General features: G+C 61.9%; 58 protein-coding genes and 1 tRNA gene (2 of these 59 only partly in view). 33 read left to right on the top strand and 26 right to left on the bottom strand.

Annotated elements, in window-relative coordinates; translation table 11 throughout:
- Window positions 1–646: the 5' portion of a DUF1013 domain-containing protein gene (locus tag KVU_RS13625; protein WP_013383062.1), read on the bottom strand. 98 nt of this gene lie to the left of the window's left edge; 646 of the gene's 744 nt are visible here — the first part of the coding sequence; the start codon lies at window positions 644–646; its stop codon lies off the left edge, out of view.
- A gap of 127 nt (window positions 647–773) precedes the next feature.
- On the opposite strand from KVU_RS13625, the gene KVU_RS13620 reads away from it, so the two are divergent.
- Window positions 774–1,415 (top strand): ribonuclease T2 family protein, encoded by a 642-nt coding sequence (locus KVU_RS13620; RefSeq protein ID WP_013383061.1) that lies wholly within the window; start codon window positions 774–776, stop codon window positions 1,413–1,415.
- A 20-nt stretch (window positions 1,416–1,435) separates the two neighbouring features.
- Here KVU_RS13620 and KVU_RS13615 read toward each other — a convergent pair whose 3' ends face one another.
- Window positions 1,436–1,918, bottom strand: a complete 483-nt coding sequence (locus KVU_RS13615) for a DUF3859 domain-containing protein (RefSeq protein WP_013383060.1) — start codon at window positions 1,916–1,918, stop codon at window positions 1,436–1,438.
- A gap of 111 nt (window positions 1,919–2,029) precedes the next feature.
- The gene (locus KVU_RS13610; RefSeq protein WP_013383059.1) at window positions 2,030–3,628 is read right to left on the bottom strand and encodes a phosphoenolpyruvate carboxykinase; all 1,599 of its coding nucleotides are present in this window, start codon (window positions 3,626–3,628) and stop codon (window positions 2,030–2,032) included.
- 247 nt (window positions 3,629–3,875) lie between these two features.
- Between KVU_RS13610 and KVU_RS13605 the strand changes: the two genes are divergently transcribed.
- The 5 genes from KVU_RS13605 (at window position 3,876) to KVU_RS13585 (ending at window position 6,821) form a co-directional block, all read left to right on the top strand.
- Window positions 3,876–4,325, top strand: a complete 450-nt coding sequence (locus KVU_RS13605) for an HPr kinase/phosphorylase (RefSeq protein WP_013383057.1) — start codon at window positions 3,876–3,878, stop codon at window positions 4,323–4,325.
- Between the two features lie 11 nt (window positions 4,326–4,336).
- Window positions 4,337–5,260, top strand: coding sequence for an RNase adapter RapZ (gene rapZ, locus KVU_RS13600; RefSeq protein WP_013383056.1), 924 nt, complete (start codon window positions 4,337–4,339; stop codon window positions 5,258–5,260).
- Window positions 5,257–5,673, top strand: coding sequence for a PTS sugar transporter subunit IIA (locus KVU_RS13595; RefSeq protein WP_014538131.1), 417 nt, complete (start codon window positions 5,257–5,259; stop codon window positions 5,671–5,673). The genes rapZ and KVU_RS13595 overlap by 4 nt, the downstream gene beginning before the upstream one ends.
- An 18-nt stretch (window positions 5,674–5,691) precedes the next feature.
- Entirely contained in the window at window positions 5,692–5,958 is a 267-nt protein-coding gene (locus KVU_RS13590; protein ID WP_013383054.1) for an HPr family phosphocarrier protein, read from the top strand.
- A gap of 77 nt (window positions 5,959–6,035) precedes the next feature.
- Window positions 6,036–6,821, top strand: a complete 786-nt coding sequence (locus KVU_RS13585; protein ID WP_257720547.1) for a DUF6473 family protein — start codon at window positions 6,036–6,038, stop codon at window positions 6,819–6,821.
- On the opposite strand, the gene KVU_RS13580 is transcribed toward KVU_RS13585, so the two are convergent.
- From KVU_RS13580 to KVU_RS13570, 3 genes are all read right to left on the bottom strand, one after another.
- Window positions 6,764–7,687, bottom strand: coding sequence for an electron transfer flavoprotein subunit alpha/FixB family protein (locus KVU_RS13580; RefSeq protein WP_013383053.1), 924 nt, complete (start codon window positions 7,685–7,687; stop codon window positions 6,764–6,766). The genes KVU_RS13585 and KVU_RS13580 overlap by 58 nt on opposite strands.
- Window positions 7,687–8,442 carry an electron transfer flavoprotein subunit beta/FixA family protein gene (locus KVU_RS13575; RefSeq protein ID WP_013383052.1) on the bottom strand — a complete coding sequence of 252 codons (756 nt, stop codon included), beginning with the start codon at window positions 8,440–8,442 and terminating at the stop codon, window positions 7,687–7,689. The genes KVU_RS13580 and KVU_RS13575 overlap by 1 nt, the downstream gene beginning before the upstream one ends.
- Before the next feature lie 62 nt (window positions 8,443–8,504).
- Window positions 8,505–9,128, bottom strand: coding sequence for a COQ9 family protein (locus tag KVU_RS13570; RefSeq protein ID WP_013383051.1), 624 nt, complete (start codon window positions 9,126–9,128; stop codon window positions 8,505–8,507).
- A gap of 110 nt (window positions 9,129–9,238) precedes the next feature.
- Here KVU_RS13570 and rpsU point away from each other — a divergent pair, with 110 nt between their 5' ends.
- Window positions 9,239–9,445: a 30S ribosomal protein S21 gene (gene rpsU, locus KVU_RS13565; RefSeq protein ID WP_013383050.1), complete on the top strand. Its 207-nt coding sequence runs from the start codon at window positions 9,239–9,241 to the stop codon at window positions 9,443–9,445.
- 86 nt (window positions 9,446–9,531) lie between these two features.
- Here the strand turns inward: rpsU and KVU_RS13560 are convergent, their stop codons facing one another.
- Window positions 9,532–9,990: an Lrp/AsnC family transcriptional regulator gene (locus KVU_RS13560; protein WP_013383049.1), complete on the bottom strand. Its 459-nt coding sequence runs from the start codon at window positions 9,988–9,990 to the stop codon at window positions 9,532–9,534.
- 15 nt (window positions 9,991–10,005) lie between these two features.
- Window positions 10,006–10,437: a large conductance mechanosensitive channel protein MscL gene (mscL, locus tag KVU_RS13555; RefSeq protein WP_013383048.1), complete on the bottom strand. Its 432-nt coding sequence runs from the start codon at window positions 10,435–10,437 to the stop codon at window positions 10,006–10,008.
- Between the two features lie 186 nt (window positions 10,438–10,623).
- Here mscL and KVU_RS13550 point away from each other — a divergent pair, with 186 nt between their 5' ends.
- The gene (locus KVU_RS13550; protein ID WP_013383047.1) at window positions 10,624–11,319 is read left to right on the top strand and encodes a glutathione S-transferase N-terminal domain-containing protein; all 696 of its coding nucleotides are present in this window, start codon (window positions 10,624–10,626) and stop codon (window positions 11,317–11,319) included.
- A gap of 40 nt (window positions 11,320–11,359) precedes the next feature.
- Here the strand turns inward: KVU_RS13550 and pheT are convergent, their stop codons facing one another.
- From pheT to pyk, 6 genes are all read right to left on the bottom strand, one after another.
- Window positions 11,360–13,756 carry a phenylalanine--tRNA ligase subunit beta gene (pheT, locus tag KVU_RS13545; protein WP_013383046.1) on the bottom strand — a complete coding sequence of 799 codons (2,397 nt, stop codon included), beginning with the start codon at window positions 13,754–13,756 and terminating at the stop codon, window positions 11,360–11,362.
- Between the two features lie 48 nt (window positions 13,757–13,804).
- Window positions 13,805–14,878: a phenylalanine--tRNA ligase subunit alpha gene (pheS, locus tag KVU_RS13540; protein ID WP_013383045.1), complete on the bottom strand. Its 1,074-nt coding sequence runs from the start codon at window positions 14,876–14,878 to the stop codon at window positions 13,805–13,807.
- Window positions 14,879–15,020: 142 nt separating this feature from the next.
- Window positions 15,021–15,383 (bottom strand): 50S ribosomal protein L20, encoded by a 363-nt coding sequence (gene rplT, locus KVU_RS13535; protein WP_013383044.1) that lies wholly within the window; start codon window positions 15,381–15,383, stop codon window positions 15,021–15,023.
- A 12-nt stretch (window positions 15,384–15,395) separates the two neighbouring features.
- Entirely contained in the window at window positions 15,396–15,593 is a 198-nt protein-coding gene (gene rpmI, locus KVU_RS13530) for a 50S ribosomal protein L35 (protein WP_013383043.1), read from the bottom strand.
- Window positions 15,594–15,707: 114 nt separating this feature from the next.
- On the bottom strand, window positions 15,708–15,938 hold the full coding sequence (locus tag KVU_RS13525; protein ID WP_013383042.1) for a hypothetical protein: 231 nt from the start codon (window positions 15,936–15,938) through the stop codon (window positions 15,708–15,710).
- A gap of 27 nt (window positions 15,939–15,965) precedes the next feature.
- On the bottom strand, window positions 15,966–17,411 hold the full coding sequence (gene pyk, locus KVU_RS13520) for a pyruvate kinase (protein WP_013383041.1): 1,446 nt from the start codon (window positions 17,409–17,411) through the stop codon (window positions 15,966–15,968).
- A gap of 165 nt (window positions 17,412–17,576) precedes the next feature.
- On the opposite strand from pyk, the gene KVU_RS13515 reads away from it, so the two are divergent.
- Genes KVU_RS13515 through KVU_RS13505 form a run of 3 tightly spaced genes read left to right on the top strand, consistent with a single transcriptional unit; the run spans window position 17,577 to window position 19,244 of the window.
- Entirely contained in the window at window positions 17,577–18,332 is a 756-nt protein-coding gene (locus tag KVU_RS13515) for an N-formylglutamate amidohydrolase (protein WP_013383190.1), read from the top strand.
- A gap of 10 nt (window positions 18,333–18,342) precedes the next feature.
- Window positions 18,343–18,639 (top strand): DUF1244 domain-containing protein, encoded by a 297-nt coding sequence (locus KVU_RS13510; RefSeq protein WP_013383189.1) that lies wholly within the window; start codon window positions 18,343–18,345, stop codon window positions 18,637–18,639.
- Window positions 18,636–19,244, top strand: a complete 609-nt coding sequence (locus KVU_RS13505) for a DUF5671 domain-containing protein (RefSeq protein ID WP_013383188.1) — start codon at window positions 18,636–18,638, stop codon at window positions 19,242–19,244. Before KVU_RS13510 ends, KVU_RS13505 begins: the two co-directional genes overlap by 4 nt.
- Before the next feature lie 62 nt (window positions 19,245–19,306).
- On the opposite strand, the gene KVU_RS13500 is transcribed toward KVU_RS13505, so the two are convergent.
- Complete coding sequence (locus tag KVU_RS13500) at window positions 19,307–20,170, bottom strand: D-amino-acid transaminase (protein ID WP_013383187.1); 864 nt, start codon at window positions 20,168–20,170, stop codon at window positions 19,307–19,309.
- Between the two features lie 142 nt (window positions 20,171–20,312).
- Here KVU_RS13500 and KVU_RS13495 point away from each other — a divergent pair, with 142 nt between their 5' ends.
- Both KVU_RS13495 and moaB read left to right on the top strand, forming a co-directional pair.
- Window positions 20,313–21,104, top strand: coding sequence for a uracil-DNA glycosylase (locus KVU_RS13495; RefSeq protein WP_013383186.1), 792 nt, complete (start codon window positions 20,313–20,315; stop codon window positions 21,102–21,104).
- Complete coding sequence (moaB, locus tag KVU_RS13490; RefSeq protein WP_013383185.1) at window positions 21,101–21,634, top strand: molybdenum cofactor biosynthesis protein B; 534 nt, start codon at window positions 21,101–21,103, stop codon at window positions 21,632–21,634. Before KVU_RS13495 ends, moaB begins: the two co-directional genes overlap by 4 nt.
- On the opposite strand, the gene KVU_RS13485 is transcribed toward moaB, so the two are convergent.
- Window positions 21,631–22,656 (bottom strand): NAD(P)/FAD-dependent oxidoreductase, encoded by a 1,026-nt coding sequence (locus KVU_RS13485; RefSeq protein WP_013383184.1) that lies wholly within the window; start codon window positions 22,654–22,656, stop codon window positions 21,631–21,633. The genes moaB and KVU_RS13485 overlap by 4 nt on opposite strands.
- A 46-nt stretch (window positions 22,657–22,702) precedes the next feature.
- On the opposite strand from KVU_RS13485, the gene mnmC2 reads away from it, so the two are divergent.
- From mnmC2 to KVU_RS13450, 7 genes are all read left to right on the top strand, one after another.
- Window positions 22,703–23,377 (top strand): tRNA (5-methylaminomethyl-2-thiouridine)(34)-methyltransferase MnmC2, encoded by a 675-nt coding sequence (gene mnmC2, locus KVU_RS13480; protein ID WP_013383183.1) that lies wholly within the window; start codon window positions 22,703–22,705, stop codon window positions 23,375–23,377.
- Window positions 23,374–24,246: a DMT family transporter gene (locus tag KVU_RS13475; RefSeq protein ID WP_013383182.1), complete on the top strand. Its 873-nt coding sequence runs from the start codon at window positions 23,374–23,376 to the stop codon at window positions 24,244–24,246. The genes mnmC2 and KVU_RS13475 overlap by 4 nt, the downstream gene beginning before the upstream one ends.
- A 254-nt stretch (window positions 24,247–24,500) precedes the next feature.
- Window positions 24,501–24,698 carry a hypothetical protein gene (locus tag KVU_RS13470; RefSeq protein ID WP_013383181.1) on the top strand — a complete coding sequence of 66 codons (198 nt, stop codon included), beginning with the start codon at window positions 24,501–24,503 and terminating at the stop codon, window positions 24,696–24,698.
- Window positions 24,699–24,785: 87 nt separating this feature from the next.
- Window positions 24,786–24,983 carry a heavy-metal-associated domain-containing protein gene (locus tag KVU_RS13465; protein WP_013383180.1) on the top strand — a complete coding sequence of 66 codons (198 nt, stop codon included), beginning with the start codon at window positions 24,786–24,788 and terminating at the stop codon, window positions 24,981–24,983.
- A 4-nt stretch (window positions 24,984–24,987) separates the two neighbouring features.
- Window positions 24,988–25,473 carry a Cu(I)-responsive transcriptional regulator gene (cueR, locus tag KVU_RS13460; protein WP_013383179.1) on the top strand — a complete coding sequence of 162 codons (486 nt, stop codon included), beginning with the start codon at window positions 24,988–24,990 and terminating at the stop codon, window positions 25,471–25,473.
- A gap of 295 nt (window positions 25,474–25,768) precedes the next feature.
- The gene (locus KVU_RS13455; protein WP_013383178.1) at window positions 25,769–26,089 is read left to right on the top strand and encodes an ArsR/SmtB family transcription factor; all 321 of its coding nucleotides are present in this window, start codon (window positions 25,769–25,771) and stop codon (window positions 26,087–26,089) included.
- Window positions 26,090–26,178: 89 nt separating this feature from the next.
- Entirely contained in the window at window positions 26,179–27,366 is a 1,188-nt protein-coding gene (locus KVU_RS13450; protein WP_193365319.1) for an MFS transporter, read from the top strand.
- A gap of 25 nt (window positions 27,367–27,391) precedes the next feature.
- Here the strand turns inward: KVU_RS13450 and KVU_RS13445 are convergent, their stop codons facing one another.
- Window positions 27,392–27,748 carry a protein tyrosine phosphatase family protein gene (locus tag KVU_RS13445; protein WP_013383176.1) on the bottom strand — a complete coding sequence of 119 codons (357 nt, stop codon included), beginning with the start codon at window positions 27,746–27,748 and terminating at the stop codon, window positions 27,392–27,394.
- Window positions 27,749–27,944: 196 nt separating this feature from the next.
- Here KVU_RS13445 and cydD point away from each other — a divergent pair, with 196 nt between their 5' ends.
- The 5 genes from cydD to cydX all read left to right on the top strand — a co-directional run bounded on the left by cydD (window position 27,945) and on the right by cydX (window position 34,253).
- Complete coding sequence (gene cydD / locus KVU_RS13440; protein ID WP_014538124.1) at window positions 27,945–29,615, top strand: thiol reductant ABC exporter subunit CydD; 1,671 nt, start codon at window positions 27,945–27,947, stop codon at window positions 29,613–29,615.
- A complete protein-coding gene (locus KVU_RS13435; protein ID WP_013383174.1) occupies window positions 29,612–31,291 on the top strand; it encodes an amino acid ABC transporter ATP-binding/permease protein in 1,680 nt (559 codons plus the stop codon). Before cydD ends, KVU_RS13435 begins: the two co-directional genes overlap by 4 nt.
- An 83-nt stretch (window positions 31,292–31,374) precedes the next feature.
- Complete coding sequence (locus KVU_RS13430) at window positions 31,375–32,961, top strand: cytochrome ubiquinol oxidase subunit I (RefSeq protein WP_013383173.1); 1,587 nt, start codon at window positions 31,375–31,377, stop codon at window positions 32,959–32,961.
- Window positions 32,958–34,109, top strand: coding sequence for a cytochrome d ubiquinol oxidase subunit II (gene cydB, locus KVU_RS13425; protein WP_013383172.1), 1,152 nt, complete (start codon window positions 32,958–32,960; stop codon window positions 34,107–34,109). The genes KVU_RS13430 and cydB overlap by 4 nt, the downstream gene beginning before the upstream one ends.
- A gap of 15 nt (window positions 34,110–34,124) precedes the next feature.
- Window positions 34,125–34,253, top strand: coding sequence for a cytochrome bd-I oxidase subunit CydX (gene cydX, locus KVU_RS13420; RefSeq protein WP_013383171.1), 129 nt, complete (start codon window positions 34,125–34,127; stop codon window positions 34,251–34,253).
- A 54-nt stretch (window positions 34,254–34,307) separates the two neighbouring features.
- On the opposite strand, the gene KVU_RS13415 is transcribed toward cydX, so the two are convergent.
- Window positions 34,308–35,582 (bottom strand): Hint domain-containing protein, encoded by a 1,275-nt coding sequence (locus tag KVU_RS13415; protein WP_013383170.1) that lies wholly within the window; start codon window positions 35,580–35,582, stop codon window positions 34,308–34,310.
- Window positions 35,583–36,097: 515 nt separating this feature from the next.
- Window positions 36,098–37,966, bottom strand: a complete 1,869-nt coding sequence (locus tag KVU_RS13410) for an ABC transporter ATP-binding protein (protein WP_013383169.1) — start codon at window positions 37,964–37,966, stop codon at window positions 36,098–36,100.
- 437 nt (window positions 37,967–38,403) lie between these two features.
- Between KVU_RS13410 and KVU_RS13405 the strand changes: the two genes are divergently transcribed.
- Genes KVU_RS13405 through KVU_RS13395 form a run of 3 tightly spaced genes read left to right on the top strand, consistent with a single transcriptional unit; the run spans window position 38,404 to window position 43,792 of the window.
- Complete coding sequence (locus KVU_RS13405; RefSeq protein ID WP_014538123.1) at window positions 38,404–39,594, top strand: efflux RND transporter periplasmic adaptor subunit; 1,191 nt, start codon at window positions 38,404–38,406, stop codon at window positions 39,592–39,594.
- Window positions 39,595–39,597: 3 nt separating this feature from the next.
- A complete protein-coding gene (locus KVU_RS13400; RefSeq protein WP_013383167.1) occupies window positions 39,598–42,705 on the top strand; it encodes a multidrug efflux RND transporter permease subunit in 3,108 nt (1,035 codons plus the stop codon).
- A gap of 1 nt (window position 42,706) precedes the next feature.
- Window positions 42,707–43,792: an AGE family epimerase/isomerase gene (locus KVU_RS13395; RefSeq protein WP_013383166.1), complete on the top strand. Its 1,086-nt coding sequence runs from the start codon at window positions 42,707–42,709 to the stop codon at window positions 43,790–43,792.
- Here the strand turns inward: KVU_RS13395 and KVU_RS13390 are convergent.
- Entirely contained in the window at window positions 43,737–44,516 is a 780-nt protein-coding gene (locus KVU_RS13390) for a hypothetical protein (protein ID WP_044007992.1), read from the bottom strand. The two genes, KVU_RS13395 and KVU_RS13390, sit on opposite strands and share 56 nt — an antisense overlap.
- Entirely contained in the window at window positions 44,485–46,125 is a 1,641-nt protein-coding gene (locus KVU_RS13385) for a glycosyltransferase family protein (protein WP_013383165.1), read from the bottom strand. The genes KVU_RS13390 and KVU_RS13385 overlap by 32 nt, the downstream gene beginning before the upstream one ends.
- Window positions 46,126–46,246: 121 nt before the next feature.
- On the opposite strand from KVU_RS13385, the gene KVU_RS13380 reads away from it, so the two are divergent.
- Complete coding sequence (locus KVU_RS13380; protein ID WP_013383164.1) at window positions 46,247–47,338, top strand: alpha/beta hydrolase; 1,092 nt, start codon at window positions 46,247–46,249, stop codon at window positions 47,336–47,338.
- 5 nt (window positions 47,339–47,343) lie between these two features.
- Here the strand turns inward: KVU_RS13380 and KVU_RS13375 are convergent.
- The 4 genes from KVU_RS13375 to KVU_RS13360 all read right to left on the bottom strand — a co-directional run bounded on the left by KVU_RS13375 (window position 47,344) and on the right by KVU_RS13360 (window position 50,179).
- Window positions 47,344–47,420, bottom strand: a tRNA-Met gene (locus KVU_RS13375).
- Between the two features lie 93 nt (window positions 47,421–47,513).
- On the bottom strand, window positions 47,514–47,987 hold the full coding sequence (locus KVU_RS13370; protein ID WP_014538122.1) for a glycerol-3-phosphate dehydrogenase: 474 nt from the start codon (window positions 47,985–47,987) through the stop codon (window positions 47,514–47,516).
- 71 nt (window positions 47,988–48,058) lie between these two features.
- Window positions 48,059–49,471: a TolC family outer membrane protein gene (locus tag KVU_RS13365; RefSeq protein WP_013383162.1), complete on the bottom strand. Its 1,413-nt coding sequence runs from the start codon at window positions 49,469–49,471 to the stop codon at window positions 48,059–48,061.
- A 30-nt stretch (window positions 49,472–49,501) separates the two neighbouring features.
- Entirely contained in the window at window positions 49,502–50,179 is a 678-nt protein-coding gene (locus KVU_RS13360; protein ID WP_013383161.1) for a protein-L-isoaspartate O-methyltransferase family protein, read from the bottom strand.
- Between the two features lie 203 nt (window positions 50,180–50,382).
- Here KVU_RS13360 and KVU_RS13355 point away from each other — a divergent pair, with 203 nt between their 5' ends.
- The 3 genes from KVU_RS13355 to ptsP all read left to right on the top strand — a co-directional run bounded on the left by KVU_RS13355 (window position 50,383) and on the right by ptsP (window position 54,425).
- Window positions 50,383–50,781 carry a DUF1178 family protein gene (locus KVU_RS13355; protein ID WP_014538121.1) on the top strand — a complete coding sequence of 133 codons (399 nt, stop codon included), beginning with the start codon at window positions 50,383–50,385 and terminating at the stop codon, window positions 50,779–50,781.
- 84 nt (window positions 50,782–50,865) lie between these two features.
- A complete protein-coding gene (locus KVU_RS13350; protein WP_013383159.1) occupies window positions 50,866–52,107 on the top strand; it encodes an aspartate kinase in 1,242 nt (413 codons plus the stop codon).
- 74 nt (window positions 52,108–52,181) lie between these two features.
- Window positions 52,182–54,425, top strand: coding sequence for a phosphoenolpyruvate--protein phosphotransferase (gene ptsP / locus KVU_RS13345; RefSeq protein WP_013383158.1), 2,244 nt, complete (start codon window positions 52,182–52,184; stop codon window positions 54,423–54,425).
- A gap of 5 nt (window positions 54,426–54,430) precedes the next feature.
- On the opposite strand, the gene KVU_RS13340 is transcribed toward ptsP, so the two are convergent.
- On the bottom strand, window positions 54,431–54,955 hold the full coding sequence (locus tag KVU_RS13340; protein WP_014538120.1) for a GNAT family N-acetyltransferase: 525 nt from the start codon (window positions 54,953–54,955) through the stop codon (window positions 54,431–54,433).
- Window positions 54,956–55,074: 119 nt separating this feature from the next.
- On the opposite strand from KVU_RS13340, the gene KVU_RS13335 reads away from it, so the two are divergent.
- Window positions 55,075–55,210: the start of a flavin reductase family protein gene (locus KVU_RS13335; protein ID WP_013383156.1), read on the top strand. 479 nt of this gene lie beyond the right edge of the window; 136 of the gene's 615 nt are visible here — the first part of the coding sequence; the start codon lies at window positions 55,075–55,077; its stop codon lies off the right edge, out of view.

Raw genomic sequence — 55,210 nt, 5'->3', positions numbered from 1 at the left:
AGAAGGTCTCGAGACCCGCAATCGCGCTGGGGATGCGCGGCTCGGCAGGCATCGACAGGCTCTGCTCGGTCGACAGCAGCTTGCGACGCTCATCATCGGTCATCGTGCCGCCTTCGCGGGCCTTCTTCTCGTTCGCCTTCTGCACCTGAGCGTCCAATTCGGACTGACGGCACAGGCCCAGCGCAACCGGGTCAATCGGGTCGATGTTCTGGATGTTCCAATGCGTCCGCTCGCGGATGGCCTGGATGGTCGGCTTGGTGGTGCCGATCAGCTTGGCGATCTGCGCATCGGCAAGTTCCGGGTGGAATTTCACCAGCCACAGGATACCTGCGGGGCGATCCTGACGCTTGGACAGCGGGGTATAACGCGGGCCGCGGCGCTTTTCCTCGCCAACGGCGGCGGGGTTGAATTTCAGCTTCAGCTTGTGCAGCGGGCTGGCTTCGCCTTTTGCGATTTCCTCGGCCGCCAGTTGGTTGTTGGCAATCGGGTCAAAACCTTTGACGCCCGTTGCCACATCACCATCGGCAATGCCTTGAATTTCCAGCTCGTGCATGCCGGTGAAATCGGCGATCTGCTTGAAGCTCAGCGTCGTGTTGTCCACCAGCCAGACGGCAGTGGCCCGCGCCATGATCGGTTTGTCAGCCATAAGGCACCTCGTCAAACAATTCTCTCCCCTGCCCCGGAAAGGGGCGGGCCGGTTAACCGGCCCAAGACGTGTTGTCAGGGGGCTTTCAGCATCTATAGTCAGCCCCGTGCCCCAAGGAAAGCCCAAAATGTCCAGACCCCTGCTGCGCGTCCTGATGCTGCTGATGACCCTCGCGCTGCCCGTACAGGCGCAGCAGCGCGGCACGGCAGGTGATTTCGACTATTACGTGATGGCGCTGTCATGGTCGCCCACCTGGTGCGCGCTGGAGGGCGATGCCAGCGCCTCGCCGCAATGCGACGGCACGCATGGGTGGGTCCTGCACGGGCTGTGGCCGCAATATGAACGGGGCTGGCCGCAGGATTGCCACAGCGCCTATACGCCCCCCAGCCGCGCGCAAACGGCCGCTATGGCGGATATCATGGGGACATCCGGCCTGGCATGGTATCAATGGAACAAACACGGGGCCTGCGCGGGCCTGCCGCCGCGCGATTACTTTGCCCTTGCCCGCAGCGCCTATGACAGCATTGCAAAGCCCACGGCATTCGAGCGGCTCCAACGCCCAATCGAACTGCCCGCATCACTGGTCGAAGACGCGTTTATGCAGGAAAATCAGGGGCTTTTGGCAGATCAAATCACGATCACTTGCCGCGCGGGCCGCATTCAAGAGGTGCGGATCTGTCTGACCCGCGACCTTGATCCGCGCCAATGCGGCGCGGATGTCATTCGTGACTGCACGCTGGATAACGCGCTGATGTCGCCAGTGCGCTAATCCCGTGCGCTAATCCTGTATCAGGAACAGCTTGCGATCAGCGAGTCGTTCGCGCCGGGCGTATAGACGGTGACCTCAGCCGTATAGATCTGCGCGCCGCCCGCCTCGGCCACAAGGCGCCAGGTGCCAGCAACCGTCTCGTCCGGGGTCGCGAATGTATAGGCAAAGGCCGAGACGCCCTGACCATTGATCTGTTGGCGGAACTGTTCCTGCGTCGTGCCGCCGTCCAGCGTCGGACGGGTCAGTGTCAGCACCAGATCACCACTGCCTGCGGGCACGTTCACATTCGCGCGTGTCGCAAAACCAAAACCCGGCGATGCGGGAACATGGTCGGTCCAGGCCAGAACCGGCACTGTTGCGGCGGTTGCGGTGCTGGTGAAGCCCGAGGGGCAGACAGCGCCGATATCAACACCTGCGGTGTTGCGTTGGCTTTGCGCCATGGCGGGCGCGGCAAGCCCCGCAGCAAGGGCAAGACCTGTAAGTAGTTGGGCGGCAATACGCATTGTCATCTCCTACTCTATGCAGGTTCAGCATCCGCAGCAGGGTGTGTTTGTAAAGCCGCAAAGCAAAAGGCCCGGCGCGTTTCCGCCGCCGAGCCCCTTATTTGGTTGGTTTTAGCCGATGGCTGCGGCTTTCACATCTTCGTCAATGAACGGCAGGTATTTCTCGAAGTTCTTCGAGAACATCGCGACCAGCTGTGCGGCCTTGGCATCATAGGCCGCCGCATCCGCCCAGGTCTGGCGCGGGTCCAGCAGCGCATCATCAACGCCCGGCACGGCGACCGGAACCTCAAAGCCGAAGTTCGGGTCTTTGCGGAACGCGACATCGTTCAACGAGCCGTCCAGCGCCGCCGTCAGCAGCGCGCGGGTCGCCTTGATCGGCATCCGCTTGCCCGTGCCATAGGAACCACCGGTCCAGCCGGTGTTCACCAGCCAGCAGGTCGCGCCATATTGGCCGATCTTTTCTTGCAGCAGCTTGCCGTAAACCTCGGGACGGCGCGGCATGAACGGCGCACCGAAACAGGTCGAGAAGGTCGGCTCGGGCTCAACGACGCCGCGCTCGGTCCCCGGCGTTTTCGAGGTAAAGCCCGACAGGAAGTGATACATCGCCTGCGCAGGGGTCAGACGGGCGATGGGCGGCAGCACGCCATAGGCATCACAGGTCAGCATGATGACATTCTTGGGCGCGCCGGCCAGACCGGTGCTGGACGCGTTCGAAATCTGCTCGAGCGGATAGGCGCAGCGCATATTCTCGGTGTATTTCGCGTCGGTGAAATCCAGCTCTTTGGTCTCGGGATCGTAGACCATATTCTCGATCACGGTCGCGAAGTTCTTGGTCGTGGCGTAGATCTCGGGCTCGGCCACGGCCGAGAGATTGATCGTTTTCGCATAGCAGCCACCTTCAAAGTTGAAGATGCCGTTATCCGACCAACCGTGTTCGTCATCGCCCACCAGCACGCGCGCCGGATCGGACGAAAGCGTCGTCTTGCCGGTGCCCGACAGGCCAAAGAAGATCGCCGAATCTTCGGGATCGTCGATCGCATGGTTGGCCGAGCAATGCATCGCCATCACACCCATTTCGGGCAGGATGTAGTTCAGCAGGGTAAAGACGGACTTTTTATTCTCGCCCGCATATTCGGTGCCGCCGATCAGGATCAGCTTTTTCTCAAAGTTCAGCGCGATCACCGTATCCGAACGGCAGCCGTGGCGTTCAGGATCAGCGCGGAAGCTGGGCACGTTGATGATGGTGAATTCGGGCACAAAGGCGTCAACTTCGGCACTGGTCGGGCGACGCAGCAGGTGGCGAATGAACAGGCCGTGCCAGGCAAGCTCGGTCACCATGCGCACATCCAGACGGTAAGCGGGATCGGCGCCACCGAACAGATCTTGCACAAAGAAATCACGGCCCTTCATATGGGCCAGCATATCGGCATAGAGACGATCAAAGGCCTCGGGCTCCATCCGGCGGTTGTTGTCCCACCAGATATGGGGCTCGACACCGGGGGTGGCGACCACATGCTTGTCTTTGGGCGAGCGGCCGGTGAATTTGCCGGTATTGACCAGCACCGTGCCGCCTTGGCCCAATTCGCCCTCGCCGCGCTGCACTGCAGCTTTCACAAGGTCGGGCTCAAGCAAGTTATAATAGACCTGGCCAAGCCCGCTGATGCCCTGTTGTTCAAGCTTCATCGACGGGTTGACGCGCCCCTGATCCATAGTTCTGTTCCTTCAAATGGATATGCTTAAAACTCGCAAGCGGTGCTTAGCATGTGAGAATCTGGGCTGAATAGCCGCTTAAAGTTGCGTTAGCGCAAACGTCCGACGCTAAACCTGAACCGCTTGCAGTATTTTGCCGACCTGCCTTTTATGGCAGCTTGCCAAAAAGACGCGTTGGTCATTTTTTATAGCCAAACCGCACCCTTTCGCCGCAAGGCCCTGCGGCAACGGAAGGTTGATTCGCGCGATGCCCAAGCCGCTCTCGATGATTCTCCACGCCAGCTGCGTCGCGATTGATGGGCGCGCAGTTGTGCTGACGGGCGCCTCTGGCAGCGGCAAGTCCGCGCTCGCCTTGCAGTTGATTGCGCTGGGGGCCAGCCTTGTGGCCGATGACCGCACGATCGTCACCGGCAGCGCGCAGGGTTTGCGCGCCACCTGCCCCGAACGTCTGACCGGCCTGATCGAGGCACGCGGCGTCGGCATCATGCACGCACCGCATACCCCGCGTGCGCGCGTTGTCCTTGCCATTGCGATGGATCAGGCAGAGACTGAACGTCTACCTCCCCCGCGGTCTGTCACGTGGTGCGGCCATATGTTACCGTTACTTCACAATCCGCAGGCTTCCTATTTTCCGGCCGCGATTCATACTTATCTTCGCATGTGGCGGGATGATCGATCCCCGCTGCTTTCTAACTGAGGGCCAAGGAGATGAACGCGCCAGCCGAGCCGATAACACAGCAAGACCCCGATCCGCGCATTGTCATCGTGACCGGCCCGTCAGGCGCTGGACGCACGACGGCCATCCGCGCGTTCGAGGATATGGGATTTGAGGTGATCGACAACCTGCCGCTGTCGCTTTTGCCGCGTCTGTTCGACGGCCCGCCGCCCGCGCGCGCCTTGGCGCTGGGGATTGACGCACGAAACCGCGATTTTTCCGTGCCCGCCCTGTTCGAGGCCCTGCGCCAACTGGGCGATATCCCCGGCGTGCAGGGCGAGCTGCTGTATCTGGATTGCAGCGAGGACGTGCTGATCCGCCGTTACAGCGAGACCCGTCGCCGCCACCCCCTGTCACCGGCCGAGGCGCCCCAGATGGGCATCCGCCGCGAATGCGCCTTGCTCGAGCCGGTGCGCGCGATTTCTGGCACTTTAATCGACACCAGCGCCCTGACGATCCACGAGCTGCGCGCCGAGATCGAGGCAACCTATGGCGCGGGCGTGGGCCTGTCGGTGACGGTCACATCCTTTTCCTACAAGCGCGGCCTGCCGCGCGCGGCGGATATGGTGTTTGACTGCCGCTTCTTGCGCAACCCGCATTGGAACCCCGACTTGCGCCCCCTTGATGGCCGGGACGGGGCTGTAGCGGATTACGTCAGGGCTGATTCGCGCTTTGGTGAATTCAATACGCGGACCCGCGATCTGCTGGAATTTCTGCTTCCCGCCTGGCAGGCTGAGGGGAAAACCCATCTCTCTATCGCATTTGGCTGCACCGGAGGCCAACATCGTTCGGTGATGATGGCAGAAGAAATGCGGAATGCTCTTGAAGCTCTCGGCTGGCCCGTGTCTATAAGTCATCGAGAACTGGATCGGCAGGCCGCGAATGCGCGGTCAACCAACACAGGACAACGGATTTGATCGGTATTGTGATCGTCGCTCATGGTGGATTGGCCCGCGAATATCTTTCGGCGGTCGAGCATGTCGTGGGTAAACAAGATGGTGTCGTCGCGATTGCGATAGGCCCCGAAGATGACCGTTCTGTCAAACAGGACGAGATTTGTGCTGCCGCCGATGCCGTTGATACCGGCGACGGCGTCGTCATGGTGACGGATATGTTTGGCGGCTCGCCATCGAACCTGTCGATGCGGGCCTGCAATCTGTCGAACCGACGTATGGTCTATGGTGCCAACCTGCCCATGCTGATTAAGCTGGCCAAATGTCGCCAGAAACCAGTCGAAGATGCGGTCACTGCTGCCCTTACCGCCGGGCGAAAATACATAAATAGCCAAATGATGGCTGCGGATGGCACCCTTTGCCACTGCGAAAACTGACCCCCCGACATTGTTGATATGCTGCGTACGCTCTCGATTGTGAATATCAAGGGGCTGCACGCCCGCGCCTCGGCCCGCCTCAGCGAGACTGTTGAACGGTTCGATGCCAGCGCGTTGGTGCGCAAAGACGGGCTTGAGGCCTCGGGCGACAGCATCATGGGGCTGCTGATGCTGGGCGCGGCCAAAGGCACCGAGATCGAGGTTGAGACCTCTGGCCCCGAGGCTGCGGCCTTGATGGATGCGTTGGAAGCGCTGGTCGCCAATCGTTTCGGCGAGCCGGATTAAAGCCGCCACCGTTAGGTCTTTTTAAACCTGATTAGGGTCAACTGAGCGCAAGACGATCATGTGCGGGGGACTGCGCGGTGTGCTCTATCGGGCCCAAAATCTGTCATTATGGCACTTCACCTTTGCTGTTCCGCGCCCCGCAGCAGGCGCTGGATCAGGAATTCATTGCCTTTTTCGGCGGCACCCAGACTTTTGCCGCGACAACCACCCGCCCCTATCCCGACCTGCTGGCCGAGCAGATGGGGATCGCCTGTATCAATTTCGCCAGCGATGGCGGCGGGCTAGAGGCGATCATCCGCGATGACACATTGCGCGATATCGGCCGCAAGGCACGCCATGTGGTGATCGAACTGACGTCGCCCGCGATGATCTCGAACCGATTTTACACGGTCGACCCGCAGCGCAACCATGTGCTGGTGCGATTCGCCGCGCCGTTCCGGGATCTGTGCCGGGGGATCGCGCTGGATCAGGTGACAACGGTCGACATGTTGCCCGCGCTTTTGCCGCAGCCACTGCGCCAGGCGCTAGAGGCTGAAATTCGCACAGCTTGGGCCGCACGGATCAAGCAATTCCTGCATCACGTGGACAGACCTACAAGTCTGCTGTTTCTGGGCGATGCCGAGGATCTGTCCCTGATGGGGCAATCCGCGCTGATGCAACTGGCCGGAGAGGGGCATACGATGCTGCAAATTCGCCCCCGGCGCGGTGCGGGCGGCATCATCGATACGGCGGGCCATAGTGAGATCGCGCATCGCCTTGCGCCGGTGTTGCAGGCGGCGGGGCTGGTGCCGCCGCCTGCCAATGATCAGATCTTTGCCGTCAGTTCGGGCACGGCCGTGAAAAGATCGGCGACCAAGCCATAATCCGCAACGCGGAAGATCGGGGCTTCGGGGTCCTTGTTGATCGCGACGATCACCTGCGAATCCTTCATCCCCGCAAGGTGCTGGATCGCACCCGAGATGCCGACGGCGATATACAGACGCGGCGCAACGATCTTGCCAGTCTGGCCGACCTGCAGGTCATTCGCCGCATAGCCCGAATCGACCGCTGCACGGCTGGCACCGATGGCCGCGCCCAACTTATCTGCCAAGGCCTCGAGCAGCGCGAACCCCTCTTCCGAGCCAAAGCCGCGCCCGCCAGAGACGACAATCCCAGCGGCAGACAGGTCGGGGCGATCACCACTTGCAACCCGATCCTCGACCCAGGACGACAGGGCGGATGCGGCGGGCGCATCGACGCTGATGACAGGCGCCGCACTGGCTGCCGCACCTGCGGGGGCAAAGGCGGTGGTGCGCAGGCTGATCACCTTGATTGCATCGCGCGACTGCACCTTTTGCACCGCATTGCCGGCATAGACCGGACGCAGGAAGGTGTCCGCGCCCAGAATACCGATCACATCGGGCAAGATCATTACATCCAGCAGCGCCGCGACGCGTGGCAAGGTGTTTTTGCCGGTCGCCGTTGCTGGGGCCAAAATGTGGCTATATGCGCTAGCAAGCGGCACGATCAAATCTGCCATGCTTTCGGCGATTTGGTGATCCAGCGCAGGCGATTGCGCCCAGATCACCCGCGATACGCCGTCGATATGTGCGGCCGCATCAGCCGCAGCGGCAGGCCCCGCGACCAGTACTGTCACATCGCCCAAGGCGCGCGCGCCGGTGATCGTACGGGCGGTCGCATCCGCGACCAGCGCGCCCGATTGCACTTCGGCCAGAACCAGAACAGCCATCAGATCACTCCCGCCGCTTTCAGCTTTGCCACCAGCTCGTCCACCGAAGCCACAATTTCGCCCGCAGCGCGCGCCGCAGGTTCGCGCGTTTCCAACACGCTGAGACGCGGGGTCAGATCGACACCAAGGGTTGCGGCATCGACCGCCTCGATCGGCTTTTTCTTGGCCTTCATCATATTGGGCAGCGAGGTAAAGCGCGGCTCGTTCAGGCGCAGATCGGCGGTGACGACTGCGGGCAGCGGCAGCGCGACAGTTTGCAAGCCGCCGTCGACTTCGCGCGTGATCGTCGCGACATCGCCATCAACGGCCACGGCGGAGGCAAAGGTGCCCTGCCCCCAACCCAGTAGCGCCGCCAACATCTGGCCGGTCGCGTTCATATCGTCATCAATCGCCTGCTTGCCTGCGATGACCAGCCTGGCGCCTTCGGAAAGAACGACGCTTTTCAACAGCTTGGCGACGGCCAACGGCTCGGGTGCATCACTCCCCTCGGGCAGTTGCACCAAAATGGCACGATCCGCCCCCATGCCCATGGCTTTGCGCAAAACATCCTCGGATGCTTTGGTGCCGACCGAAACCGCGACAACTTCTACAGCTAAACCTGCCTCCTTCAGACGCAACGCCTCTTCTACGGCGATTTCGTCAAAGGGGTTGATCGACATTTTCAGATTGGCCAGCTCGACTCCCGTGCCGTCGGGACGCACCCGCACCTTCACGTTATGGTCGACCACGCGCTTAACCGGCACGAGGATCTTCATCCGCTTCTCCTATTCATACGGGCAGAGTGATAAACCCTGATCCCGCCCGGCCACAAGCGGCCTTAGCCCCAGCGGCCCGGCAAATCATCGCGAGCGGTCGGGGCGCGCAGCGGCGCCAGCAGCGTGCTGGCCAAGGTTTTAAGGGGCGGCGCTTGCAAGGCCATCACATTCGCGATGCGGCGATCCACAAAGGCGGCGACCTCGGCCTCATCCTCATTCCCCAGCCAGAACAGCAGGCTGGCGCTATAGACGACGGCAAGGCTCGCGCGTTTCGTATACCAGTTGAAATCGCGAGAGGTATCGCCAAGCCCCGTCCAGATCGCATCCGCCGTGCCCCAGATCAGCGCCGCGCCCTCGACCATATGCTGGGGCAGCGCGAAGAGTGACGATGACGCCCGCACCACATGCCGATCACCTGCGTGATGCAGCCGCAGCAGGATCGCCTGCGCCATGCGATCACGAAAGCGCGCATCAGGATCGGCAGCCAGATCGGCCAGCGCCCGTGCATCACCCGCCTTGTGCAGCGCCACCGCCACATCCAGCGCACCGCGCGGGAATAGAACGCGGGCCTGCGCCCCCGCCACGCCCGCATCATCCGCCGCCGCCAGAAACGCCGCCTCTGACCAGCCGTCGAACAGAACGTGCTGGCCCATCGCCTGCATCATCGCTTGCCGTTTGGCTTCCACCTTGCGCCCCTTTTGTCCCTCATCGCAGACTAGACAAAAACCCAAGGGGTTGCTATATGGCCGCTTCCTGCAATTTTGCAAATCCAACTTAGAAAGGTGGTGAAAACCACATGCAGGTTAGCGTTCGCGACAATAACGTCGATCAGGCCCTTCGGGCTCTGAAGAAGAAGCTGCAGCGCGAAGGTGTCTTCCGTGAAATGAAGCTTAAGCAACATTTCGAGAAGCCTTCCGTCAAGAAAGCCCGCGAGCAAGCCGAGGCCATCCGCCGTCAGCGCAAACTCGCCCGCAAGAAGCTGCAGCGCGAAGGTCTTATCTAAGATCCTTCCGAATGCACACCCATCGGCCCCAGGCTGACGGGTTACGGGAATAAGCCCCCGGAAAGGTTCGCCTTTCCGGGGGTTTTCTATAGCGGCAGGGCGGTTGTCTGGACCACCGTGCGCAGCGCGAATGACGATTGGATTTGCGCAACCCCCGGCAGTTTCGCCAAAAAGCGGCGATGGATGCGGGCGAAATCTTCGGTATCTTCGGCGACGACCTTTAGCAGATAATCCGCGGCGCCGGTCATCAGATGGCATTCCAGCACCTGCGGCACACGGGCGACGGCGCGCTCGAAACTGTCCAGCACCTCGTCTGCCTGTCCCGACAGGGTGATCTCGACAAAGACCGTCGTCTGCCGCTGCACCTTGCGCGGGTCCAGCAGCGCGACAAAGCCACGGATAAAGCCCTCGGCCTCCAGCCGCTGCATGCGGCGGTGGCAGGCCGAGGGCGATAGGCCGATTCGATCAGCCAATTCCGCGTTGGTGATCCGCCCTTCCTTTTGCAGCACATCCAGAATGCGTTTGTCGGTGGCATCAAGCTGCATGGCGGATCAACGGACCTAGTTCTTGGCGGCCAAAAGGTCGCGGATCTGGGCCAGCAGCTCTTCCTGCGTCGGGCCTTTGGGCGCGGCGGCGGCGGCGGCTTCGGCCTTTTTCTTATCGGCCTGCGTCATCTTGTTCACCGCCTTGACCAGCAAGAACACGACCCATGCGATGATCAGAAAGTTGATAATCGCGGTGATAAACGAGCCATAGGCAAAGACGGGCGCGCCAGCGGCTTTTGCCGCAGCAAGGCTGGTATATTCACCTGCACCAAGGTTGATGAACAGGTTCGAAAAGTCGATGCCGCCCGTGACGACACCGATGATCGGGTTAATCAGGTCAGCCACCAGCGAATTGACGATCGCCGTGAATGCGGCACCGATAATGATACCGACCGCAAGGTCGATGACATTGCCGCGTGCAATAAAGGCGCGAAATTCATTGAACATATCTGTCCCCATTCGTTTTTTACCCATGCTTCGCGGCACGGGACGCGTCACGCGATTCTGCGAGGGATTAACCCGTTTGTCCAGCGTTGCGCTGACGGCAACAGACTGCTGCCACAGCGCATCTTTTTATTCACAGATCGGGTGACTAGGTTATCGGGGACGATCCCTCAAATTTTAGGACTTCTTATGGCTGACCTTTCCGCCTTTGCGATCAACGACCGCTGGCCCGCTCAGAACCCCGATGTGATCCAGCTTTATTCCTTTCCGACCCCGAACGGCGTCAAAGTCTCGATCGCGCTTGAGGAAATGGGCCTTGATTACGAGGCGCACCGCATCACGCTGGCCGATGCCGATGTGAAAAGCCCCGCGTTCCTGTCGCTGAACCCCAATAACAAGATCCCCGCGATCATCGACCCGAACGGCCCCGATGGTGCGCCGATTGGTCTGTTCGAAAGCGGCGCGATCCTGATTTACCTTGCGGACAAGACCGGCCAATTCATCGGCACCGGCGCGCAACGGTTCAAGACGATCCAATGGCTGATGTTTCAGATGGGCGGCGTTGGCCCGATGTTCGGCCAGATGGGCTTTTTCAGCAAATTCGCCGGTGCCGCCATCGAAGACCCCCGCCCGCGCGAGCGTTACCTGAACGAGGCCGCCCGTCTGCTGCAGGTGCTGGACAAAGAGCTGGCAGATAAGGACTGGATCACCGGCGAATATTCCATTGCCGATATGGCCATCGCGCCCTGGATCAACAGCCTCGAGTTTTACGGGACCAAGCCGTTGATTGGCTGGGATGAGTGCAAAAATGTGCAGGCCTATGTCGCCCGCTTTCTTGCCCGCCCTGCCGTGCAGCGCGGCTTGAACATTCCGCCGCGTGGCTGAATGAAAAAGGGCGGTGCCAGCGCACCGCCCTTTTATCCCTTTATCCCCGCAGAACGGCGCCGGTGGCCTTGGCCACCTTTTCGACGACCTTGGCGCTGAGAGCCTCGATCTCGGCCTCTTTCAGCGTCGCGCCTTGCGGTTGGATGCGCACCGACAGCGCCAGCGATTTGTGCCCCTCGGGCAGATTGCCGCCCGCGAATTCGTCGAACACACGCGCATCCACGATCATCGCTTTATCCGCACCCAGCGCGGCGTTGATCATGGTCAGCGCCTCGACCGCATTGGGGACGACAAAGGCGAAATCGCGCGAGATCGGCTGCAGATCGTTCAGCACCAGCGCAGGGCGCGCGGCATTGGTCGATTTGGGCAGCGGCACCTCCTCGAGGAAGATGGTAAAGGCGACGGCAGGGCCTTGGATATCCATCTCTTTCAACAGGCGCGGATGCAGCTCGCCAAAGGTGCCGATGACCTTTTTCGGGCCAAGGCAGATGGTGCCGTGACGGCCGGGATGCCACCAATCGGCGCCATTACGCATGATCTGCACACGGGCCGGTGCGCCGACGGCGGCCAGAACAGCCTCGATATCGGCCTTGGCGTCGAACAGATCGACGGCGCGGGCGGCCTTATGCACATCGCGCGGCGCGGTGCGACCGACCAGAAGACCGGTGACATGCAGGACTTGATCGCCCGGCTCGCCGCCCGAAAAGACATGACCTGCCTCGAACAGCGCCAGATCGGCAAAGCCGCGCGCCTGATTACGCGCAGCGGCACGCAAAAGGCCCGGCAGCAGATCGGGACGCAGATGCGACAGATCCGCCGAGATCGGGTTTTCCAGCATCGAGGCGTCATCGCCGCCGCCGAACAGGCTAGCGGATTTCTGGTCGATAAAGCTGTAGGTGACGCATTCATTATAACCAAGGCTGGCCACCGTGCGACGCGCAGTGCCAAGACGGCGTTGCAGCGGCGTCAGGATCGGCTTTGGCACACCTGCCTGCATCCGCGGCATCGGCACGCCAACCAGCTTGGTCAGCGAGGCGATCCGCGCCACTTCCTCGACAAGATCAGCCTCGCCCAGCACATCGGGACGCCAGCTTGGCACGCTGGCCATATCGCCATCCAGCACAAATCCAAGCGCTTGCAAGGTAGCGCGCTGGGTCTCGGGCGCGATTTCCATGCCGACCAGGCTTTGCACGCGGTCGGTATCCAGACGGTAGGCGCGCGCGACATCCGGCACCGCGCCCGCAACGATCACCTGCGAGGCTTCGCCCCCTGCAATATCCGCAATCATACGGACGGCCTGATCAAGACCGGGCAAGGTAAAGGCCGGATCGACGCCACGTTCGAACCGATAGCGCGCATCCGAGTTGATTTTCAACGCGCGGCCGGTCATCGCGATCTGGATCGGCTGCCACCATGCGCTCTCGACCAGCACATTCACGGTCTCGTCCGAAACGCCGGTGCGCTCGCCGCCCATGATACCGCCGACCGAGATCGGACCTTCGTCATCAGCGACGATCACCTGCCCCTCTGCCAAGGCATAGGTCTTGCCATCCAGCGCCAGCAGCTCCTCGCCCGCACGGGCGCGGCGCACCTGAACGGTACCTTTGACTTTATCCAGGTCAAAGACATGCAGCGGGCGGCACAGGTCGTAGGAAAAGAAATTCGTCACATCGACAAGGAAGCTGATCGGTCGCAGGCCAATGGCGCGCAGGCGATCTTGCAGCCAAACAGGGCTCGGCCCGTTTTTCACGCCGCGCAGCACCTGGCCCGCAAAAACGGGCGCATCATCCAGCGTATCGGCGGCAATGGCGATTGTCGCATCAGTGGCAAAGCTGGGCGCGATGGCCTGAACGTCGCGGGCGCGCAGCGTGCCAAGGCCCCGCGCCGCCAGATCACGCGCAACGCCGCGTACGGCCAGCGCATCGGGACGGTTTGGGGTGATCGCAATCTCGATCACCGGATCGACTTTGGCAGGCTGGTTTTCCGCCAGCCAATCGACGAATTCCTGACCGACCTCGCCCGAGGGCAGCTCGATAATGCCGTCATGCTCGTCCGACAGCTCCAGCTCGCGCTCGGAACACATCATGCCGTGGGATTCGACGCCGCGGATCTTGCCGACCTGAATGGTCACGTCGATGCCCGGCACATAGGTGCCGGGAGATGCGACGACGACGGTGATCCCGGTGCGGGCATTGGGGGCGCCGCAGACGATCTGCTGTTCGCCATCCGCCGTAAGCACAGTACAGACGCGCAGCTTGTCGGCATCGGGGTGCTGAACCGCGTTCAGCACTTTACCGATTTTGAAGCCGCGCAGACGTGCGGTTTTATCCTCGACGCCTTCGACTTCCAGACCAAGGTCCGTCAGCGCCTCGGTGATCTCCTCGACCGAGGCGGTGGTGTCGAGGTGGTCTTTCAGCCATGAGAGGGTGAATTTCATGTCACTCCAACCCTTTGTATTTGTGAGGGCGGTCAGGCCGCCACAGAATTAGCGCGAAAGGCCGCCCTGCAACGTCGGCACATCCAAACTTGCAAAGCCATAATGGCGCAGCCAGCGCAGATCGCTGTCAAAGAAGGCGCGCAGATCGGGGATGCCGTATTTCAGCATCGCGATCCGGTCGATCCCCATGCCAAAGGCAAAGCCCTGATACTGGTCGGGGTCGATACCGCCGGCTTTCAGCACCTTGGGATGGATCATGCCAGAGCCGAGGATCTCAAGCCAATCATCGCCCTCGCCCACTTTCAGCGTGCCACCCTCCCACGAACAGCGGATATCCACCTCGGCCGAGGGTTCGGTAAAGGGGAAGTGGCTGGCGCGGAAACGCAGATCGACACTGTCGACCTCGAAATAGGATTTCACGAACTCTTCCAGCACCCATTTCAGGTTGGCCATGGAAATGTTGCGGTCAATCGCCAGTCCCTCGACCTGATGGAACATCGGGGTGTGGGTCTGGTCGTAATCGGCGCGATAGACGCGGCCCGGACAGATGATGCGCAGGGGTGCGCCATGCGCCTCCATCGAGCGGATCTGCACCGGCGAGGTATGCGTGCGCAGCACGGATGGGGCGCGGTTATCGCCGGCCAGACGGTGCATATAGAACGTGTCCATCTCGGCCCGTGCGGGGTGGTGGCCGGGAATGTTCAGCGCATCAAAGTTATACCAATCGCTTTCGACCTGCGGGCCTTCGGCAACGGCAAAGCCCATATCAGCGAAAATCGCAGTGACTTCGTCCGAGACTTGGCTGATCGGGTGGATCGTGCCGCTGCGGCGGTCGCGCGCGGGCAAGGTGACATCCAGCCATTCGCTGCGCAGACGCTCGGCCAGCGCGGCATCGCCCAGCGAAGCCTTGCGCGCCGCGATGGCAGAATTGATCTCGTCCTTCAGCGCGTTCAGCGCGGGGCCCACGCTTTGGCGTTCCTCGGGGGACATCGCGCCAAGGCCGCGCATCAGAAGGGCGATTTCGCCCTTTTTGCCAAGAGCCTGGACGCGCAGATCCTCGATCGCGGATTCATCGCCCGCATCCGCGATCAACCCCAGATATTTCGCTTTCAGATCGTCCATCCCGGACCCCTTTCATCGCTATTGCGGCAGGCGTAATGCGCCAAGCCTCAAGACGCAAGAAGCCGCGAGACCCCTAAAGGTCCGCGGCTTCCTGTTTGTCTTTATTTCGACCCCCAGGTCGATCTTGGGGGCCGATAAAAACTTACGCCAGCGCGGCCTTCGCCTTTTCGACGATGGCAGCAAAAGCTTCGGGTTCATGCACGGCCAGATCAGCCAGAACCTTACGGTCAACCTCGATCCCGGCCAGGGCCAGACCATTGATGAACTTCGAATAGTTCAGCGTTTGGTCGATCGCACGGACACCGGCGTTGATACGCTGGATCCACAGGGCGCGGAAGTTACGACGACGGACGCGGCGGTCACGGGTCGCATATTGGTTGGCCTTATCGACGGCCTGTTTGGCCACTTTGAAAGTACGGCGGCGGTGGTCATAATAACCCTTTGCCGCGTCGAGGACTTTCTTGTGACGACGATGTGTGACGGTACCGCCTTTAGTGCGCGACATCTCAAGCTCTCCTTATGCGTAGGGCAGGTACAGCTTGACGATTTTCTCGTCAGCCGCGCTGAGGATCGTGGTGCCACGGGCATCACGAATGAACTTGTTGGTGCGCTTGATCATGCCGTGACGCTTGCCTGCTTGGCCAGCAACGACACGACCGTTTGCGGTCACCTTGAACCGCTTTTTGGCGGCCGATTTGGTCTTCATCTTGGGCATTTCCGTCTCCTTCTTCGGGTCGGTGAGCGCGCGCCTCGGTATGCCACTTTGACCGGGCGCGCGAAGGAAGCTGCCCTATAAGGCGGCTTTGCCTGTGATGCAAGGGGTTCGCGGTCAGGAAATGCGCGTCAGCGCCGCAAGAACACGAATGAAAACCGCGGGGATCTGCGCCAAGCCGTAGTCGGCGGGATGATTGATCACCACCCAGCCGCCAATTGCAAATCCGGCTGCGAACAACAGCAGGCCAAAGCGCGAAAGACGCCCATCGGCCAGCCCCGACAGCAGCGATAAAACAGCAAACCCCAGCAGCAGTGCCGCACCGACAAAGGCAAAATCAAGCTGCATCACGCCCCCGGGGTTTGGTTTTGATCGTTATGCCATGTCTGTGCCGTAGATCAAACGCTCATCACAAGGGGCGACGCGCAAAACGTTGGTCGAGCCGACCACATTGAACGGCACACCTGCAACCACCACGACGTGATCGGTTTTTTCCGCCAGATTTTCAGCCACGGCGATTCGCACCGCCGCCACAACAGCCGAGCGGAACTCGTCCACCGTCTCGGTCATGCGGCAGATCGTGCCCCAGCTGAGGCACATGCGGCGCGCGGTCGGCACCAGGGGCGTCAGCATCAGGATCGGCGTGCGGGGACGTTCACGCGCCACCAGATTAGCGGTCTTGCCCGAACGCGAATAGCAGCAGATCGCCCGCACATCGGTGGTATCTGCAATCTCGCGCGCGGCGGCGACCATGCCCTCGGCGATCGTGGTGCGCACGGCTTTGCGGGTGCTGTCCAGCAGTTCGCGATAATGCGGATCGCTTTCCACCTCGGTTGCGACGCTGTCCATGGTGCCGACGGCTTCCAGCGGGAATTTACCGGCGGCCGATTCGGCCGACAGCATGACGGCATCGGCGCCCTCGTAAATCGCATTTGCGACGTCCGACACTTCGGCGCGGGTCGGCATCGGGCTTTCGATCATCGATTCCAGCATCTGCGTCGCAACGATGACCGGCTTTGCCGCGGCGCGGCAGGCGGTGATCAGACGTTTCTGGATCGGCGGCACAGCGGCCACGGGCAGTTCGACCCCCAGATCGCCACGCGCGACCATGATGCCGTCAGACACCGCCAGAATCTTGTCGAAATCATCGACGGCGGCGGGCTTTTCGATCTTGGCCAGGATCGCCGCGCGATCCCCCACCAGCGCACGAGCCTGCTCGACGTCGGCGGCGCGCTGCACGAAGGACAGCGCAATCCAGTCGGCCCCCAGTTGGCAGGCGAATTCCAGATCGCCAAGGTCTTTTTCCGACAAAGCCGCCAGCGGCAGCACCACATCAGGAACGTTCACGCCCTTGCGGTTCGAAATCGCGCCGCCAACGGTGACGGTGCAATCGGCAAAATCTGCGCCGCATTGATCGACGCGCAGGCGGATCTTGCCGTCATTCACCAGCAGCGTCGCGCCAGGGCGCAGCGCGGCGAAAATCTCGTGGTGGGGCAGTTGCACACGGTGGATGTCGCCGGGGGTCGGGTCCAGATCCAGACGGAAAGGCGCGCCAACAGACAGATCCACCGGGCCATCGGCAAAGGTGCCGACGCGCAGTTTCGGCCCCTGCAGGTCGGCCAGAACGGCAATTGGCACGCCCAGATCCGCCTCGACCTGACGGATGATGTCATAGCGGTCGCGCTGTTCGTCATGGGTGCCATGGCTCATGTTCAGGCGGAAGACATCTGCCCCTGCCTCGACCAGCGCCCGAATCATCGCGTAGCTGCTGGACGATGGCCCAAGTGTGGCGACGATTTTGACATTGCGGTGGCGCTTCATGGGATGCTTCCTTCTGACGACAGGTGCCTATCACACCGCTAGTGCGATCAGGCGTGTTGCGGACAATGTTATCGCTAACTTACTTAACGCCTTATTGCGCAATTCCCTTTGCGGCTCAACAGTCCTAAACAGGTGGAACGCACAAAGCAGACATAACACAGCAGCATGACAGTTTCGCAAGACCGGATCACGGAAAGCTTTGAAATTATGGGGGCTGCGCGGCGCTCGCGGTGGCTGGTGACCTGTGATCACGCCAGCAATCACGTGCCCGATTGGGTTGCAGGTGGCGATCTGGGCCTGCCCGCGGCAGATATGACACGCCATATCGCCTATGATCCCGGCGCGGCGGGCGTCAGTCGCGCGTTAAGTGATTTGCTGGAGTGCCCTGCCGTGCTGTCGCGGTTCTCGCGCCTTGTGATGGACCCGAACCGGGGCGAGGATGATCCGACCTTGCTGATGCGGCTTTATGATGGCTCGGTCATTCCCGCGAACCGCAATGCGGGTCACGCCGCGCGCGAGGAACGCTTGCAGCGGCTTTACCGCCCCTATCACGCCGCCATTGAGAGCCTTGCGGCGCGGCAGGATGATACGGTGATCGTCGCCGTGCATAGCTTTACGCCGCAACTGCGTGGCCGCCCGCCCCGCCCGTGGCATATCGGCATCCTGTTCGACCCCGCCGATCCCGATTACTCACAGGCGCTGATCGATCTGCTACGGGCCGAGGGCGATCTAAGCGTGGGCGCAAACCAGCCCTATAGCGGTCATTTGCCCGGGGACAGTATCGACCGCCACGCGCTGCGCTATCATCGCCTGAACACGCTGATCGAAATCCGCAACGATCTGATCACTACCCCCGCGCAGCAAGCCGGGTGGGCCGCCCGCCTTGCGCCGCTGCTGCAGCGCGCGCTGACTTTGATTTAGGAGAAAACCGATGGACGAGCAAACCCGCATCCAGATCGAGGCCGCCGCCTTTCGCCGCCTGCAACAGCACCTGATGCAAGACCGCCCCGATGTACAGAATATCGACCTGATGAACCTTGCCGGATTCTGCCGCAACTGTCTGGCCCGCTGGATGGATGAGGCAGCAGCCGAGATGGGCGTGACCATCGGCAAAGAACCCGCGCGCGAGATGTTCTATGGCATGCCCTATGAGACCTGGCGCGCCCAGAACCAAACGGATGCCAGCCCCGCGCAGCTTGCCGCCTTTGAAAAGGCGCATCAAGGATGAGCGCGCCCGCCCAGCTGTCCGACTTTGTGCGCGACGCATTGGCGGCCGGTATCGGGCGCGAGGTGATCCGCAACCGCCTGCAAGATGCGGGCTGGAGCGCGGCCGAGGCTGAAAATGCCCTAGCCGCTTGGGCCGACCCCGAGGGGCGCATTCCCCCGATGCCACGCCCGCAGCCGTCTTATTCCGCCCGCGAAGCGCTGTTTTACGCCCTGAAGTTTTTGGCACTGATCGTTGTCGTATGGAATGTGCAGGCGCTGGGATCTGACCTGATCGAGCGGTTGGCGCCGCGCGATTACGTGCCTTATGTCTCGCGGTGGAGCATCGCCAATCTGATCGTCTTCACGCCCGTTTTTATCGGCCTGCACCTTTATACGCTGCGCCTGACGCGGCAGGATGCGGCCAAGCGGCGCTCGCCGGTGCGGATCTGGCTGGGCAATATCGGGCAGTTTATCGCAGTGCTGACGCTGCTGGGGATCGCGACCACGGTCATCGGCACATGGCTGTCGAATGCGCTGGATATGCAGCTTGCGCTGAACCTTGCGCTATTGTCGGTCATCTCGGTGCTGGTCGCGCTGTTTTTCCGCGCCGAGCTTGCGACCAAGTAAATCTTGCTTGCGACAAAATAAAAGGGCGGGATAACCCGCCCTTTATCTTTTAGATGCCGTTTTTAGATGCCGGCTTTCAGCGCCTCGTCGATGTAAATCTCGCGCAGGCGCTTTGCGATCGGGCCGGGGGTGCCCGCGCCAATGGCGGCGCCGTCCACCTCGATCACTGGCGTCACAAAGGCCGAGGCCGAGGTCAGGAACGCCTCGTCCGCCGCCTGTGCCTCGGCGATGGTAAAGGGCCGCTCGATAATCTTGATCTGCGCCTCGTTCGCGTAGCGCAGCAGCGCGGCGCGGGTGATGCCGTGCAGCAGATCCTGCGACAGCGGGCGGGTGATGATCGCGCCGTCCTTCACAATATAGGTATTGTTCGACGAGCCTTCGGTGACAAAGCCATCCTCGACGAACCATGCATCATCAACGCCCGCCTTTTTCGCCATCATCTTGGCCATGGACGGATACAGCAGTTGCACGGTTTTAATGTCGCGGCGGTGCCAGCGCATCTCGGGCACCGAAATCACGCGGATGCCGTTGATCCCTGTCGGCGATTGCAGCACGCCGGGCTTTAATTGGGTGTAAAGCACGACGGTCGGTTTCACGACAGCCGGATCGGGGAAGACGAAATCGCGGTCGCCCGGATTGCCGCGCGTTACCTGCAGATAGATACCGCCATCGACCAATTCATTCTTGGCCAGCAGCTCGCGGTGGATCGCCAGCAGCTCGCCTTCCGCAAAGGGATTTTCGATTTCGATCTCGTTCAGCGAGCGGGCAAGGCGCGCTTCGTGACCCGCAAAGTCCAACAGCTTGCCGCCTACAACGGCGGTCACTTCGTAAACCGCATCGCCCATGACAAAGCCACGGTCAAAGATCGAGACCTTGGCCTCGGTCTCGGGCAGATATTCGCCGTTTACATATACAGTCCGGGTCATCCAATCGCTCCTATTCCGACAGGGCCGCGCGCGCATGCGGCCTTTTTCACCCGTGGACTTGCGCCCAAAGCGCGGGGGGCGTCAAGGCGGCATCGCCCGATTCCCTCTGCCCTTTTGCAGCAAGGATGATTATCTTAGCACAATGGATACTGCCCCTGATTTTTACGCGACGCGCGAGATGCTGGCCTGGCTGGTCGAGATGGGCGCTGATGAGGCCATCGCCGATCAGCCCGTGGATCGCTATGCGCTGCCCGGTGAAAGCCCCAAAATCGCCGCGCCCGCCCCGATCGCCGCACCGGAAAAGCCCAAAGCCGCCCGTCTTGGCCCCCTGCCCGAGGTTGATGCCCCCGCCGAGGCTGCAGCGCTGGCCGCCAGCGCGCAAAACCTGGAACAGCTCGCCAGCGTGATGGAGGGGTTCGATCTGTGCGCCCTCAAGCAAGGGGCGCGCAGTTTCGTGTTCAGCGACGGCGACCCTGCCGCCCGCGTGATGATCGTCGGCGAAGCACCGGGGCGCGAGGAGGACCGCGCGGGCCGTCCCTTTGTCGGGCGCGCCGGGCAGCTTTTGGATCGTATGTTCGGGGCCATCGGCCTGTCGCGCAGCGCGCCAATGGCCGATCAGGCGGTCTATATCGCCAATGTGCTGCCCTGGCGGCCGCCAGAAAACCGCACGCCATCGGATACTGAAATTGCCATGATGCTGCCGTTTCTACAGCGGCATATCGAACTGGCTGACCCCGAATATCTGGTGCTGATGGGCAATACGCCGTGCAAGGCGCTGCTGGGTCAGGCCGGTATCTTGCGCCTGCGCGGCAACTGGGCCGAGGTCACGGGCCGCCCCGCCCTGCCCATGACCCACCCCGCCTATCTGCTGCGCGAACCCGGCGCCAAGCGCGAGGCTTGGGCCGATCTGCTCTCATTGAAAGCCCGCCTATGACCGAACGCGCCTTTATCCCCCTTAATATCGCCGTGCTGACCGTATCCGACACGCGCGCGCTGGCAGATGACCGATCCGGCGATGTACTGGTGCAAAGGTTGGGGGATGCGGGCCATACCCTCGCCGCCCGCGCGATCCTGCCCGACGAGCGGGCGGTGATCGCGGATCAGCTGCGCGCATGGTGCGCCGATCCGGCGATTGATGTGGTGATCAGTACCGGCGGCACCGGCCTGACCGGCCGCGATGTCACGGTCGAGGCGCATCGCGATGTCTATGAAAAAGAGATCGACGCCTTTGCCACGGTGTTCGCCATGATCTCGTTCCAAAAGATCGGCACATCCGCCGTGCAAAGCCGCGCGACGGGCGGTGTTGCGCAGGGCACCTATCTGTTCGCGCTGCCCGGCAGCCCCTCCGCCTGCAAGGATGCGTGGGACGGGATTCTGGCCGCGCAGCTGGACTATCGCCACAAGCCCTGCAACTTTGTCGAGATTATGCCGCGCTTGGACGAACATCTGCGGCGCAAGGGTTAGAACCCAAAGCCCGCTGGGATGGTATCGCGCCCCTCCAGCACCAGATCGGCCATCACCTCGCCCACCATCGGCGCGACGCCAAAGCCGATTTTAAAGCCGCCATTGGCGATGAAATGGCCGGGGCGATCCGGATAGGCAGCCAGCAGCGGCGCGCGGGATTTGGCCTTGGGCCGCACACCGGCCCATCGCGCAACCACGGGCGCATCGCGCAGCACGGGCACCAGATCGCGGGCGCGGGCGATCAGCGCCTCGACCTGCGCATCCACCTTGCTGTCATCATCCCATTGATTTTCCGAGGTTGACCCGATGGCCACCGTGCCATCGGCGTGGGGAATGGCGTGCAGTGTCTCGATAAACAATTGCGGCTGATCGCGCAGATCGCAGGCCAGCACCGCCGCCTGCCCCTTGACGCCGCCGCCTGCGCTGCGCCCCAGCGCGGCGGTTAGATCCTTGATCCCCGCATAGCCGGTCGCCCAGATCACTTGCCCCTGCAGCGGCGCATCCGGCACGACCGCGACCCCGCGCGCCCGAAGGGTGGCAACCAGTGCCGCCACCGCGCGATGCGGAGAGATGCGCGCCGACAGGCTATCGAAGACGCCAAGACCCGTCGCCGATCCGATCCCCCACCTGTTATCGGCGAGAGGCACCACCTGCCAGTTGGCCTGCCCTTGCCACAGATCCACCGCATTCAACCCGCGCTGGCGCGCCAAAGTCACCGCAGCCTGATCCGCCAGCGGCTGGATGCGACCGGTGCGGGCATAGCTGCTGGGCGCGCCGCCTGCCTCGGTCACAGCGGCCCAATAGCGATCCGCCATCAGCAGCGCTTGCAGTTGAAACTGCTTTTTCGGGTTCCACTGGTCGGGCACATGCGGCGCAAGCGCGCCGACCACCCCGCCACTTGCCCCCGCGCCGGGGCCAAAGGGGTCGATGACGCGCACTTTTGCACCGCGTTGCACCAAGGCCCAGGCACAAGACAGGCCGAATATGCCCGCCCCCATCACCGTTACGTCGCAGCTTGCCATTTTGGCCCCTTCGGCAGATTGTGGCCCTATTCTAAGGCAGGCTTCCATGGACAACCAGCACGCGACCATCACGTGGCGCGACGGCACGATTCCCGTGTCGGATCGCTTTGACGACCCGTATTTCTCGCTCGACAACGGGCTAGAGGAAACACGCTATGTTTTCTTGCGCGGCAATGACCTGCCTGCCCGGTTCACCGGCGACTTTCATATTGCCGAGCTGGGGTTTGGCACTGGCCTGAACTTTCTGGTCACGCTGCAAGAATGGCGCGCATCGGGTGCCACCGGCCGCCTGACCTTCACAACGTTCGAGGCCTTTCCCATGACCCCCACCGATCGCGCGCAGGCACTGGCAGCCTTTCCCGCGGTCGCGGATGAGGCGGCAGAACTTGCGACAGCCCTCAGCACCGGCAATAGCGTAACGCTTGCGGGCAACGTACAGTTGAACGTCATCATCGGGGACGCGCGCGAGACGCTGCCCGCATGGCAAGACCGCGCGGATGCCTGGTATCTGGACGGATTTTCCCCCGCAAAGAACCCCGAGATGTGGGACGCCGCCCTGCTGGCGCAGGTCGCCCGGCATATGACCCCCGCCGGCACGCTTGCCACCTATGCCGCCGCTGGCTTTGTGCGCGCCAACCTCGAGGCCGCCGGCCTTATGGTGACTCGGATCAAAGGCTATGGCCGCAAGCGCCACATGACCACCGCAAGGTTCCCGCTATGAGCACCCAAAATACCCGCCTCGGCATCATGCTGATGGTGATGACGACGATGGTCTTCTCGATTCAGGACGGGCTGTCGCGGCATCTGGCGGGCGAATATAACGTCTATCTGGTGCTGATGATCCGCTATGTGTTCTTTGCCATCTTTGCGCTGGCCATTGTGCAAGTCAGCACCGGATCGCTGAAAAAGGGCCTGCGCACGGCCTATCCGATCCTGCAGCCCCTGCGCGGCGTGCTGCTGATCGTCGAGACGGCATTGCTGGTCTATGCCTTTACCGTGCTGGGGCTGATCGAGAGCCATGCGGTGTTTACCAGCTATCCGCTGATCGTGGCGGCGCTATCGGGGCCGATCCTGGGCGAAAAAGTCGGCTGGCGGCGCTGGACGGCGATCGGCATCGGCTTTGTCGGCGTGCTGATCATTTTGCAGCCGGGCGGCCATGTCTTTAGCCTGACCGCGATCATACCGCTGGCGGCGGCGACGATCTTTGCGCTTTATTCTCTGCTGACGCGCTATGTCTCGCGCAAGGACAGCGCCAGCACCAGCATGGCCTGGAGCGCGCTGGTCGGTGCGATCTGCGCCACTGCCGTCGGCGTGTTCTATTGGGAGCCGATGGCGCCTTCGGACTGGGTCTTTATGCTGGGCCTGTGCGTCTTTGGCATGCTGTCGCATTGGATGCTGATCAAATGTTATGAGGTGGCCGAGGCCTCGGCGGTGCAGCCCTTTGCCTTCTTGCAGGTGGGATTCGTCAGCCTGATCGGGCTTTTCTTTTTTGGCGAGACGCTGGAACAGCGCGTGATCATCGGCGGGTCGATCATTCTGGCCGCAGGGCTGTTTACCCTGCTGCGCGAGCGGGCCAAGGCCAAGGCGTAACCCCCCCCCTTAAAATCCCCATCCGTTTCAGCATGTTGCCGCGTCCCAGTCAGGGGCGCGGCTCTATTTTTCCCGCTTTCCGAGTGTTTTTGTCGTGAAGTATTTCCCAAGTAAATCAGTCAACCATTTGTTTTTATTACATTTTTTCATTTTCTTTTCTTGACGTCACTTTAGAGAGGTTCTAATTATGTCTTACCAGCCAGCCAGCAGACGCTAGCCAGCCAGACCAAAACGCCAGCAAAAGGATGACCCCGATGGCAACCAGCACCTGCAATGCCTGTGCCTTCTACGAGGATCACGTGGCCAATTCCGCTAGCAAGCTTCAAGACGCCGGCCTGTGCCGTGCGAACCCGCCGATCAGCCAGCCGACTGCTGAGACCCGTGGCTTTTGGCCCGTCGTCAGCGCCAGCGATTGGTGCGGTAAATTCTCGGTTGGTTTCGCCGCAGAATAAATCGACAGATAGCCTCGCTTGCGTCTTGACCTTACCATGGTGGGAAGCCCCATCTAAGGTGACGGGACCAAGAGCAAGGAGGCTCTCATGAAGTTTCGCATCGAGAATATGACCTGTGGTGGCTGCGCCCGCGCTGTCACCGCCGCGATCCATGACATCGACCCAGATGCAAAGGTCGATGCCGCCCCGGACGACCGGCTGATCGTTGTCAGCAGCCGTGCGGGCGCCGATCAGATCAGCGCCGCCCTTGCCGATGCGGGTTTTCCCGCAACACCTGCGGCCTGATGCCATGAATATCGGCGATGCTGCCAAGGCCACCGGCCTGTCGGCAAAAATGATCCGTTACTATGAGCAGATCGGACTGATCGCGCCAGCGGCGCGGTCATTGTCCGGCTATCGCCATTACGCCGAAGGCGACATTGCCGCGCTGACCTTTATCAGCCGCTGTCGCCGCATGGGGTTTGGTGTCGAACAGATCCGCGACCTGCTGGGCCTGTGGCGCGACCCCCACCGCGCCAGCGCAGATGTAAAGGCGGTTGCGACCGGCCATGCGCAGACATTGGCCGCGCAAGCGCGCGAGCTGCAAGAGATGAGCCAGGCGCTGCAGCGCCTTGCTGCAAGTTGCCATGGGGATGACGGGCCGGATTGCGCCATTTTGGATCAGTTCGCCACGCTCGACCCCGCCCCCAAACCTGTCCGCAGGCGCGCCGCCGCCACACGCTTTGGCCCCGCCCGCGCGCAAGGACAGCTTCGCAGCAAGCCATCCGTGCGTTAACGCGCACGGCGGCCAGCTGATCCCTTTCACCTTGCAATACAGGCGTTGCCCATGCGCCTTTCGTTGCGTCAATGATGCAAGTCATTATTGCGTATTTGCGCCCATAATCCGCTTGTTCTGGTGAAATTCTTCAAGAATCTCGCCTATTTAGGCGGAAAGACCGCGGATTATCGCCAATATAGAATAACCCACTGGCGGTTCGGCACAAAAGCGACAATATTGCGCGGCAGTGCGGTGCCCCTTTGGCATGCCGCAATCGTTGACAGTATTTTTTTAGAATTGTAGCTACGAAGCCATGGGCATTGATATCAAGATCGACCCTGAAACCATGCGGTGTGTCGCGGACGAAGCAAGTGATCTGCTGAAATCCTTGGGTAACCGACATCGGCTATTGATCCTGTGCCATCTCGGCGAAGGTGAGAGATCCGTTGGCCAATTGGCCGAGTTTCTGGGCATCCGCGATTCAACGGTATCACAGCACCTTGCGCTTTTGCGCCGCGATCGGATCATTCAGGGCCGTCGCGATGGCCAGACCATCTGGTATCGCGTCAACAGCCCCGCCGCGCAGCAGGTGATGAAGGTGCTTTACGATAACTTTAGCGCCGCGCAGGCGTGATGCTTCGGGTCTGATCCGCCACTGACGGGTTCCCTTGGACCCGCGGGGTTGCCTGTGCCTTGGCGCCTGCAACCGAATTGGCGAAGGCAATGGCCCACACGACCCAAGACAATCTTTTCCGGCACAATCTGATTGTGCTGACCGTGGCACAGGCATTAGGGGCAGCGTCCCCGCCGATCATCGTCTCGCTTGGCGGGCTGATCGGACAACAGCTGTCCGACAATCCCGCCCTGACCACGCTGCCTGTCAGCCTGTTCAATCTGGGTCTGGCGCTGGGGACGCTGCCTTCGGCCTTCATCATGCGCCGTTATGGACGGCAATCGGCCTATTTCATCGGGGCGCTGCTGGCCATTCTGGGCGGCCTTGTGGCCTTTACCGGCATTTTGAACCATAGCTTTGTCATCTTCTGTATTGGCACGATGCTGGCGGGTTATTACGCCGCGAACGTGCAAAGCTACCGCTTTGCCGCCACCGATGCGGCCAGCGATGCGCAGCGGGCCAAGGCGATCTCTTGGGTCATGGTGGGCGGGCTATTCGCCGCGATCATCGGGCCGCAAACAGTCATCTGGACGCGAAATTCGATCACCGATGTGCCTTTTGCGGGCAGTTTCCTAGCCCAGGCCGGCCTTGCCCTGCTGGCGATCCTGGTTCTGACGCGCCTGCGCAGCACGCCGCCGATGCAGGTCACCGCCTCGGACGCGCCGATGCGCAGCGTGGGGCAATTGCTGCGATCACCGCGTTTTGCGCTGGCGCTGGGGTCGGGGCTGGTCACTTATGGGCTGATGGTCTTTGTCATGACCGCCGCACCTGTGGCGATGGTCGGCCACGGCCACGGCGTGGATCACGCAGCGCTGGGCATCCAATGGCACGTGCTGGCGATGTTCCTGCCCAGCCTGGTTACAGGTCGCCTGATGGCCCGCTTTGGAACCGAGCGGATCACCGCTGCGGGCCTTGTCATCATTGGCCTTTCAGCCATTGCGGCACTGGGCGGCTTTGGCCTGATGAATTTCTATCTGTCGCTGATCTTGCTGGGCGTGGGCTGGAATTTCGGCTTTATCGGTGCGACGGCCATGCTGACCGCATCCCATACTCAGGCGGAACGCGCGCGGGCGCAGGGCCTGAACGACTTTGTCATCTTTGGCACCGTCGCGCTGGCGTCGTTCTTTTCGGGGGCGCTTTTGCAGGCCTCGGGCTGGGAAGTGATCAACTGGATGATCTTCCCCGCCATCGCATTGGTGCTGGCACCGCTGGTCTGGAGCATCGGCCGCAAAGCATGAAAAGGGGGCCAAAAGGCCCCCTTTCTTATTTCGTCGCGTCGTAAATAACGCCGACGCGCGTGCCAGAACGGCAATAGCCCAGAACCGGGGTCGGCGCGGTTTCCAAAAACTCGCGCATCGCCGTGATCTGCGCGGGCAGCGGGCCGACACCCCCGGTTACGGGGATATAGGTGACGCTGAGGCCGTGCTTCGCGGCTTCATCCGCGATCTCGGCATAGCTGGGCTGGCCGGGCTCTTCCTGATCGGGACGGTTGCACACCAGCGATTTAAAGCCCAGCGCGGCGATCCCCGCCACATCCGCGGGCGAGATCTGCCCCACGGCCGAGAATGTCTCGTCGATCTGGCGAATCGCCGGGCCGTCATATGATTCCGTTTGCGACATTTTCATTCCTCCATTCAGAGACAGCGCAAGATGAGGCGCGACTGTTCCAGCATTCGCAGGCAAGTGCAATGGCGCCTACTACCGCCCAAAAGGGATAGCCGCCATGCACAGCACGCCCCACCCCTATGGTCGTTTCTACTTGCCCCTTTGGTCAAAATTGTAACAATGCGCGCGATAAACGACCAGCGAGCAAGCCATGCGCCATAGCCGTTCGGTTCACGTTCAGCGGAGCCGCAATGAAACCCTGCCACAAGCTGGCGGTGCGGATCTGCTTCCCTCGCTTTCCAGCCTTTTGTGGTTACCGCAGGCCCTTCTGATCGCGATGGCGGTTGGTGCCATGGCCAGCGGCCATTTCGATGCCCTGCCCTATCAGGCGATGGGGGTGCTGGCCTTGGGCGCGCTGCGGGCGTGGCTGGATGCGCTGGGCGCGCGCCTGTCGTTTCAGGCCGCGCGCGCCGCATTGACCGATCTGCGGGCCGCCGCGCTGGCACGGCTGCTTGCCAGCTCGCCGCTGGACCGCGACCGGCAGGAATCGGGCGCCGCAGCCAGTATCATCGCCGAGCAGGCCGAGGCCGTGGTGCCCTATCTGGCGCGCTTTCGCCCCATCCGCTGCAAGGCGACGATCCTGCCGCTTGTCATCGTCGCGGTTGTCTTTCCGCTATCATGGGCGGCGGCGCTGGCCCTGCTGATTTCGCTGCCGGTTATTCCACTGTTCATGGCGCTGATCGGCTGGCGGGCCGAGGCGACCAGCCGCGCGCAGATGGTAGAGCTGGGCCAGATGAACGCATTTTTGCTGGAACGTCTGCGGGGGCTTGCCACCATTCGCGGCCTCGGCGCGACGGCGCGCACCACCGCCGCCATCCACACCCATGCCGAAACCTTGCGCGAAAAGACGATGGCAGTGCTGCGTATCGCCTTTATGACCTCGGCGGTGCTGGAGCTGTTTTCCGCCTTGGGCGTGGCGATGGTCGCGGTCTATGTCGGCTTTCACCTGCTGGGCGATCTGAATTTCGGCGCTTGGGGCGGGCAGTTGTCGCTGACCCAGGGCATGTTCATCTTGCTGCTGGCCCCGCATTTCTTTGAACCCATGCGCGAATTATCTGCCGTCTGGCACGATCGCGCGAATGGCGAGGCGGCGCTGGCGGCGCTGCAGATACAGATCGCAGGTGCTGGCACTCAACTGCCCAGCGCGCCGCCCGCACCCGCCAGCCCTACTGCTCCCGCCGTCCATTTGGATCAGGTCAGCTTCCGCCATAGCGGCGCAGACAAACCCGTGCTGCAAGCCCTATCGCTAAAGATCGCAGCGGGCGAGCATGTGGCGATCATGGCTCCCAGCGGCGGTGGTAAATCCACTCTGCTGGCGCTGATCGCGGGACTGGTGCCGCCCGATCAGGGCGCGATCTACATCGCAGGCCAGACACCCGCGCAGATGCGACAACATATGGCGTGGATCGGGCAGGACCCGCATATTTTCGCAGGCACCTTGGCACAGAACATCAGCCTTGGGCGCGACTTGCCGCCGGGGGCCGCCGCGCAGGCGATGGCGGATGCGCAGATGCAGCGCGTCGCCGCATTGCATGGCAGCGGCCCGATTGGCGAGGGCGGCTATGGCCTGTCGGGAGGCGAGGTGCTGCGCCTGTCCCTTGCGCGCGCCATGGCACGCCCCGCAGATCACCCCGCGATGCTGCTGCTGGCGGATGAGCCGACAGCGCATCTCGACCCGACCACCGCTGCCGAGGTGACCCACAGCCTGCTGCGTGCGGCAAAGGGCAAGACCCTGATCACCGCCACCCATGACCCTGTCCTTGCTGCAAAAATGGACCGGATCATCCAGCTTGACCCGATCGGGATGGAGGATGCCGCATGAAATCCGGCCTGCTGCGTGACCTGCGCCCCGTCCTGCGCCTGTTCTGGCAACACCAGCGGCGCGCCATGTTGCAAGGGGCCGCACTGGCCGCACTGACCGCACTGGCGGGGGCGGCTCTGCTGGGACTGTCAGGCTGGTTCCTGACCGCGGCTGCGCTGGCTGGCCTGTCCTTTGCCGCGAAAGCTGCCTTTGATGTTTTCATGCCCTCGGCCACGATCCGGCTGCTGGCGCTGGGGCGCACCGCCGCGCGTTATGGCGAGCGGTTGGTCACCCATGATGCGACCCTGCGCGTGCTGGCCAGCCTGCGCGCGCAGCTGTTCGACAGCTGGTCCCGCCCCGGTGCTGCGGGACGGCTGCTGATGCGGCCCGCGCGCCTGCTGTTTCGTCTGACGCATGATATTGACGCGCTGGACAGTCTTTACCTGCGGATTCTGGTGCCCGCGATGGCGGCGCTGTCGGTGGCGATTGGCGCGGGGCTGCTGCTGGGGTGGATGAATCTGGGGCTCGGGCTGGGGGTGATTGCTGTCTTGTTGGTCGCGGGGATCACATTGCCCCTGATCGCTGCCCAGCGTGCCGCCCGCGCCACGCTGCGCCGCGCGCAGATGCTGGAAACCTGCCGCGCCCAGACCGTCGATCTGGTGCAGGGGCAAAAAGATCTGCTGATGGTGGGCCAACTTCAGGCGCAAGCCGATGCGATTTTGGCGACCGACCGCCGTCTGGCCAAGACCGATACAGCGCTGAACCGGATCGAGCTGCGCACCGGCCTTGGCTTTGGCCTGGTTGGCGCGGCTGTTTTGTCCGGCGTTTTGCTGGTGTCAGGGCTGTTGGTGCAACAGGGTCTGCTTTCGGCCCCCGGCGCGGCGCTGTCGGTGCTGCTTGCATTCGCGGCCATCGAGCCCTTTGCCGCGCTGCGACGCGGCGCGATGGAACTGCCCCGCATGCGCCTTGCCGCGCGCCGCCTGAACGCGCAGCTTGCCCCGCCCCCCAAGACAGTGCCCCTTGCCGCCCCCGCCGGCGCACTTGCCGTGCATCTGGACGGCGTCAGCGTCAGCGGCAAAAGCGATCAGCGTCTGGCGGATTTGGCGCTGGATATCGCGCAGGGCGAGACGGTCGCGCTGATCGGCCATTCCGGCGCGGGGAAATCCAGTTTGCTGGCGCTGCTGATGCAAGAGATCACCCCCGATCACGGTATCGTGCAGGCTTTGCCCGCCGCGCTGATGACGCAAAGCAACCAGATTTTTGCACAAAGCCTGCGGGACAACCTGCGCCTTGCCGCCCCAGAGGCCGATGACGCGGTGCTGCTGGCCGCATTGGCGCGCGCGGGGCTGGAAAATGCCTTGCCGGACGGGCTGGATACGCGTCTTGGCGAGGGCGGCCTTGGCCTGTCGGGCGGACAGGCGCGGCGGCTGGCGCTGGCGCGGATGATCCTGCGCGATGCGCCGCTGTGGCTGCTGGACGAGCCGACCGAAGGCTTGGACAGCGCGGTCGCGCGCGACGTAATTACGCAGCTCGCCGCCTTGACCGCGCAGCGCACAATCGTCATCGCAACCCACATCCGGCGCGAGGCCGAAATCGCCGACCGCCTGATCGTCATGCAGCGCGGACGCATTACCGCCCGCCATGACCGCGCCAGCCCCGGCTTTAACGCCGCGCTAGCCTTGCTGCGCCCCGACTAGGGACCGGCCCCTTCGCCAGATGACCCGAAACATCGGGCATCCAGTATGCATAACGCCGGCGAGCTGCCGGGAAAGGCATCGTGATGGAATTTGACATCGTTACTCTATCGCGCTTCCAGTTCGCGCTGACTGCGCTCTACCACTTCCTATTCGTGCCCCTGACATTGGGCCTGTCGATCCTGCTGGCGGTGATGGAAACCGTCTATGTGATGACAGGCCGCGTGATCTGGCGGCAAATGACAAAGTTCTGGGGCACTTTGTTCGGCATCAATTTCGTGCTGGGCGTCGCCACAGGCATTGTCATGGAATTCCAGTTCGGCATGAACTGGAGCTATTACAGCAATTACGTGGGCGATATTTTCGGCGCCCCGCTGGCGATCGAAGGCTTGATGGCCTTTTTCATGGAAGCGACATTCGTCGGCCTATTCTTTTTCGGATGGGACAAGATGTCAAAGGTTGGCCACCTGATGGCCACCTATGCGGTCGCCATCGGGTCGAATTTCTCGGCGCTGTGGATCCTGATCGCAAACGGCTGGATGCAACATCCGGTCGGCGCCGAATTCAACCCCGACACCATGCGCATGGAGATTGTCAGCTTTTTCGAAGTGCTGATGAACCACGTGGCGCAAGCGCGTTTCGTGCATACGGTCTCGGCGGGCTATGTCACGGCCTCGGTCTTTGTGCTGGGGGTCTCGGCCTTTTACCTGCTGCGCGGGCGGTTCGTGGAACTTGCAAAACGCTCGATGACGGTTGCGGCCTCGTTCGGGCTGCTTGCATCGGTGGCGGTGGTCGTGTTGGGGGATGAAAGCGGCTATCTGGTGTCTGAAAACCAAAAGATGAAAATGGCCGCGATCGAAGGCATGTGGGAAACCCAGCCAGCGCCTGCATCTTTCACGCTGGTCGGCATCCCCGACATGGACGAACGCACCACCCATTTCGGGGTTCATATTCCATGGGTGATGGGGCTGATCGGGACGCGTTCGCTGACCCAAGAGATCCCCGGCATCGCAGAGCTGCTGGTCGAGAATGAGGAACGCATCCGTTCCGGCCTGATCGCCTATGACGCGCTGCAAGACTATCGCGCCACCCCCACCGGTCAGTCCGTCGACCCCGAGGTTGCGGCGCGTTTCGATGAATATAAAGCAGATATGGGCTATGCCCTGCTGCTGATGAAATATGTCGATGACCCGCGCGATGCGACCGAGGATCAGATCATCGCGGCCGCATGGGACACGGTGCCCTATGTGCCGGTGCTGTTCTTTGCCTTCCGCGGCATGGTCGGGATCGGCTTCCTGAATGTGCTGCTGATGGCAGGGTTCTTTTACCTGTCGGCGCGGCGGCAGTTGGATACCCGCCGCTGGCCGCTGAAGGTCGCCGTTGCCGCCATGGCGCTGCCGTGGATCGCGGCAGAGCTTGGCTGGATCGTTGCCGAATTCGGGCGACAGCCTTGGGCCATCGACGGCGTGCTGCCTACTGTGGCTGCGGTCTCGCATCTGACGGTGCCGACTGTGCTGTTCACCATCGCCGGCTTTACCGCCATGTATTCGGTGCTGTTGGTGATCGAAGTGCGCATGATGCTGGCCGCCATTCAAAAGGGCCCCGCCCCCGATGATGCGCCCGAACGCCCGCTATTCGCCAAATCTGGCCCCGTTGTGGAGAAACGCGCATGATCCTACATCAGCTGATCGACTATGATACGTTGCGCCTGATCTGGTGGGTGCTGCTGGGCGTGCTGCTGATCGGCTTTGCCCTGATGGATGGGTTTGACCTGGGGGTAGCGATCCTGCTGCCTTTCGCGGGCCAGACCGATATCGAGCGGCGGGTGATCATCAACACCATCGGCCCCGTCTGGGAAGGCAACCAGGTCTGGCTGGTTTTGGGCGGTGGCGCGATCTTTGCCGCTTGGCCGATCCTCTATGCGGTGTCGTTTTCGGGCTTTTATCTGGCGATGTTCGCGATCTTGATGGCGCTGATCCTGCGGCCGGTGGGGTTCAAATACCGGTCGAAACGCGAAAGCGTGCGGTGGCGGCGCAACTGGGACTGGGCGCTGTTCATCGGCGGCTTTGTCCCGGCGCTGATCTTTGGCGTTGCGGTCGGCAACGTGCTGCAAGGCGTGCCGTTCCGGCTGGGGACGGATATGCGCATCTTTTACGACGGCAGCTTTTTCGGCCTGCTGAACCCGTTTGCCCTGCTGTGCGGGCTGTTGTCGGTGACAATGCTTACCATGCACGGCGCGAACTGGATTGTCCTGAAAACCGAAGGCGTGGTCGCCGCCCGCGCCCGGCGCTTTGGCCGGATCGCAACGCTTGCCTCGCTGGCCCTTTATGCGCTGGGCGGTATTGCGCTGTGGCTGTTCATCGACGGGTATCAGGTGACCAGCACTTTCGCTCCCGCAGGGCCATCGAACCCGCTGGCGAAATCGGTCGAGGCCGCAGGCGGGCTGTGGTTCAGCAATTATGCCGCCCATCCGTGGATGATGATCGCGCCGGTGCTGGGGTTCCTTGGGCCGGTGCTGGTTCTGGTCGCGCTGCAGTTCAAGCGCGAGCTATTGGCCATGGCGGGCAGCGGGTTGGCAATCATCGGGATCATCGCCTCGGTCGGGCTGTCGATGTTCCCGTTCATCTTGCCCTCGTCGGCCCAACCCGGTGCCAGCCTGACGGTCTGGGATTCGTCATCCAGCCATGTGACATTGTTCATTATGCTGGTCTCGACCGCGATCTTCTTGCCGCTGATCTGCGCCTATACCGCCTGGGCCTATAAGCTGCTGTGGGGCAAGGTGCGCGACGATGACATCAACGGCAGCGGTCACGCCTATTAGGAAAGGACGCATAACATGTGGTATTTTGCCTGGATCCTTGGCCTTCCCTTGGCCGTCACATTCGCAGTGCTGAACGCGATGTGGTTCGAGCTTGTCGACGATGCAAAGGCTAAAAAGCCAGAGGCCGACGCGCCCGATCTTTAACGCAAAACGGCCCCCGAAACAGGGGGCCGTTTCTTTTGACATGGCTGATAAAGATCAGACCAGTTCGCGGCCTGCAACCAGCAGCTCTGCGCCGGCAGCGTCAGCGATGACAGCGCGGGCTTCAGCACCGGTCAGCGCAGGACGCGCCATTTCGGGCAGGAAGTCTGCGTCTTGCAGCTTCGGCTCGATCGCGCGTATTTCTTCCATCAGACGCGGGTTCAGCGTGCGACGGGTGAAATCACCCAGATAGAAGCTTTCGCTCGGCGCGCCGTTCGACATGATCACCGCATGCGCATCCAGCAGGATGTGATAGTAGGTGACTTCGGTCATGTCTTTGGCAACGACGACCCCGTCGAGACCAACCAGATGCTTGGCAGCGACAAAAGCCTCATCATGGCCGGTGACGCCATGCACGGCGGTGCCGTTCACCAACATGCGGTGCTGCGGCGACACGATCAGGTCTTGCATGGGCAGGTTTGCACCCAGCGCGCCCTGCGCGATGCGGACAGGTGTCATGTTCGGGCGCTGATCCAGATCCGTCGCCGACAGATAGGATTGACCCGCCCATTTGATCGGCTGGTAGCCCGCATCAGCGGTCAGAACCAGATCACCAGCGCGCAGTTGTTCGACCGGCAGGTCGCCACGCTCGGTGCGGATCAGGCTGCCCTGCGCAAAGCAAGGATCGGTGTAGATGCTGTTACCGCCCGAAACGACAAGGCCAATGCCCGAACCCGCAGGCGGGTTTTGGATGACGCCGTATTCCGCAGCTGTCATTGCCACGTTCACACGGATCGTCTCACCCAGGATCGGCGGAAGAAGACCGCTGAAGCCCGTTAGCGGCAGAACGCCACCTGCATAGGCGCCTTGGGTCATGTTCACGCCACTGACGATGAACTGATCGAACGGCCCCATTGCACCGACATTGAATGTCGTCGCGGACACAACGCCCAATACGGCCGGGTCGTAAAGGAACGTACCCACTTCAGCGCCGTAATAGTTCACATCGATCGGCCCCTGCAGCACGCCTGCCAGCGACACGGTCGCCCCGATGTAAGAAATCGAGCTGTCGTCATAGATGTTGAAGTTCAGATCGACGAGCGCATTCAGCCCGATCAGACCGGCATCAACGGTCAGGTTGGCGCCGTTCTTTGCCTCCCAGGTGATGTTGCTCAGCACACCAGCGGACAGCAGCAGGCTGTCTGCTTCGAAATCCACGCCATCGACGATGATCGTGGCGCTACCCAGCAATTGCAGGTCAAGCAGAGCAACGTCGTTTACGTTACTTTGGTCAATGACGAGCGTGCCGCCGTTTCCAATAACAGTTACCATTATGTTAACCTTTCACGCGCAGTGAGACACGGAATACAGATCAAGCCCGCAGGCCCATCTGGCGACGATGTTACGTTTGCGCGCAGATTCAAATCAACATGAAATTAATGTGAGCCCCTCTTTTAAGATGCACAAAAAGGGCTAGGCTCAGGCTTTCCACATCAAATTTTTCCAATATTTATTATGTAAATCAATTATTTAAACCACAAATATATCAAAACATAACAACCCAAAGATACATACGGATAGCCGAAAATATCACAGGTTATGGTTAATATAGCCGCGCGACCTGGCGCCCAAACGGGAAAAACGTGATGCGGCCAAACATAAATATACGGATTTATGAATTATGCGACATAAAGTTCACAAAGGTTAACGAATTATTAATCAGCCGTCTGATTCGCTGATTTGCGAAAGGAATCACCGACAAACATGCCCCAAGGGCAGATCAATTCAAAAAAAGCCGCCCCATTTTCAGGGGCGGCTTTGGCGTTTCAGCAAGGTAAGATAGAAATCTAATGGCCGCTTGCGGCCGCCTCGGGCGTGTCGGGTTGATCCTCGGCAGCGATGAAGCCGCCCGACTGACGGGCCCACAGACGGGCATAGATGCCGCCGCTCGCCAGCAGTTCGGCATGGGTGCCCTGCTCGACGATACGGCCCTTATCCATGATCACCAAGCGATCCATCGCGGCGATGGTCGACAGGCGGTGCGCGATGGCGATCACGGTCTTGCCCTCCATCAGATGGGTCAACTGCTCTTGGATCGCGGCCTCGACCTCGGAATCGAGGGCGGACGTCGCCTCGTCCAGCACCAGCACAGGCGCGTTTTTCAACGCGACCCGCGCGATCGAGATCCGCTGACGCTGACCGCCCGACAATTTCACGCCGCGCTCGCCGACCTGCGCATCCAGACCGATGCGACCTTGGTTGTCGGTCAGCTTGGCAATGAACTCTTCGGCCTCGGCCAGACGCGCTGCGGCAAGGATTTCCTCGATCGAGGCATCGGGGCGACCATAGGCGATATTCTCGCGGATGGTGCGATGCAGCAGCGAGGTATCTTGTGTCACAACACCGATATTGGCACGCAGAGATTCCTGCGTGACCTGCGCAATATCCTGACCATCGATCAAAATCTGGCCCTGCTTCAGATCATGGAACCGCAGCAACAGGTTCACCAGCGTCGATTTACCTGCCCCCGAACGGCCCACCAGACCGATACGCTCGCCCGGTTTGATCGTCAGGTTCAGATGCTGGATGACATTGCCAGCCGCGCCGTAATCAAAGCTGATATCGCGGAAGGTCACCTCGCCTTTGGGCACCGACAGGTCTTTTGCATCGGGGGCGTCAAGGACCTTACGCTCGACCGCGAGGGCCGAAATCCCGTCGCGCACCGTGCCGATGTTTTCAAACAGCGCCGCGAACTCCCACATGATCCAATGCGACATGTTCCCCATGCGCAAGGCCAGCGGCACGGCAATCGCCAGCGCCCCGACAGGCACCGTGCCGCGCATCCACAGCCAGATGCCCAAGCCTGCAACCGAAGCGGTCAGCAGCGCATTCAGCACAGCCAGCGAGACGTTCTGAATCGTCGCCAGCCGCATCTGCGCATGGACGGTCTGCAAGAACGTATCCATGCTTTGACGGGCAAACGCCTCTTCGCGCGCCGAATGCGAGAACAGCTTCACCGTGGTGATGTTGGTATAGGCGTCGACGATGCGGCCGGTCATGGCCGCACGGGCATTGGCCTGCGCCTCGGACACGCGGCCGATGCGCGGCACGACCCATGTCAGCAGCAACCCATAGGCAATACCCCAAATCGCAAACGGCAGGGCCAGCCACAGGTTGCTGGTCGCCGCCAGAATCAGCGCGCCGCTGAAATAAACGATGACATAGACCAGCACGTCGACGATCTTCATCGCGACTTCGCGCACGGCAAGCGCGGTCTGCATCACTTTAGTCGCAACGCGGCCCGCGAATTCATCTTGGAAATAGCTGAGCGATTGCCCCAGCAGCCAGCGATGCGCCTGCCAGCGGATGCGTTGCGGATAATTCCCCAGCAGCGTCTGGTTCATCACCAGCGAGCTGACCGCCTGCACCAGCGGCGCGATGACCACCAGAACCAGACCCGCCAGCAGCACCATGCGCCCCTCGGTCTGCCAAAAGCCCGCAGGATCAGCGCCAGCCATCCGGTCGATCAGCGCGCCCAAATAGCCGACCAGCGCGACCTCGACCACGGCGATGATCGCCGATGTCAGGCCCAGCAGGATGATCCAAGGCAGCAATCCGCGTGAGTAATGAATAATGAACGCCCAAAATCCACGCGGCGGTTGCGTGGGTTTTTGCAGCGGATAGGGATCGACGCGATTTTCAAACCAGCGGAACATCAGGCACCTCTTTCTCGCGGAACGGATTTTCCACGGAGCAACGCTGCTATCATGTGATTGTGTCGAATTTCCAGATGTTTTTAGAACGCCTATTTTTTCGGCACCGCATCCAGTCACCTGCGCGCATTATCCAAATATAAAGCTGCTTTCGATAATTTGAACCCGATCTGCGGGGGTAACCTGCACCCCTCGGGGGTTGTTTTGTGATCGGGGGCGCGCACAAAGGCCTGATCTGCCGCGTTTCCAATGTGTTATGTCACCTCCGGGGGGAGGCGCCGCCATGGTGCCGCCTTTTTGCAGCCACAAATATTTTTGCTTTCGTCGCGACGGAAATGCAGGGCATATCCGTTAAAGCCAGACACATGTCCGATTGAAACAGCCCGATACCGACCCAAGACCGGCCCGGCGGCGACGATCGACCCAAGCACGAGAGCCACATGAAGCCAATTGCGCCCCTCACTCGCCTGATCGCCGCCCTGACTGCCGTGACGCTTTTTGCGACGGCCGCAACCGCGCAGCCGATGGGGGGCCGGCCGCAAGCGGGCCCGACTGAGGTTGGCGTCGTCACCGCCCAGCGCGAAACCGTGCCGCTGACAGAGATCATCCCCGGCCGCGCGGTCGCCTTTCAGGAAAATGCCGTGCGCCCGCGGGTGAACGGCATGATCACCGAGATTATCTATACGCCCGGCCAGACCGTCACCCCCGGCACCCCGCTGTTTCGTATTGAAAGCGATGTCTATGAGGCCGCTGTTCTGAGCGCCGAGGCTTCGCTGACGCAGGCGACCACCACCCGTGACAATGCCACGGTGAACGTTCAGCGGCTGGAGCAGCTCTCTAGCAACAACACCGGCACCCGCACCGATCTGGATACAGCCCGCGCCACGCTGGCCACGGCCGAGGCGGCACTGGTCACCGCCCAGAACAATCTGGACGATGCCCGCCGCGAGCTGGGCTGGACCACCGTGACCAGCCCGATCCAAGGGATCGCCGGCCTGCCCGCCGTCACCATCGGTGATATCGTCACCGCAAACCAAACCACCGGCCTTGTCACCGTGACGCGGATCGACCCGATCTACGTCGACCTGACCGAACCTGCCGCGCGCCTGCTGTCTGTGCGCAGTCGGATCGAACAGGGCCTGTTGTCGCGCACCGACCGCGTCGATGTGACCCTGACGCTGGATGATGGCCAATCCAGCAGCTATCGCGGCTCGCTGGTCGCACCGGGCGTCTCAGTGTCGCAGACCACCGCGTCGCAAACCATTCGTTTCCAATTCGACAATCCCGGCGGGCGCATTCTGCCCGGCATGTTCGTGCGCGGCGATATCACGGTCGGCACCACCGATGCGATTTTGGTGCCGCAGCGCGCCACCTCGCGCGCCAATGATGGCTCGCTGACCGTTTGGGTTGTGGGCGAGGGCAACAAATCGCAGCAATTAACGCTGACCTCGCTGGGGGTGACGCGCAACGCCTGGATCGTCACCAGCGGGATCGAGGAAGGCGCCCAGATCATGGTCGACGGGTTGAACAATATGGCCGCGGGCCGCGATGTGATCCCCGTGCCTGTGACCATCAATGAACTTGGCCTGATCGAAGATATGATCCCCGCCAGCGCACAGGCAGGAAACTGATAGATGGCGCAGTTTTTCATCAATCGCCCCGTCTTTGCATGGGTGCTGTCGATCATCACCATGCTGTTCGGCGTCTGGGGCCTGCAAAGCCTGCCCATCGCCCAATATCCCGAGGTTGCGCCCACCACCGTCCGTATTTCCGCCAGCTATTCGGGCGCACCGGCCGAGGCGGTGGAAAACGCGGTGACAACGCCGATTGAAAACGGCCTCTCGGATGTCGAGGGGCTGCTCTATATGGTCTCGCAATCGTCGCAGGGCCGCGCGACGGTCACGCTGACATTCGACGATTCCATGGATCCGGACATGGCCCAGATCCAGGTGCAGAACCGGATGCAGTCGATCACCAACCAACTGCCCGACAGCGTGCAAGATAACGGGGTCAGCGTCTCGCGCTCGACCGACTCGATCCTGATGGTGGCGGCATTGGTGTCCGAGGATGGCAGCTATACCACGCTGCAGCTGGGCGACATGATGGAGGAGCTGATCGAGCCGACCGTCACCCGCGTCGAGGGCGTGGGCGGCATTCAGGCCTTTGGCACCTCTTATGCGATGCGGATCTGGATGGACCCGTTCAATCTGGTGCAATATCAGCTGACGCCCTCGGATATCACTTCGGCAATCTCCAGCCGCAACTCGACCGTGACGGTGGGCAGTCTGGGCAGCCAACCGGTGGTGCCGGGGCAGCAGTTCAGCGTCTCAATGACGGCGCAGTCGCAACTGACCTCGCCCGAGGAATTCGAACGCATCTTGCTGCGCACCAACGAGGACGGCAGCCACGTCTATCTGGGCGATGTCGCGCGGGTCGAGATTGGCCAGCAAAGCTATGGTCAGGATTCGCGCTTTAACGGCAAGCCGGCGGCGGGTTTCGGTGTGAACCTCAGCTCTGGCGCGAATGCGGTGGATACGGCGCATAACGTCACCACCGCGCTGACCAATCTGCAAAACGCCCTGCCCGACGGGGTCGAAATTGCCTATGCCTATGACACTTCGCCCTTTGTCGAGCAGTCGATCGAAAAGGTCTATCACACGCTGGCCGAAGCCGTGCTGCTGGTCTTTCTGGTCATCCTGATCTTCCTGCAAAGCTGGCGCGCCACGCTCATCCCGACGCTGGCGGTACCGGTCGTGGTGCTGGGCACATTCGGTGTGCTGGCCGTATTCGATATGTCGATCAATACGCTGACCATGTTCGCGCTGGTGCTGGCCATCGGCCTTTTGGTCGATGATGCCATCGTCGTGGTCGAAAACGTCGAGCGTGTGATGGAGGAAGAGGGTCTTGATGCCCGCGCCGCCACCCGCAAATCCATGCGCGAGATTACACCCGCGCTGGTCGGCATCGTCACAGTGCTGTCGGCGGTGTTCCTGCCCATGGCCTTTATGCCCGGATCGACCGGGGTGATTTACCGGCAATTCTCGGTCACGATCATTTCGGCCATGGTGCTGTCGCTGTTCGTGGCGCTGATCCTGACGCCTGCGCTATGCGCAACGATGCTAAAGCCGCAGCACGGCCCGCGCAAATTCCCGCCCGCGCGCTGGTTTAATAACGCGCTTGCGGGCTTTACCAACCGCTACGCCAGCACCAATCGGTGGATCCTGAAAGTGCCGGTGCAAAGCATCATCGTGCTGGCCGCAATCACGGGTGCGCTGTGGTATCTGTTTGAAAACCTGCCGTCTTCCTTCATCCCGCAAGAGGATCAGGGTGTGCTGATGGCGATGATCAACCTTGATGACGGCGCGACCACAGCCCAGACGCAAACCGTGCTGCTCGAGGTCGAGGATTACCTGCTGACTGAGGAAACCGAGACGGTCGAGGCCGTGTTCGCGAACCTTGGTTTCAGCTTTGGCGGCTCGGGTCAGGGCAGCGCAATGCTGTTCATCAAGCTACGCCCCTTTGACGAGCGCAGCGATTTGACCGCCGCCGCCTTGGTGCAGCGTGCAACCGCGCGTTTTTCGGGGCACCGCGCGGGGAATATCTTCTTCATGCAGCCGCCTGCGATGCCTGCGCTGGGGAATTCGTCCGGCTTCTCGATGTATCTGGTGGATCAGGGCGCGAACGGTCAAGACGCGCTGCTGACCGCCGCAGCCGCCGTGAACGCGGCCGCAACCGCCTCGGACGAGCTGAACAATATCCGCGGCGGCACCACGCGCACGCAGGTCGCGCTGAATCTGGATATCGACCAGTTGAAGGCAACGGCGCTGGGGCTGACGGTGTCGGACGTCAATAATATGCTGTCGACAATCTTTACCGGCCGCTCGGTGAATGACTTTGCCTTTAACGGCACATTGCGTCCGGTGATGGTGCAGGCCGAACCCGAATACCGGATGCAGCCCGATGATGTGATGCATTGGCACGCGCGTAATTCCAGCGGCGAAATGGTGCCCTTCTCGGCCTTTATGACGCAAAAATGGGAAGTGGTGCCGACCAGCCTCGCCCGCTTTGGCGGCACGCGAGCGGTGTCGATGTCCGGCTCGCCCGCCGCTGATGTCTCATCGGGCGCGGCGATGGACCGGATGGAGCAGATCGCAGCCGAACAACCCGGCGGTTACAGCGTTGCCTGGACGGGACTGTCCTATCAGGAACGCCAATCGGGCAGCCAAGCGCCGCTGCTGTTCGCGCTGTCGGCGCTGGTGGTGTTCCTGTGTCTGGCCGCACTCTACGAAAGCTGGTCGGTGCCTTTTGCGGTGCTGCTGGCGGCGCCGGTGGGCGCGCTGGGGGCGCTGGGGGCTGCGCTGCTGTTCGATCAAAGCAATGACGTCTATTTCAAGGTCGGATTGCTTGCCACCATTGGGCTTGCCTCGCGCAACGCCATCCTGATCGTGGAATTCGCGAAAGAGCGGTTCGACAGGGGCATGGATCTGAAAGACGCCGCGATCGAGGCTGCGCGCCTGCGTTTGCGGCCGATCCTGATGACCTCGATTGCCTTCATGCTGGGCGTGCTGCCGCTGGCAACCGCCAAAGGGGCCGGTGCCGCCGCGCAACATGCTATCGGCATCGGCGTGCTGGGGGGGATGATCGCCTCGACCATCATTGGCATTTTCCTGATCCCGGCGTTCTATGTTGTTGTGACGCGGATGTTTGGCAGCCGCCGCAATACGCTGAAATCGGAAGAATGAAGTGACGGCATTTGACTTTACGCATTGGCTGAGTGCCCGCGCGCTGCCGCTGTGGCGCGCGCGGGGGTTCTGCCCGCAGGGTTTCGGCGCGATCGAGCATCTGGATGCGGACGGCCAGCCTGCGCTGGACCAGCCGCGCCGCAATCGTATCCACACGCGGCAAGCCTTTGTTTTCGCGGGCGCGGCGCGTGATCTGCACAGTGATGATCTGCCGCGCGCGCAGAGGCTGCTGGGTTTTGCGCGGTCGTTGATCGGCCCGGGCGGCTGGTTGCCCACAACCAGCGATGCGGCGGGCCAGCCTGCGGGCGATGCGCATCGCCTCTATGATCTCGCCTTTTATATCCTTGCCAATGCCGAGCTGCCCGCACCCGTGATCCCGTGGGATTTCTTGCTGGATGCGCTGGCGCGGCTAAAGGCGGATCGCGGCTGGTGGGATGATCGCTATCATAGCCTGCCCCGCACCCAAAACGCGCATATGCACCTGTTCGAGGCCGCCCATGCCGCCCATGCTGCAACAGGCGATCCGGCTTGGGCCGCTGTGATTGATGAATGCCGCGCGCTGTTTGCGGATGTCTTTTTTCAAAGCGACGGCACGATCTTTGAATTCTTCGACGCCGATTGGCAGCCCCTGCAAACGGGCCAACAGGTCGAGCCCGGCCATGGGATGGAATGGGTTTATCTCGCCTATAGCGATCCGGTGCTGCGCGATCAGGTCGACCTTGACCTGATGTTCAACACCGCAGCCGCAGCCATGACACCGGATGGTTTCCTGCCCGATAGCACCCTGCCGCCCAGCGCAACCTGCCGCCTATGGCCCCAGACCGAATTGCTGCGCGCCGCATTGGTGCAGCAGTATCGTGGCCGCGCCCTGCCCGCACCATTGCAGCCCACCGCGATCCTTGACCGTTTCGCCGCGCGCTATCTGACGGCCGAGGGTGGCTGGATTGATGCATGCGATCGCGCGGGCGTCATCGTGGCGGACCACATGCCAAGTTCAAGCTTTTACCATATTTTCAGCGCATGGCGGGCATTCAGCGCATTGTCCGTGGACGCGGCGCGCCTTGGGTCAACAGATCGGCAATCATAACGCGCTGGTGCGGCCAATGCCGCCAGCGCCACAGGCGCCGACGTGGCAACAGCGCGGGCAGACCCTGTAGCCGCTGCCACAAAGCGCGCTGGCTGCGAATGAAATCAGGATGGTGATCCGTGCCCCTCCGCGCGAAATGCGGGTGCAGCAGATCACCGCCAAATTGTGCGGTCAGATCCAACACATCGACCCGGTGCCCCACCATACGGGCCGCCATATTGCGGTAAAGCTGACTGACGAAGGACGCGGGCAAAGCAGGCAAATCGCGCTGCAACCAGTAATCAGCAGGCAACGCGGGGGGCAGCGCCCAAAAGATCGCCCGCACCTGATCAAAGCCGGCCGCCTCTATCCGGCGCATCAGGGCGACCTGCCCCAAAATCGCGCTGGCGACGGCGACCTCGGCCTCATGCACGACGGCGGGCAAATCAGCGGCCAGAACACCCCGATGCCCCATAGCGCGCAACGTCGCGGGAAGGCCAAAGATCAGGTCCTGCATCCCAAAATTCAGCAGGATATGCGCCCGCTGATCGACCCCGGCCAGCAGCCCCAGCACGTAATCCTGCACCGGCGCGCGCCCCAAGCTTCGCGCGCTCCAACTCGAGGCCCAGAACGGGTGATACTGCGGCTGATCGCCAAAGATATAGTCGAAAACCTCGGCCCCAGAGGAGCCAAGCACGACCAAAGGCACCGCCTTATCGCGGCTGTGACGATTGAAAATGCGCATCCCATGCCTGTTGGCTTGCAACTGTTCCATAGGTTGCGCGATAGGCCCTTGCCAAAGCTTTAAAGCCCAGCATGTAACGCAGCCACAGGGCCAATAAGCGGATAAAAAGCGGATAAAATCGCCGCAAATCGCGCGCGTCGCATTGATCGGTGACAATCGCGCGCCGCCCCCAGATCGCATCCATATCGCGCCGCCGGCGCGGTGCAATATGAACCACCCCGCGCGACCCGAACGGTAAAAGCTGACCATTCACGCTGAGCATCCAATACCATCTTGGCCAAGCGCGCCGGGCCTGCTTGCGCGGCAGGGGTGCACAGGGGCGTGGCAGTTGCGCGATGGCGTGGCGCTGTGCCTCGGCACCGGGATGGGTTGCAAAAGCCCGCGGCCCCGCCAGCACATCTTGCCAAGCGATGAGCAGCGCCGCCGCCTCGTCATAGCGGAACCGGGCAAGGCTGCGCAGCACGAACAGCGCCCCCCTCCACCCCACCCGCCAGCGCCCGCCGGGGATCTGCGGGAAAACCATCGGATGGATCAAATGCCCGCGCAGATCACAGAACAGGCTCAGCGGCCCCTCTTTCGCGGCGAAATCGTCTTGGGCGGCGCAGACACCATTCAACGTCACAATGCGCAGGCGATTGGCCAGCGCGAAGCCGATATCATCGCCGCGCAGGAAATAGGGAAACGGCGCATAGCGCACCCCGGCCAGCGCAAAGCCGAACATCCACCAGCCGCCATATATGCCGGGCTGCTGCTGCCAATCGGCCTGCGCACTGGTGCGCTCGATCCGCGCCAAGGCCACCTGGTCCATAAGGTCAGTGCCGCGAAATGCGCCGCGACAAAAACCGTCAAAGATCGCGCCGCTTTCCCATAGTTGATCGGGCTGCTGGTGCGTCACCATCGCCGCAGCCACCGCCAATTGGGGATCTTGTGCCAGCGATAGATAGGCATGCAGACGGTGCAGAGCCTCGGGTGTGAAATGCGCGTCATCATCGGTGAACAGGCAATGCGTAAACCCCCAAGGATCGCACTGCGCCTCGCGCAAGGCGCGCGCAAAACCGCCCGCTCCGCCAAGGTTGTGCTGTGCAACGACCCGCAAGCCAGCATGCGGCACGGGCGGTGTCGCCAGGCCTTGATCAATCACCAGCACACGCGCCTCAGCGCCCAGCGGCATGAGGCGCAAGTAATCACGCAGCACCGCGAGTTTTTCCGGCAATCCGCGACCTGCGCCAAAAGCGGGGATGCAAATCGCCAGCCGTGCCCTGCGCTGGGGCTGCGCGCCCAGCAGCACCGCGCCGCGCAGATGCACACAACTTAGCGCGATGATCGAAAGACGCACCACATGATCGCGCAGCGCATCAAGCACCACGGCCTGTCCCCCCTCGACCCGAAGGCTGCTCAGCAGCACCGCCTCGGCCCCGATCAGCGCATAGGCCTGCAGCAAGAACTGGCCCTCACCGCTGATCCGAACGGACAGCGGACCCGCCCCGACCTGCCGCCACTTTGCGGCATTGATCAGATCCCCCCATGGATCGCGCAAAACGATCTGCTGCCCCGGCAGGTAGAGCCCCGGCGAGAGCGTAAAATGCTGTAGGATAAAGCTTTGTTCCACGGATGCGCCCTATGATCCAATCACACCATTGATGCCGATCATGGTTGCGGGCGGGTTAATCAAATTTGCCTTATGGCCATGGCTGGGCCACAGTGCGGCGATACGGCAGGCCGGGGGCAGGATGATTTACGCGCGACTCGTTTTGGCTGCTTTGGTTATTGCGCTGGCTGGCTGCGCGCCCCGGCCCGATGATGGCCTGCTGCTGCCCGCTGCGCCCGAGAACCTGTCCCCGCACGCGCAAGAGGTTACGGTGATGACCATATCAAACCGCAACCGCACCGGGCCTGACGGTCAGTTCTATGGTACCGCCCATAGCGAGATGCACCGCGAAGAATTCGTCATCGCCGTCGCCCCCGCGCGTGAGGATACGGGCTCGCTTTTATTCGACCGCGATCTGTCACGCGATTTCGCCGTCGTCTCGCGCAGGGCGCTGGATGCGCCGGACTGGCACCGTGCCTTGCGCGCCCAGCATCGCACCGCCGATCAGCCGATTGTTCTGTTCGTGCATGGTTACAACCAGACCTTTCAAGAATCACTGTTCCGCCTTGCCCAGATCAGCGCGGGGATGGCGAGCGAGGTGCAGCCCATTTTGTTCTCATGGCCCTCGCAGGCCAGCCTGATGGGCTATGTCGCGGATCGCGACAGTGCGACGGTCGCGCGCGATGATCTGGCGCAATTGCTGCGCGATCTTCATCGCAACATGCCCAACCGCGATATTATGATCGCGGGCCATAGTATGGGCAGCTGGCTGGTGATGGAGGTGCTGCGCGATTTGCGGCGGGGCGGCGAGAATCGCCTGTTGCGGCGTATCCAGGTTGGGCTGGCCGCTCCCGATATCGATGTTGCTGTTTTCCGCAGCCAGATGGCCGCAGTTGGTCAGCTCTCGCGGCCGCTGACGATACTGGTGTCGCAAGATGATATCGCGCTGGGAATGTCGGGCCGTCTGGCCGAGCAGCGCACCCGCCTTGGCGCGCTGGACGCCAGCGATCCACGAACCATCGCGCTGGCTGAAGAGCTGGGCGTGCGGATCATTGATGTTTCGGCCTTTCCAGCCGCCGATGATTTTCATCACGAGCGTTTTCTGGCTCTGGCCGCATTTCATCCGCAATCTGCGATGCAGGCGTCAATCATCGACCAGCTGCGCTTTGCCGGGGCCTATATTCTGGACACATCGGGGCAAGTATTACGCCGCGAAATCACTGATGATTTTTAGGGATTTGGTAGCGGAGGAGGGACTCGAACCCCCGACACGCGGATTATGATTCCGCTGCTCTAACCAACTGAGCTACTCCGCCAACGTGCGCGGATTTAGGACAGGACGCGCGGGGCGTCAACAGCCAAATCTGCTGACCATGCGGAATGTTGCATGAAATCAGGCGCTGCGCCGGTCATTCATTGTCCCGCGCGTTGAGGCTGCGCAGCACTTCGCGGCGCACCAGCTTGCGCACATTGCTGGTGATCCGCTCGCCCAATTCGCCCTGCAATTCGGTGCGCAGCACTTCGGCGATCAACTCGCGCAGGGAATCTTCGCTGATGGTGAGGCTGGCCGAGACAGAGGGCGGCGATACTGCGCCCTCCTCCTCGCCCGCGCCAAACTGCGGCGCGCGGCCAGAAAACGGGCCGATCGAAACAACGGCCGCCTGTTCCGGCTCTGGTTGTGGCTGTAGCTCTGGCAGCGATTCGGCGGCCATGTCATCGTCCACACGCTGCGCTGGCGTCAGCATCAGCGGCGCGACAATCATATCCGCGCCCAGAACCAAAGGCGCAGGCTGCGCCAGAGGTGCAACATCACGCACGGTTGCGCCATCTACCAGTCTGCGCACGGCGATCAAAACATCACTGCTGGGTCCGGTATCGGGCATGGGCTTCCTGTCATGTCGCGAGGCGCGCAAAGAGGGCAGCCACAGCCGCCCCAATTTTGCACGCCCCGGCCTTATTCGTGGGCAATGGCCTGCAACACCCGGTCCAGCGCGCGTCCCTGTGCAGAGGTCACAGAGGGCGCGTCATCGACCAGATTGTAATAGGCCTCGGGGTCATAAATCTGCACATTCAGGCCAAGATTCTCAGCCGTCAACAGTCCCATCGCTGACAGCACCGCATAACCGGCGGTAATCTCGCTATATTGTGCCGAAATCTGGCTGGCGCGGGCATCCAGCAGATCTTGTTCCGCGTCCAATACGTCGATGGTGGTCGCCGCGCCAAGGTCCGCCTCTTCGCGGGTGCCATCATAGGCCAGCTGATAGGCGGTAACGAGGCTTGCAAAGGATTCGCGCGAGACGCGGGCGACGTCCAGCAGCGAATAGGCATTGGCGACGGACTGGCTGACGTTATCGGCCGCAACCAGCAGCTGCGCGCGGGCGGCGTCGCGATTCGCCATGACCTGCCGCAATTGGCTGCCCAGGCTGCCGCCCGAATAGATCACACCGCTGACGCCAACGCCGACGGTCAGCTGATCGGTGTTGCTGCCCGCCTGAGCCGAGCCTTGCAGCGCGTCGGTGACATAATGCGTACGGCCAAGGCTGGCAGTGCCGGTGACAGTCGGCTGCGTCGCGGTGCGGGCGCGTTCGACGTTGATATCGGCGGCGGCGGCGGTGTGGCGCGCCTGCACAACGCTGGGGTGGCCCTGCTGCGCGATCAGGCGTGCCTGATCCAGCGACTGGGTGATCCGTGCAGGCGTTGCGGCCGACAACGCCCCCGGCAAACGGCCGGTGGCGACGCGGTATTCCTCGCGTGCGCGGGTCAGGTTGCCCTGTTCGGACACCAGCGTACTGCGGGCGGTGGCCAGTGCGGCCTCGGCCTGCGCGACGGTGGTGCGGGTGATCTGGCCCACCTCATATTGGTCGCGCGCGGCACGCAGCTCCTCGGTGATGACGCGGACGTTGTTTTCGCGCAAAGATACAAGCTGCTGATAGAGCTGCACATTCATATAGGCATCAACGACGCGCAGCAGCACCTGCTGTTCAATCGCCAGCAGACCCGCACGGGTGCCCAGCACGCTTTCTTTCGCCGCATCCACGCCCATACGACCGCGACCGCCATCATACAGGGTCAGGCTGGCGCTGATCGCAAGGTTCGCGGTTGTCACCGGATCATTGTTGAAAATCGTCGCATCGGCAAAGCTGGACGAGATCTGCGCGCTCCAGTTCAGGACGGGGCGCAGCGCGGCAACAGATTGCGCCACATCTTCGTCGGCGGCGCGCAGCAGCGCACGGTTTTGCGTCAAAAGGCCACTGGATTCATAGGCCCAAGCCATCGCATCGGCCAAAGTCTCGGCATGGGCCATCGGCGCGGCAAGGCCAATACTGGCCACAAAACCGGCGATCACGCTGCGCAACGTCTTTTTCATTTTGTCCTACCCGTTCTTCAATGCCCTGGACTATAGGGCGAAAGTATCTGTTGTTGTGAAGCCCGGCAGAACGGGCAACAAAGCGTTAAACGCCAAACGCCAGTGGATCTGGCCCGCGACTTTGGTGCCGATGCGCACCAGACCCAATCCGCCCTCGACAAATAGCGCGACGATCCGGCCCCCTTCGGCCAGTTGCGCGGCAATCACCGGGGGAATGGCGCGCACGCCGCCCTCGATCAATATAACGTCATAGGGTCCGGCTTCCGGCGCCCCCTCGACCAGTTTTCCCTGCACGATGCGCGCGTCACTTTTGTGACGGGCCAGCGCGGCGGCGGCGCCCGCAGCAAGGTGCGGCAATTCCTCGAGCGCGATGACCTGCCCCGCCATGCGCGCAACCAGCGCCGCGCCATAGCCAAGCCCCGCGCCAATGACCAAAGCGCGATCATCCGGCGCAATCGCCAGCCCGTCGATCATTTTCGCCAGCGTCCGGGCCTCGGGCATGGTGCGGGCGGGCGCAAGCGGCAGATCCGCGCCGACATAGGCAACATCGCGCAAGGCGTCGGGGACGAAATCCTCGCGCGGGATGGCCAGCATGGCGGCGATAATCGGATAGGATGTCACATCCGACGTGCGCACCTGACGATCCACCATCGTCACGCGCAGTGCTGCAAAATCCGATTCGGCAGATGATTGAATAACGGCCTGCATGGCGCTCCTCTGATCAGCTGTGCGGGGCGCGCGGCACGCTGGCCGGCACCTTTTAGCCCGTGCGAAATTCATGGCACATCGCCCGCCCTGCGACAATGAAAACCGCCGCAGGCCCGGCGCAAAGCACCTATCCGTTGCAATACTTTACAAATGCCCTAAATCCAATCGGATCACGCGATAACGCCAGACAGAAAGCCCCAGCCATGATCCGCTACACATTGAAATGCCCAAGCGGCCATCAATTCGATAGCTGGTTCCAATCGGCCAGCGCCTTTGATTCGCTGCAAAAAGCGGGGCATCTGTCCTGTGCGACCTGCGGCGCGGCCCCTGTGGAAAAGGCGCTAATGGCCCCGAATGTCGCGAAATCCGGCCCGACCGCACCCAGCAATGAGGATCAACTGAAAGCCCTGCGCACGGAAGTCGAGGCGAATTCCGAATATGTCGGTATGTCCTTCGCCACCGAGGCCCGCCGTATGCATGCAGGCGACGCCCCCACCCGCGCCATCTATGGCGAGGCTAAACTGGACGAGGCCCGCGCCCTGCTGGAGGATGGCGTGCCCGTGATGCCGCTGCCTTTCATTCCGACACGAAACACCAACTAAAGCCGGGCCAGCGCAGTTAAATTCCACATTGCGGTTAACGTGCAGTCGAATTATGACGGCGGCGAACTGTCTTTAGGGAACATCATGCCCATCCTCGTGATGAAATTCGGCGGCACATCGGTCGCCAATATCGACCGTATTCAGCGCGCGGCCCGCCGTGTCGCCGCCGAAGTTGCCAAGGGCTATGACGTGATCGTGGTCGTGTCAGCCATGTCGGGCGAGACCAATAAGCTGGTCGGCTATGTCAATGACACCGCCCCGCTTTATGACGCGCGCGAATATGACGCGATTGTCTCGTCTGGCGAAAATGTGACCGCGGGCCTTTTGGCGCTGCGTTTGCAGGAAATGGACGTGCCTGCGCGCAGCTGGCAAGGCTGGCAAGTGCCGCTGCAGACCAATTCCGCCCATGGCGCGGCCCGTATCGCCGCCATCCCGACAGAGAACATCAACCGCAAATTTGCCGAAGGCATGAAGGTCGCCGTCGTCGCAGGTTTCCAGGGCATCAGCCCCGAAGGCCGCATCACGACGCTGGGGCGTGGCGGCTCGGACACGACCGCCGTCGCCTTTGCGGCCGCTTTTGACGCCGAACGCTGCGATATCTACACCGATGTCGACGGCGTCTATACCACCGATCCGCGCATTTGCAGTAATGCCCGCAAGCTGGACAAGATCACCTTCGAGGAGATGCTTGAGCTGGCCTCGCTGGGTGCCAAAGTGCTGCAGACCCGCTCGGTCGAGCTGGCAATGCGATTTAAGGTGCGCCTGCGCGTGCTGTCATCTTTTGAAGAACCGTCGGACACGTCTGGCACGCTGGTCTGCGACGAGGAGGAAATCATGGAAAGCAACGTCGTCTCGGGCATCGCCTTTAGCCGTGAAGAAGCCAAGATGACCTTGGTGGGTGTTGCCGACAAACCCGGCATTGCCGCCGCCATCTTTGGCCCGCTGGCCGATGCGGGCGTCAATGTCGATATGATCGTCCAGAACATCAGCGACGAGGGTCAGACCGATATGACCTTCTCGTGCCCGGTGGATCAGGTGCTGCGCGCCGAAAAAGCCATCAACGAGGCCCGCGCGCGCGGCGATTACACGTTCGACGAGCTGGTCTGCGACAGCAATGTGGCGAAAATCTCGGTCGTCGGCATCGGGATGCGCAGCCATGCGGGCGTTGCGGCGACCATGTTCCGGGCGCTTGCCTCGGAAAGCGTCAATATCAAGGTGATCACCACATCGGAAATCAAGATTTCCGTACTGGTCGACCGTAAATACATGGAATTGGCCGTGCAGGCCCTGCATGATGCCTTCGGGCTGGAAAAAAAGAAGGCCTGATCTTTCGGTCAGGCCATGGGCCGCGCGGGCCAAACCGTGCGGCTCAGGATAACAGTGCCTGAACAGGAAGAATCATGGCCGCGCGCGACGAAAGCGAAAGCCGCAAATTACTGGGCCGCCTGCGCGCGGCATTGGCCGAATCCTCGGCAGGTCAGGCGCGGCTGGACGGGATCGTGCATCTGATCGCAGGCTCGATGCAGGCCGAGGTCTGCTCGATCTATCTTTTCCGCGACACCGACACGCTAGAGCTATGCGCCACCGAAGGGCTGATGCCCAGCGCCGTCCACCGCACAAGGATGCGCCTGGGCGAGGGTCTGGTCGGCCGTGTCGCCCGCAATGGCGGTATTATCAACACCCCCAACGCGCCATCCGAACCCGGCTTTCGTTATATGCCCGAAACGGGCGAAGAGCGGTATTCCTCGTTCTGCGGCGTGCCGATCCAGCGTCTGGGCGAGACTTTGGGCGTGCTGGTCGTGCAGACCAAGACCCAGCGCGAGCTGACATCGGACGAGGTTTACGCGCTGGAAGTCGTCGCGATGGTGCTGGCCGAAATGGCCGAACTCGGCGCCTTTGCCGCCCCAGAGGCACAGGGCCAGTCGCATCGCAAAGCCTTGATGATCCGCGGCGTCAGCGGCCAAGAGGGCACCGTCAAAGGCCATGTCTTTATCCACGAGCCGCGCGTTGTCGTGACCAACGCTGTGGCCGAGGACCCGGTGGCCGAATTGTCGCGTCTGCGCGATGCGGTCGACAACCTGCGGTTCCAGATCGACGAGATGCTGGACAAAGCGCGCGGTATGAACACCGAACAGGCGCAGGTGCTGGACACATACCGGATGCTCGCCGCCTCGCGCAGTTGGCTGCGTCGGATGGAAGAGGACATCACCAACGGCCTTTCCGCCGAAGCCGCGGTCGAGCGCGAGCAGACCTCGACCCGCAATCGCATGGCGCAAGTCGAGGATGCCTACTTACGCGACCGGCTGCATGATCTGGATGATCTGTCGAATCGCCTGCTGCGCATCCTGACCGGCCAAGGCAAGGATACCGGGGCCGAGATGCCCATCGACCCGATTCTGGTCGCGAAAAACATCGGCCCCGGTGAATTGCTGGAATACGGCAAGATCATTCGCGGCATCGTGCTGGAAGAGGGCTCGGTCGGCAGTCACGCGGCGATTGTCGCCCGCGCCTGGGCGATCCCGCTGGTGATCCACGCCAAGGGGATCGTCGCCAATGCGCTGAACGGCGATCCGATCATCATTGATGGCGATCAGGGCAATGTCCATCTGCGTCCCGATGATGCGATCAGCCGTGCCTATACGGAAAAGATCGCCATGCAGGCGCGCGCGCTGGAGCGCTATGCCTCGCTGCGCGATCTGCCGGCGACAACGACCGATGGCGAGACGATTGCCCTGCATATGAACGCCGGGTTGATGGCGGATCTGCCCTCGCTGCAAAGTTCGGGGGCCGAGGGCGTCGGGCTGTTCCGCACCGAACTCCAGTTCATCATTCGCAATAAAATGCCCACCCGTAGCGAGCTGTCAGCGCTTTATGCCCGCATCACCGATGCGGCGGCGGGCAAGCGCGTGGTGTTTCGCACGCTGGATATCGGCTCGGACAAGGTGCTGCCCTATCTGAAACCGCAGGACGAGCCGAACCCGGCCATGGGCTGGCGGGCGATCCGCGTGGGTTTGGATAAGCCAGGCATCTTGCGGATGCAGTTGCAAGCGCTGCTGCGCGCGGCCAATGGCCGTCCGCTGACGATCATGTTCCCCTTTGTGGCGCAGCCTGCCGAATATTGGGCCGCCCGTGCCGCGCTGGACAAGGTGATCGCGCGCGAAAAGATCCTTGGCCATAACCTGCCCGCGCAGCTTGAGGTCGGGGTGATGCTGGAAACCCCCTCGCTGGCCTTTGCGCCGCTGGCGTTTTTCAAATCCATCGACTTTTTGTCAGTGGGCGGCAATGATCTGAAGCAGTTCTTTTTCGCCGCCGACCGCGAGAATGAGCGTGTCCGGCGACGTTACGACCTGTTTGATCCGGCCTATCTGAGCCTGATCGACATGATCGTTGGCAAGTGCCGCGCGGCGGGAACCTCGGTCTCGTTCTGCGGCGAGGATGCGGGGCGTCCCCTAGAGGCGCTGGCGCTGGCGGCGATGGGGTTCCGCACCTTGTCGATGCGACCAGCCTCGATCGGGCCGATCAAGCATATCCTGCGCCGGGTGGATCTATCCGCTGTGCGTATGCTGATCGACGAGCACCGGATGCGCGGCGAGAATCCCCGCGCCGCGCTGAAAGAGTGGTTGCAAGAAAGCGACGTGCTTTAGGCGCCCTAGTTTTGCGGTAGGGCCATGTCAGGCGACCAGCGACTGACCTGCCCGCGCACACCGGCCCAAGCATTTGGTTTCAGCGCCACGCCCAACACACGGTCGGGGTTGGTGGGCGGCGGCATCAGCACGCCTTCCAGCTTTTGAAAACCAAAGCGGTTGTAATAGGGGGCATCGCCCACCAGCATCACCCGCTCCCACCCCAGCGCGCGCGCGCCGCCAAGGGTTTGATAGATCAACAGCCCGCCCAGACCCTCGCCCTGATGGGTCGGGTGGACAGCCACGGGCCCCAGCAGCAGCGAGCGGTTGCAAATGCCGTCTTCGGTGCAGATGCGCACGGGCCAATGGCGGATCGCACCCGCAATTGATCCATCCGTGCCGCGCGCGACCAGCGACAGCCCCGCAATCGGCGGCACGTCATCACGCAAACGATACGAGGAAAGCGCCTCGCGCCCGGGCGCGAAACATAGGTCATAAAGGGATTCGACCTCCCACCAGTCGTCAGGGGTTTCCTGTGCAATCGTGAACATTGGCTGCGGATCGACCCCTTATCCTGATATTTTGGATGGCGCCCAAGCTGTTAGATCTTGTGCGCGCCCGCCCCTATCATGCACAGCACCCATGTCAAATACTCATTCTGGAAAAGAGAATGTTCTATACCCCCGAGGCAGGCCATTCCCTGCCGCATAGCCCGCTGACCGCCATTGTCGCGCCCCGCCCGATCGGATGGATTTCATCGCGCGGTGCAGACGGGTGCGATAATCTGGCGCCCTATTCCTATTTCA

This window comes from Ketogulonicigenium vulgare WSH-001 (genome assembly GCF_000223375.1).
GTDB lineage: Bacteria > Pseudomonadota > Alphaproteobacteria > Rhodobacterales > Rhodobacteraceae > Ketogulonicigenium > Ketogulonicigenium vulgare.
Note: the sequence above shows the minus strand (reverse complement) of the source record. Positions and strands in the feature narration are given on the sequence as shown.

Coding starts and splice junctions, on each gene's coding strand:
- KVU_RS13620 (WP_013383061.1), top strand. CDS start 774: ATGTCCAGACCCCTGCTGCGCGTCCTGATGCTGCTGATGACCCTCGCG.
- KVU_RS13615 (WP_013383060.1), bottom strand. CDS start 1,918: ATGCGTATTGCCGCCCAACTACTTACAGGTCTTGCCCTTGCTGCGGGG.
- KVU_RS13610 (WP_013383059.1), bottom strand. CDS start 3,628: ATGGATCAGGGGCGCGTCAACCCGTCGATGAAGCTTGAACAACAGGGC.
- KVU_RS13605 (WP_013383057.1), top strand. CDS start 3,876: ATGCCCAAGCCGCTCTCGATGATTCTCCACGCCAGCTGCGTCGCGATT.
- rapZ (WP_013383056.1), top strand. CDS start 4,337: ATGAACGCGCCAGCCGAGCCGATAACACAGCAAGACCCCGATCCGCGC.
- KVU_RS13590 (WP_013383054.1), top strand. CDS start 5,692: ATGCTGCGTACGCTCTCGATTGTGAATATCAAGGGGCTGCACGCCCGC.
- KVU_RS13580 (WP_013383053.1), bottom strand. CDS start 7,687: ATGGCTGTTCTGGTTCTGGCCGAAGTGCAATCGGGCGCGCTGGTCGCG.
- KVU_RS13575 (WP_013383052.1), bottom strand. CDS start 8,442: ATGAAGATCCTCGTGCCGGTTAAGCGCGTGGTCGACCATAACGTGAAG.
- rpsU (WP_013383050.1), top strand. CDS start 9,239: ATGCAGGTTAGCGTTCGCGACAATAACGTCGATCAGGCCCTTCGGGCT.
- KVU_RS13560 (WP_013383049.1), bottom strand. CDS start 9,990: ATGCAGCTTGATGCCACCGACAAACGCATTCTGGATGTGCTGCAAAAG.
- mscL (WP_013383048.1), bottom strand. CDS start 10,437: ATGTTCAATGAATTTCGCGCCTTTATTGCACGCGGCAATGTCATCGAC.
- KVU_RS13550 (WP_013383047.1), top strand. CDS start 10,624: ATGGCTGACCTTTCCGCCTTTGCGATCAACGACCGCTGGCCCGCTCAG.
- pheT (WP_013383046.1), bottom strand. CDS start 13,756: ATGAAATTCACCCTCTCATGGCTGAAAGACCACCTCGACACCACCGCC.
- pheS (WP_013383045.1), bottom strand. CDS start 14,878: ATGGACGATCTGAAAGCGAAATATCTGGGGTTGATCGCGGATGCGGGC.
- rplT (WP_013383044.1), bottom strand. CDS start 15,383: ATGTCGCGCACTAAAGGCGGTACCGTCACACATCGTCGTCACAAGAAA.
- rpmI (WP_013383043.1), bottom strand. CDS start 15,593: ATGCCCAAGATGAAGACCAAATCGGCCGCCAAAAAGCGGTTCAAGGTG.
- KVU_RS13525 (WP_013383042.1), bottom strand. CDS start 15,938: ATGCAGCTTGATTTTGCCTTTGTCGGTGCGGCACTGCTGCTGGGGTTT.
- pyk (WP_013383041.1), bottom strand. CDS start 17,411: ATGAAGCGCCACCGCAATGTCAAAATCGTCGCCACACTTGGGCCATCG.
- KVU_RS13515 (WP_013383190.1), top strand. CDS start 17,577: ATGACAGTTTCGCAAGACCGGATCACGGAAAGCTTTGAAATTATGGGG.
- KVU_RS13510 (WP_013383189.1), top strand. CDS start 18,343: ATGGACGAGCAAACCCGCATCCAGATCGAGGCCGCCGCCTTTCGCCGC.
- KVU_RS13505 (WP_013383188.1), top strand. CDS start 18,636: ATGAGCGCGCCCGCCCAGCTGTCCGACTTTGTGCGCGACGCATTGGCG.
- KVU_RS13500 (WP_013383187.1), bottom strand. CDS start 20,170: ATGACCCGGACTGTATATGTAAACGGCGAATATCTGCCCGAGACCGAG.
- KVU_RS13495 (WP_013383186.1), top strand. CDS start 20,313: ATGGATACTGCCCCTGATTTTTACGCGACGCGCGAGATGCTGGCCTGG.
- moaB (WP_013383185.1), top strand. CDS start 21,101: ATGACCGAACGCGCCTTTATCCCCCTTAATATCGCCGTGCTGACCGTA.
- KVU_RS13485 (WP_013383184.1), bottom strand. CDS start 22,656: ATGGCAAGCTGCGACGTAACGGTGATGGGGGCGGGCATATTCGGCCTG.
- mnmC2 (WP_013383183.1), top strand. CDS start 22,703: ATGGACAACCAGCACGCGACCATCACGTGGCGCGACGGCACGATTCCC.
- KVU_RS13475 (WP_013383182.1), top strand. CDS start 23,374: ATGAGCACCCAAAATACCCGCCTCGGCATCATGCTGATGGTGATGACG.
- KVU_RS13470 (WP_013383181.1), top strand. CDS start 24,501: ATGGCAACCAGCACCTGCAATGCCTGTGCCTTCTACGAGGATCACGTG.
- KVU_RS13465 (WP_013383180.1), top strand. CDS start 24,786: ATGAAGTTTCGCATCGAGAATATGACCTGTGGTGGCTGCGCCCGCGCT.
- cueR (WP_013383179.1), top strand. CDS start 24,988: ATGAATATCGGCGATGCTGCCAAGGCCACCGGCCTGTCGGCAAAAATG.
- KVU_RS13455 (WP_013383178.1), top strand. CDS start 25,769: ATGGGCATTGATATCAAGATCGACCCTGAAACCATGCGGTGTGTCGCG.
- KVU_RS13450 (WP_193365319.1), top strand. CDS start 26,179: ATGGCCCACACGACCCAAGACAATCTTTTCCGGCACAATCTGATTGTG.
- KVU_RS13445 (WP_013383176.1), bottom strand. CDS start 27,748: ATGTCGCAAACGGAATCATATGACGGCCCGGCGATTCGCCAGATCGAC.
- cydD (WP_014538124.1), top strand. CDS start 27,945: ATGCGCCATAGCCGTTCGGTTCACGTTCAGCGGAGCCGCAATGAAACC.
- KVU_RS13435 (WP_013383174.1), top strand. CDS start 29,612: ATGAAATCCGGCCTGCTGCGTGACCTGCGCCCCGTCCTGCGCCTGTTC.
- KVU_RS13430 (WP_013383173.1), top strand. CDS start 31,375: ATGGAATTTGACATCGTTACTCTATCGCGCTTCCAGTTCGCGCTGACT.
- cydB (WP_013383172.1), top strand. CDS start 32,958: ATGATCCTACATCAGCTGATCGACTATGATACGTTGCGCCTGATCTGG.
- cydX (WP_013383171.1), top strand. CDS start 34,125: ATGTGGTATTTTGCCTGGATCCTTGGCCTTCCCTTGGCCGTCACATTC.
- KVU_RS13415 (WP_013383170.1), bottom strand. CDS start 35,582: ATGGTAACTGTTATTGGAAACGGCGGCACGCTCGTCATTGACCAAAGT.
- KVU_RS13410 (WP_013383169.1), bottom strand. CDS start 37,966: ATGTTCCGCTGGTTTGAAAATCGCGTCGATCCCTATCCGCTGCAAAAA.
- KVU_RS13405 (WP_014538123.1), top strand. CDS start 38,404: ATGAAGCCAATTGCGCCCCTCACTCGCCTGATCGCCGCCCTGACTGCC.
- KVU_RS13400 (WP_013383167.1), top strand. CDS start 39,598: ATGGCGCAGTTTTTCATCAATCGCCCCGTCTTTGCATGGGTGCTGTCG.
- KVU_RS13390 (WP_044007992.1), bottom strand. CDS start 44,516: ATGCGCATTTTCAATCGTCACAGCCGCGATAAGGCGGTGCCTTTGGTC.
- KVU_RS13380 (WP_013383164.1), top strand. CDS start 46,247: ATGATTTACGCGCGACTCGTTTTGGCTGCTTTGGTTATTGCGCTGGCT.
- KVU_RS13370 (WP_014538122.1), bottom strand. CDS start 47,987: ATGCCCGATACCGGACCCAGCAGTGATGTTTTGATCGCCGTGCGCAGA.
- KVU_RS13365 (WP_013383162.1), bottom strand. CDS start 49,471: ATGAAAAAGACGTTGCGCAGCGTGATCGCCGGTTTTGTGGCCAGTATT.
- KVU_RS13360 (WP_013383161.1), bottom strand. CDS start 50,179: ATGCAGGCCGTTATTCAATCATCTGCCGAATCGGATTTTGCAGCACTG.
- KVU_RS13355 (WP_014538121.1), top strand. CDS start 50,383: ATGATCCGCTACACATTGAAATGCCCAAGCGGCCATCAATTCGATAGC.
- KVU_RS13350 (WP_013383159.1), top strand. CDS start 50,866: ATGCCCATCCTCGTGATGAAATTCGGCGGCACATCGGTCGCCAATATC.
- ptsP (WP_013383158.1), top strand. CDS start 52,182: ATGGCCGCGCGCGACGAAAGCGAAAGCCGCAAATTACTGGGCCGCCTG.
- KVU_RS13340 (WP_014538120.1), bottom strand. CDS start 54,955: ATGTTCACGATTGCACAGGAAACCCCTGACGACTGGTGGGAGGTCGAA.